Here is a 57,671-nt window from a genome sequence, read left to right as displayed (position 1 = left end):
ATAAAATCAATGGAAGTAATCCTCTGAAATTTTTAAAAGGGCTCAATCCGAGTTTCTCTATTTTTTTAAAGGGGCCTAGAATAAAAAATTCAGTCTAAAAATTAATGCTTAATACTGGAGTCTAGTCCAAAAATAGAGTATTCTGAACCTATTTAGTTTCCTCCTATTTCTGTAATAATTGTGAGGGATTAGCATTTTTTTAGCGTCAACAGTCGATAATTGTTGTTATTTTACAACAGTCTGTTTAACGCTCATTTTTGGAGGATAGATTTGTGAGTATACCTTTACGCCAACAGTTGGCTGTCGGTCGTTATTTATTAGCACAGAAATTAAAAGGGGTGAAACGTTACCCTTTGGTTTTAATGTTAGAACCGTTATTTAAGTGTAATTTGGCGTGTGCAGGGTGTGGTAAAATTGATTATCCTGATGAAATTTTAAATAAACGGCTTTCGGTCGCTGAATGTTTAGAGGCCGTTGATGAATGTGATGCCCCAATGGTTTCAATTCCAGGAGGCGAGCCACTCATCCATAAAGAAATGCCTCAAATTGTTGATGGTATTGTTGCGCGAAAAAAATTCGTTTATTTATGTACGAATGCCTTATTACTAAAAAAACGTATTGATGATTACACCCCATCCCCCTATCTAACCTTTTCAATTCATTTAGATGGAAACCAAGAACGACATGATGTTTCAGTGTGTCAAAAAGGCGTTTTTGATATTGCCGAAGAAGCGATTAAATTAGCATTAAGTAAAGGTTTTCGAGTCACCATCAACTGTACGTTATTTCAGGGTGAAAATGCCCCCGAAGTCGCTGAATTTTTAGATTATGCGATGGAATTAGGGGTTGAAGGCGTTACCATTGCCCCTGGATTTAGTTATGAACATGCCCCAAACCAAGATGTTTTTATTAAAGGTCGTGATGTCAAAGAGTTATTTCGTGGTATTTTTAAAATTGGTAAAAATAAAAAGTGGAAACTTAACCATTCTTCCTTATACCTAAACTTTCTTGCGGGCAATGAAAATTATAATTGTACGCCTTGGGGAAATCCAACCCGTAACGTTTTTGGTTGGCAAAAACCATGCTATTTACTGGATGATGAAGGTTATGTTGATACCTTTAAGGAACTCTTAGAGACAACCCCTTGGGAAAAATACGGGAGCGTTAATAACCCAAAGTGTGCTAACTGCATGGCTCACTGTGGCTATGAAGCGACGGCGGTAGAAGACATGCTCGCTCACCCGATCAAAGCGATGTTAACCTCCTTTTTAGGGCCCAAAACAGAAGGCGATATGGTTGAGGTTCAATCACCTGAAAAAAATACAGCAACCCCCTTAGAAGACATTCCAATCAAAACAGAATTATAATTAAAGCAGATGTCACGGGTATTTTTTACCGTGACCTCTAAATTTTAGATTATTTTTTAATGACTTTATTTGAAATTTTTCAATATCACCTTAGCTAAGGTATACTTTTACAAAGAATGAGTTTATAAAAAATTAAAAACAATTGTATTGGAGGGTGTTTTAATGTTGGTCATAATTAAGAATAAAGTTTTTTTTTTCGATGCTTGTATTTTTATTAGCAATGAATGTTTCAACGGTTCAAGCAAGACAGAAAACCGCAAAACAAGTAGTTGAAACCTTTCAAAGTAAATTATTAACGGTAATGAAACAAGGAAAAACCTTGGGATTTCAGGGACGTTATAAAAGACTGGAAAAAGCCATTAATAAAAGTCATGATTTAACTAAAATAACACGCGTTGTTATGGGACGAGAATGGGTTAAACTTGATACACTACAGCAACAAACGTTAGTCGATGTTTTCACACAATTGAGCATTGCCGCTTATGCGGATAACTTTAAAGAATTTTCAGGGGAATCATTTGTTTTTGATTCAGAAGATGAAACGGCACGAGGTGGAATGATTGTCCATACTTACCTGCAAATTCCTAGTGATGATGCGGTTAAATTTGACTATATGTTAAAGAAAAAAGGGGAAAGTTGGCTTATTATTAATATCATTGCGAATGGTGTTAGTGATTTAGCGTTGAAACGCTCTGAGTATACAACGATTTTAAAATCATCCGGTTTTGACGCGCTGATTACAAAAATTAATGCAAAAATTGAGACTTACGCAAAATAATAGTTTTTAGGTTTATAACAATGATTGATCATAAAAAAAATAGAATAGTAAAAATACTCTCAACAACCGCTTGCCTTAGTGCCTTGTTATTGACAAGTTGTGCAAGCACTAATGGCAGTATTGTGAGTACAGATGATCCCTATGAAGAGATTAACCGCACTGTTTTTTACTTCAATGAAGGTCTCGATAATTATGTAGGCGAACCTGTTTCATCCGCCTATGATTTTATAACCCCAGATTTAGTTCAATCGGGAATTGGTAATTTCTTTAATAATTTAAAAGATATTAACGTTATTTTAAATGATTTAATGCAAGCCAAATTACTTCAAGCGGGTGAAGATACTGGGCGTTTTTTGTTAAATTCAACGGTGGGGTTAGCGGGCATATTGGATGTTGCTAGCGAAGTGGGATTAAATAAAAACAACGAAGATTTTGCGCAAACATTAGGTGTTTGGGGGGTTCCTAAAGGGCCTTATTTGGTTTTACCTATTATTGGTCCATCCACAAGCCGTGGCGTTCCTGGTTTAGTTTTTGATGCGGCGGTAAACCCTGCAACTTACATTCCGATTCCGATTCGCTCCTTAGAAATGCTAAATATGCGAGCGAATGCAGAAGGAACCTTAAAAGTCATTGATGAGGGTGCATTAGATCCTTATTTATTTACCCGAGAATCCTTTTTACAATCACGCCAGCATTTAGTCACCGATGGTAATTCTGAACTTGAAAATGATTTAGATATTGATGCATTAATTGATGAAACTAATTTGCCAATTGAAAGCCCTGAAATGAAAAAAGCCTCGGATACCCTTAATACAACAGGCCATTCGCTGGATCAAACAGGAAGTCGCTTTGATGAGTCATCAAAAAAAATAGATCAGATAAATTTTAAAAAACTAAAAATAAGACGACGTTAAACACTAACCGTTAGTCTACAAACTATTTTTTGTCGCCTAATATTCGTTAGTTTTAAGACGCGACACTATGGAGCGAGGCTTAACCTCAACTTGTTCTATCTTAAGTTGGTAGTTGTTAGTTTTAACTAAATTTTCGTAAACCCCCGTCTCTTTAGTGCGGGGATTTATAGCTAAGTACATAAAAATCCAACAGGTTCACCGCGTTCTATTTGTCAACTAAATAGCCCCTTAAGTTTTACCCCTTATTTTGTAAAAACTCAATCCTATAAATTTTCACCCTCATTAATTTGAGCATGATAGGTTTGACGAAAATTGTTTAAAACTTGCATCTTTTTATTTTCTTCAACGCCTATTTCAGTGAGCGCAACCCGTGCTAATTCTAAACTGGCTTCTACATTTTCTGAAATAACTCTAGTTGCCCCTAATTTTTTCAAATAACGACAATGTTTTAAATCATGCCCACGGACAAAAACAGCCACTTCAGGGCGTGCCTTACGTAAGGAAATTAATAACTGCTCAGTCGCCTCTTTATCATTTAACGTAATAATTATAATTTTTGCATCACTAACCCCCGCAGCTTTTAATACTTCAGGTTGACGCACATCACCAAAAAAAACAGGATGCCCCTGAAGGCGTTCTTTTTCCACTCGATTGGCATCTAAATCCAAGGCCACAAACGGCTGTCCAATCAGGGATAAAATATCACCAATACGATTTCCTATACGCCCAAAACCTGCAATCACAATCGGCGGCTGCTCAGTCGATTTAATCGGCTCTATATTTTTAGTTTTACGCGTTACTTTATCCATTTTTAATAACATTTGTGAAAATTTAGAAAGTAAGGGCGTAACTAACATACTCAATAAAACCAATAATAACAAGGGTTGAAAAAGGGTTTCATTGAGTAATTTTGCGTCATGAGCTAAGGCAAATAAAACCATGGCAAATTCACCACTTTGAGACAGTAACAAAGCCACGGCTAAGGCTGATTTAACTTTTAAACCGAAAAAATAAGCCAAGGGAAATAAGACCGCGACTTTAATAATAATTAAACTCACTAAAAGTATTAGTGAGGTCAATGGGTGAGAAAAAAAGTAACTTAAATTCAGTGACATCCCCATCGACATAAAGAATAAACCTAATAACAAACCTCTAAACGGTTGAATTTCAGCCATAATTTGATGACGAAAAGCGGAATCAGAAATAAGCAGTCCTGCAATAAAGGAGCCTAATGCCATTGATAACCCGATATGCTCTGTCACAAAGGCCGTTCCTAGGACGATTAAAAGGGCTAAGGCGGTGAAAACCTCAGAACTTCCCGATAAGGCAACCCGATGTAAAATAGGCTGTAATAAATAGCGTCCCCCCAAAATAACCAAGGTCAAGATAAACAAGGTTTCGGCCAAGGCCAATCCTATATTTTTTCCTAAACTTAAGTCAGGCAGGGCTAATAAAGGTACTAAGGCAAGTAAGGGAACAACCGCTAAATCTTGTAACAGTAAAATTGCAAATGAGGTGCGTCCATAAGATGAATGTAAGCATTTTTTTTCGGTTAACAACTGCAAAACAAAGGCGGTTGATGATAAAGCAAGTGCAGGCCCAATTAAAATTGCTGCGCGTAATTCCGCCCCTGCTAAATACGATAAGCCGATAAAGCACCCGCCTGTAAGAATTAATTGCAATGAACCTAAGCCGAAGACTCCCCGTCGCATTAGCCATAAACGCGATGGTTTTAGTTCAATACCAATAAAAAACAACAGTAATACCACCCCTATTTCAGATAAATTATTCACTTGGGTCACATTATTAATTAAACTAAACCCTGAGCTTCCCACAATCACGCCTGCAACTAAAAAACCAGGAACAGCCCCTAATTTAAGTGCTTGAAAAATGGGTACGATAATCACCGCAGCACCCAATAAAACAACAATATCTTGCAAATAAGTAGAAATCATAGTCCTTTACTCCTTGGTTTTATTATAATTATTTTTAATTAAACCCCACTATTATCAACAAAACAGAGGTTTTTGAAAAATAGTTTTAAAAACACCTCTATTTATCGTTATTCCTACTTTTTTTGTATTGAAGAGAGCCGTGTTTTTAAGGTGGTTACACCTAATGAGCGTGTTAAGGCTATATTGCGAACAGGAATGGATTCAGGGTTTGGGTAAGAATCTAAGACCTTTTCAATGCTGGCCTCCCGAATTAAATGTAACATGGGAAACGGGGAGCGGTTGGTATAATTTGACGCATCGGTCTCATCAACATCCGCAAAGCAATAATCTGGGTGAAAACTAGCTAACTGATAAACGCCTTCATAATTTTGAGCCTCCAAGAGCGCGTTTGCTAAATCGACATAATCTAAAAAATCCTCAAAATTTTTGAATGTATTGGTATAAATAAGCAGCGTCGTTTCAATCGTATTCTGATTATCTAAACGTTCACATTCAATAATCAATTGTTGCAAGCAACACGCGCTATCTGTCGCGTTATCCACCGCATAATAAAGACTTTTGTCAGTAACCACTGCCTGTGCAAAAGGACAAATATTATGAGCAATAATAAATTTATTAAGCCAATTTTCCGTTTGTAATTGAGCCTGCTTATTCATTTTACTTCCTCCAAGTAACGGCGATATTTTATAGATATTTTTAATCCTGCAAAACGTCCTCCCATACGAGTGAGTTCGTTAGTTTTATTATCAAAGGTAAGCTTGACGACACTTAATGCACGCGATTCATAGCCTTTTTCTATTTTGGGGGTGTCCAGCAAAAAATGATAATAATAAACCGATTGCTCGCCTTCATCAACGACTTCAATCGGCTCACCTAATTCAGAAATAACCTTCTTTTTCTTAGGAAGTTTAGCGTTTATTTTGACATGGGACGAGGCTTTAAGTTGCCTTTTTAGCTTGTCTATTTTCCCACCCGCTAAGGAACGAAGCGAGGCTTCTAAAAATTTAGGCGGGGCAATTTCTAAAAAAAGCGGTGAAAAAATCCATGCGGCGACCTGTTTTTTTTGATTAAATTCTAAATCAAAAAAGAAACTTAAATTAGGTTCGACTAATTTTTGTAATTTATCAACTTTACGAAAACGATACCGCCATTTTTCCCCATTCTCAATAGGGGTCTTTTCACTTGGCTCTAGCTTAGCTAATAACAATAAATCATTGCTATAGAGAACAGGATCATTAAAATAAACAATAAAAGTATCGTGATCGTTAATTGTGAAATGTTGATCGAAATCATTTAATTGTAAATAAGTTTGAAAAGCACGCATCCAATGCAAACAAGCAGTTAAGCTGATGCCTAAGAGTAAAATACAAAGTAAGCGAGTAAAACGAGAATTGAGTATAAATTTCATAATTCATCCATTTTTTTAAATGACTAGGCTATTACTTTATTTGTCATTGTTGGTTATAATTTTGATCGTTTAAAAATAAATGACGGAATTTACAGTTATATTTTGTTACTGACAAGCTCTAACTCACTTTAAGGAAAATCAATATGAAGCGTTTTTCTTCCCATCGCACTGTGGTTGTTATCGTGTTAATGATTAGTTTAAGTAGTATTCTTACCATAGCCCTTTACTTTCATAGTGAAGACAATTCAGAGCCAATTGTTGCAGAATTTCCGCTTCCAGCTCACGTTAACGTATTAAAAAAACCCACGGTAAGTGCGGCATTGACCGCTTTATTTGCTATGGAGGTTGCCAACAATAAAGTTAACGTTAACGATCAAACCTTAGCCAGTTTCTGGTTTGAACACCCTTTTGATGATGGTCTGCATAAATATCATGCTATTTTTATTAAAAATCAAATGGTTGATTCTGAAACACATGATATTTATGGCAGTCATGCGGATGCACCTGTCATTAGTGCCGTGGTGTATAGATTAACTGGCGCGCAATGGGTACTTGTTTCTAAACAGAAAAATATAGGGAGTTTTGGAAGTTGGGGCGATACACCGACGATTAAACGCGTCAATTTTTTACCCTTAGCAAAAGGAAATATGGCGTTATTATTAGATATTAGTTATTCAGGGCAAGGCTATACTAATAGTGGTAAAACTATTTTTGCCTATCATGAAGATGCTTGGGCGCAATTAGGCTACTTACAAACCGATGGGGATAATTCAGGCGTTTGTGATGATGAAACCGAAGAAGAAGATGAGTTATTATCGGCCTGCTGGTTATTTAAAGGCAAAATAACGTTAGCGGAACCCATTGATAATGATGATTATCCTGATGTGATTGTTAAGCGAACAGGAACGATGAGTGATGAAAATGGACAAATTATTCCTGTTAAAAACAGTCGCTATGCCTTTAATGGTGAAGAGTATTTAGAAATCAGTGAAATGGATGATTAAGAGGGCCAATGAGGCTGTACACTATTTTGTTGAGTGCCATGAATTTTTTTAAATAATTACAACAATATTTAGATGACTTTTATTTTACTTAATGCTAAAGTGTCATTTCAGTAAAAAATTTCACTTAAGCTTTAAAATCAATATATTAGGAATATAAAATGAAAAAAATAATTTGTATCGCATTGTTGGCAATGACATCTTCTTGGGTTTATGCTATTGATTTAACTAAAGCCGTTGAAGCAACAAAAGCCGTTGCTAATGCAACAGAAGCGGTTGCAGCCGTTGCTGATGATAAAGCCGCTGCTCCTGCTGCTGATGCTAAGGCAGTAGATGCTAAAGAAGCCGCTCCTGCTGAAGCAAAGAAGTAATCGCTTTTTATAATACGGATGATTCAAACCTATTTTGAGTCTATCCGTAGAAATGTTAAAGCTATAGGCGGTTATTAATAACGGTCTAATTTAAAGGGGTAATAACAAGTGTGTTATTACCCCTTTTTATATTTTAAAAGAAGTCAGAAGGTAGCTCGCAATAAATAATATACCCATCAGTTAAAACCTTTTTTTCGTTCATCCTGAGTTTTTCGAACGGTTTAACCTCAACTGATCATCTTAAGTTGGCTGTTTATTTAGAAAAGCTATCTATTGACACTTTAGCGATGGGGTGATTACAATTCACTGTGACTGTTTTGACCCTTTATTTTTCGCTCTTTAAAAACTCATTTAAAATCAATTAGTTAAAAGTAGCTAAAAAACATAGGTAAAAAGGCTAAATTTAGCTTAAATTGTTGTTTGAATTATCTTTTTGGAGATAGCTCTCTAGTTCACTGCCGCACAGGCAGCTTAGAAGTTTAAAAATCATGTAGAGTGGTATTACCTACTCTACATGGCTTAACCTTTAAATCAGTAATCGAATTTAAAACCACTCCATCTCTATTTATAAATCATCTTTATTCGAGGGTAACTCCTCAAAAATCCCCGTTAACTTTTGCTTAAATTCTAAAGCAATATCACGCGCAGCCGCACGCGTTCTAATAACACGCGGTGTAATTAAAATCACCAACTCCGTCTTATTAACCGTTTTTTCAGTACTACCAAATAATCCCCCAATAACAGGAATTTGATTAAGTAATGGAATCCCTGTTTTGTTATAAACCTTATTCTCACTAATTAACCCGCCCAAAACAATCGTTTCTTTGTCTTGAACCGCAACAATACTTTTTATTTTTCGTTGCAAAATTGAAGGGGAATCAATTTGTGACGTGCTTCCATCTGAACCTGCGGGAATCGCATTATCAACACTTTGCTCAATTTCCATAATAACCAACCCATTCGCATTAACACGCGGCTTAACTTTTAACGTTACCCCCGTTTCACGCATTTGAATCGTATTGCTCGTCGTCCCCGTATCCGTTGTTAACTCAGAGGTTCTCACAGGAATTTGTTCACCCACCTGAATAACCGCCTCTTGATTATTCAACACCATCAACGAAGGCGCGGAAATAACATTAATTTTATTATCCTTCGCTTCTGCCGTTAGCACCGCTCGAACATTATCTGCACTGCTGGCAAACGAATAACCAAACCCCGGATTAATTGCAGTAGCGGCTAAAGCCGCCAAATCACTTAAGCCAACCCCTGTACCACTACTAACGCCATTAGATCCACCCTTACCATGCGTAAAATACCAACGAATACCATAACGTAATTCATCCGTTAACGTGACTGAAATAATAGTCGCATCAATTAAAACCTGTAACGGCATCACATCTAATTGTGAAATAACCCCTTTTAACATTTCATACTGCACGGGTGAGGCCACAATAATCAATGAGTTATTGGTCACATCCGCCACAATATTGATGCCTTCTAATTCATCAATACCAACCCCTGAATTAGCTTTTTTTAAAGCCGATTTATTCACCACAGGTTTGGTTTTTTGTTTGTTATTAATCGTAGCCGCCTTACTTCCTGGGGCCAGTGCTGTGTCCTTTTTAGTTGAACTACGTCCTGTACCGCTAATAATAGAAGTCAATGTGTTCGCTAATTCTTCCGCATCCACATGTTTAACAGGATAAACAATAATGCCATTACTGCTGGTGGTATTTGTTTTATCTAAACGAGCAATCCATCGTTCAACCGTTTTTAAATAATTAACCTGTGGGGTGACCGCCATAATCGCATTTAACCGCTCAATCGCCACAAACCGCAACAACCCATTCAGGGGGGATTGTTCGCCCGTTTCCAACATGGCTTCTAACTCGGTAATCACCGTTTCCGCTGTGGCTTTTTGCAAAGGAAATAACCCAAATGACATTCCCTCCATCACATTAACATCAAAGGTTTTAATCATTTCAACCGCTTGAGCAAGCTCTTGACCATGACCTGCAATCACCATGACATTTCGGCTTTTATCTAAACGTAAAATCGCACTTTCTGACAAAATACCTTTTAAAACTTCCGCCATATCCGTGACACTCACATACTCCAGTGGCACCACTAAAAGCTGATGACCTGCGGGCAATTTCCCTATATTGTTAACAGATTTAATCGTCGCAAGTGCATGGGCCTTTTGAATCGGTTCAATATGATAAATATTATTATTTTTGGTGATCGCCGCGCCATTCATTTTTAAAAGCATATCTAAGGTCGATAAAACTTCTGATTTACGAATGGGTTTGGTAGTTTTAATGCTAATACTTCCCTTAACTTGCGGACTTATCACATAATTAACCTTTAATATTTCACCTAAAATAACTTTCGTGACTTCATCTATTTCAGCGTTGGTAAAGTTTAAATTATAATTCCCTTCTTTAAAGGTCACTTGTTGCTTCTTATTTAATGCTTTATCCGATATAAAGGCCCCCGTTCCTGGGTAAATTTCTGCGGGAGGAATTTCTTGTAGATCAATAGGTTTTTCATTGTCTTGATTTTCATATAAAATAACATCACTATTTGATCGTTTAACCTGTAACGGCAGACTATCTAAAGGAATTTTTTTACCCACATCAGGGCCTAAATAATCACAGCCTGACGTTAATAATACGGCCAATAGAATTATATTTCGTCCGTGACGATTCTTTGATTTAATCATTACATTTATTATCGAGTTAATTACAAGTATCTTAGGAGTAAGGGATTAATAACACCCGAAAGTGATCTACAAAATAAAAAAAAATTGTGTAGGCGAGTTAGCTATTAATTAAATGGAGATATTAGGATAGGAATTCAATAGTATGATTAGATGACTCTGTAGACGACAAAATTTTCAGATCCTCGTAAGCCATTGATTTTTAGGAGTACGACATAGTATCATTCAATAAAAAACCAACAACTTAGAGAGCATTTATATTTTTTGTCGTGTACAGAGATCAATACTTCGGACAGTTTTAAAAAAGATAGCGATCTTAATTCTATAAGGCATTGATTTTAAAGGGTTTTATATTTACGAGATGTGTTGGTAAATTATTTTTTAAATCAATGGGTTACAAAAAACTGTCCGAACTATTGAGAGATTAGATGATGAATATAGTCGTTTTACGAATCACCACACTGGCTATTAAATCTTAGCTAAGGAACCGTGCATGAAATAATTTCGGCAACTTCATTCAAAAACGTTGATAATTCAAGGCTTATAAATTTAAGTTGCATGACTTAATTCGTGCTTGTTCCTAATCAATGAAAAGCTGGTTTTAACTAAATTTCCGTAAACCCCCATCTCTTTAGGCGGGGATATAAGGAATACCGTGTTAATGGTTTTTTTACATTTAAAAGGCGTTATCTCGTTAGTAATCTGTAGTATTTTTTAAATTTATTAATTCTATCCTGTAACCCATTGGTTCCGCCATTAATCGTTCGAGTGATTGATTTCACATTCTTATTACCCGAACCTTTATCTGCTTTTTTATTAAGCAAGTTAGTATTCCAGAACCAAGCACCTGAAAGTAAAGGATATTGTGACTGAACTAAGTCAGGATTATTAACAATATCTTCCTCAACCGGCTCAGAAAAGGCCGTATAATTATTTTTTCCTGTTAACTGAATATAGCCGCGCCCTCGATACAAATAACCCTCTTTACTCGCCTCATTACCATTTCCCATTCGGTTAGCATAAACACGCGCACCAATTTTTTCAGGTTGACGGGCATAACTATCGGCTAAATTATTACGGAAATATCTTTTAAACGTTCGTCTTAGGCCTTTCGCTGAATAATTCAAATTTTCATGCGTTGCCGTAAAATTTGCACTTTCATGACTGCATTGCGCTAAAAAATGGGCCAAACGTAAAGGGGTATTAATTTCAAACGTTTCTGCACAAATGGCAATTTGCGTAACCACGTCATAAGGAATAGCCCCGACCAAGACGTTTAATTTTAAATCACCGACATCCGCAATCGGTTCTCTGGGTTCGGCATATAATAATTCTAGCGTTTTTTCCCCAACCACCCCATCGGCCTTTAAACCATTATCACGTTGCCATTGTTTAACCGCCCGTGCTGTACCTGATCCAAAAATTCCATCGGCGGGAAGAATTTCTAGTTTAAGCTGCATTTCTTTTACATCATCGCCTTTTGAGCCAACTTTTAATAACATAATTTTCTCTCTATTTTTTTGAAATATTTCTTAATGAGTTAATGTATTAATCTTTAATTTATTTTTGTTCGGCTAGATATTCATTTTTAAGTTCCACATAATGTTGACTGGAATACCTTAAAAATTCAGTTTCACTTTCGTTTAACGCTCTAATTTTCTTCGCAGGCGACCCTAAATAAAGATGCCCGCCTTCAAGTTTTTGACCTGATAACACCAATGAACCCGCGCCTAAAATAACATAATCGTCAATAATTGCATCATCCATAATAACCGCTGCCATACCAATTAAACAATAATCCCCAATGGTACACGCATGAACAACCGCCTTATGCCCAATCGTAACCCCTTGACCAATGATTAAAGGATGGTTTTTCTCTTCTATATGAGGATTAGCATGAGAAACATGTAAAACCGAACCGTCTTGCACATTGGTTTTATCGCCAATACGAATATAGGACACATCCCCTCGAATAACCGCAGTAGGCCATATAGAAACATCATCACCTAACACCACATCCCCAATGATGATAGATGCCTCATCAATGTAAACATGACGACCCATTTTAGGCTGCTTATTTTTAAATTTTCTAATACTCATGGGTATCCTGAAATGATTATATTAAGGTAAAGTAGTCGACCTTCAAAGCGAAAAAACGGCTACCAATTTAAGACGGGACACGTTGAGATTAAGCCGTCCGCCCTTCGATTGGACTCAGGACGAATGGTTAAGCCTCGCCCCATAATGTCTCGTCTTAAGTTGCTAGCCGAAAAAACAGAACAACACTATTTAAGATCGAACCCAAAATAGCCTAGAAAAAGGTCATTTATTCGATTCATTTCCCCTTAAATAACCCCGTTCTATTTAAATTAATCGCCAAAAAATTCGTATTTATTTAGAATTTTATAAAATTAACTTGAATCAGACGACTTGATAATTTTAGTTTAACCTAGTCCTTTCGCTTTGTATAAGTTTTTTAAAGTTTAAAACGGATTGTTTATACCATTTAACCGCTTATCGCTTTATTTTTCAGGCTTTTTAATTTTTATTACCCTCTTGTCCTACCCGTTGAAATAAAAAATACTGAATCCCATTTCTTTTTATGGAGCTTACCGAATGAATAATAAAATAAATATTATGGTCTTACGCCATTCCGCTTTTTATAGCCCCCTCCTTTATACAATTAAAGGCGGATTTTTAAAAGCTGAAGGCTTAGAATCAAATTATCAATTAGCCACCCCTGAAAAAACAATACCCGCTAGTTTACATAATGGCTCCGTCCATCTAGCACAATTTGCGGTTGCGGGAAGTTTTCCTCAGCTAGAACGCGGTGAAAAACCTGAGATTGTCCATTTTGCACAAATCAATCAAAAAGATGGTTTTTTTATTGCAGGAAAACCGACAAAAACGCCTTTTTCATGGGAACAGTTAATCGGAAAAAAAATACTGGTCGATCATTTATTTCAACCTTTGGCCATGTTCAATTATGCCTTACACACACTAGGAATTGATCGAAAACAAATAAATAGTATCGACGCTGGGGATGTTTTAGCGATGGAAGAGGCTTTTCGTGCAGGCAAAGCGGATTATATTCATCAACAAGGCCCTGCGCCTCAACAACTTGAATATGAAGGAAAAGCAACGGTCTTAGCCTCGGTGGGTGACGTGATTGGTGAGGTGGCTTTTAGTAGTTTATGTGCAACGCGAACTTGGCTTAAAACAGAACACGCGCAAGCTTTTATGCGAGCCTACCAAAAAGCATGTTGTGCTATTGTCGAAACGCCTGCCGCTGAAATTGCCGCTTTAGAAGCTGATTTTTTTCCCAACATCCCTTTATCGGTTTTAACGGAAACCATCAAAACCTATCAAGCTTTAGGTTGCTGGTCGGCTAATCCTTGTATTTCAGAGACCTCTTATAATACGTTGCAGGATGTTTTTTTGTATAACCAGTTAATTAGCCAGCGACATGATTATCAAAAGGCTATTGTGCAACCGTTTAATTAACCTTAAATTCGTGAGTTGTTATTTCCGTGAGGATTGCAGGCATTTCATCTAAATCATCACAACTAAACGTTTCATTTGTAAATAGACTCATTGAAAAAGCAGAGTAACGTAAGCATTATGAACTACACGACAACATCGAACACCCCGCACGCGTTCTTGCCCATTCAGGCCGTTTTTCAGCATACGATTCTTTATCTTCTTGCTCGCTATAAGGATAACGAAATAAGGCTAACAATTCATCAATCATTGAAAAATCACCCGCCTCCGCTTTATCTATCGCCAATTGGGCTAAATAGTTACGAAAAATATACTTCGGATTCACTGCATTCATGCGTAAACCCCGCTGCTTATCGGTTAATTTTTCCTGTTGAATCCGTTTAAAATACAGACGTAACCAATCGCCAATACGCTGTTCAAAAGCGGGGGTTAATTTTTCAATTTGATAATAAGCCTCGCTTAAAGGGGCTAATAAATCCTTATTGGAAACCTGCTCTATATCCAGCGCATCAAATTTAAGTAAGGCTAATTTTCGGTAAAAAATAGTCATATCCGTTTCCACTAATTGCAAAACTTCAAGCAACTCTTTAATCAAAGCTTCATCCATTTCAGCCGTGTAAACCGCTAACCCTAACTTATCCGCCATCATTTGATTCCACCCTCGATCAAACGTATCGGAGTAATGGGTTAACGCCGTTTGTAATAACGTCACATCCTCAATTAAGGGGTAAATCGCATTCGCTAATTGCACTAAATTCCAATACGCCATTTGCGGCTGATGACCAAAACGATAACGACGCTCACTTGCATCCGTGGTGTTCGGTGTCCAATGCGGATTATAGTCTTCCAACCAACCGTAAGGCCCATAATCAATCGTTAAACCTAAAATAGACATATTGTCCGTATTCATCACCCCATGAACAAACCCCACGCGTTGCCAATGAATAACCATTAAGGCCGTTTTTTCACAGACTTCTGAAAACCAACGTAAATAAGTCGCTTTGGACGGTGCGCCTAAATGGGGAAAATCATTGCGTAAGGTGACATCAACAAATTGTTTTAATAACGATAAATCACCTTGTGCGGTATAGATTTGAAAACTTCCAAATCGCGTAAACGATGGGGCAACACGACACACAACCGCCCCTAATTCTGCTTTGGGACGACCGTCATAAAACATATCACGAATGACTTTATCCCCCGTTAATGCCAGACTTAAAGCGCGCGTTGTGGGAACGCCTAAATGATGCATCGCTTCACTGCATAAGTATTCACGAACCGATGAACGTAAGACCGCTAATCCATCTGCTCGCCGCGAATAAGGCGTAAGTCCCGCGCCTTTTAATTGCAAGGTGTAATGAATCGCTTGATCGGTTTTTAATTCACCTAAATTAATCGCCCGACCATCGCCTAATTGCCCAGCCCAATTTCCAAATTGATGACCGCCATAACAACACGCATAAGGCTGCATCCCTTCCAATAACGTATTCCCTGTTACGACCTGAGTAAATAATTCTGTACTACATTCAGAGGCCGCTAACCCCATTAAATCAGCCACTTCCTTGGAATAACTCACCAAAACAGGCTTATCGGTTTTAGTCGGTGAAACATAAGAGTAGCTTGCATTTAAAACCGTTCGACAATAATTTTTAGTTTCAGGGTCGGCGGGAAGCTGTTGGATAAAACGATTATCAAACGCTAAGTTTTGTAATGATTTTAGAGAGTTCATAAGCCTTAATAACCTAGTTGAATACTAGGTTATTAAAGCATAGTTTTATTTTTTTTAATAATCATCTTGTTAAAAGGATGAAAGTTAGTGAGCTATTGATAAAATACCTATCCTTTGAGTGTAATTTTTTATTAGGTTAATTAAATGTTATCTTTAAAATCAGTCATCAAGGTTGATGTACTTTGTCTGGGTTATGCCTGCTATGATTTAGTTTTTTCAGTTCCTCATCACCCCCATTCCGATGAAAAAATAGTGGCGACGGATTTTGTAGATTGTGGTGGCGGGCCTGCGGCAAATGCAGCCGTTATGGTGGCTAAGTTAGGCTTGAAATCAGCTTTTTCGGGTTATTTAGGTGATGATTTACAGGGGGAATCTCATTATCAAGAATTTCTACGTTATCAGATTAATACCGATTTCATTCAGCGAGGCTCAACTCCCACGCCGATGGCCTCTATTTTAGTTAAGCCGAATGGGGATCGTGCCTTGATAAATTATAAAGGAATCACCCAGCCATTAACTGCCGAGTCGATTGATTTTTCAACGCTGAATCCGAAGGTTATTTTATTGGATGGTCATCAGCCTCACTTATCACTAGCCCTACTCAAACAAAAAGAAACGAAGCAAATTCCAACTATTTTAGATGCAGGTTCCATTCACGAAGGCAGTTTAGCGTTGATGGGAAAGGTTGATTATTTAATTTGTTCAGAAAAATTTGCTTTACAACACAGTCAAACACTGGATAGTGCTTTGGAAAATCTGGCAAATTTAGCCCCCGTGGTTGTGATTACCTTGGGAGAAAAGGGGTTACTTTGGAGACGCGGTTTAGAATCGGGAACATTAGCCGCTTACCCCGTTAATGCGGTTGATAGTACGGGGGCGGGCGATGCGTTTCATGGTGCATTTGCTACGGCCTTAGCGTTAAATAAGGACTGGTTAGAATGCTTACGCTATGCCAGTGCCGCAGGGGCTTTATGCGCGACTAAAACGGGGGCGCGATTAGGATTAGCAACCCAAGATGAACACCGACGTTTTTTGTTTGAAAATACAATTTAAAAAATAGAGCGTTCGTTGTTAAAATCGTACTTAGGTTTGATTAAATTTATCGACCAAACGAACTAATTCAACATCATTTTTCACATCTAATTTTTTATAAATACGATAACGATAGGTATTAATGGTTTTATCTTTTATACCCAGTATTTTAACCATATCTTGGATACTTTTTCCTTGCAAAATAAGCCGAACCACTTCAAATTCTCTCGGGGAAAGAATTGAACACGGATTATTCTTATCTTTTGTTTTGGTTTTTATGGTAAATTTTTCAACAACATCCGCACACAAATAAATATCACCCGACATAACTTTATGAATGGTGCGTATCATTTCTTCTGAAGAAGAGTTTTTTGAAATAAAACCGACCGCGCCAATTTTTAAAAGTTGTTTGGGAACAGAATTATTATCATGCTGAGATAACCCAATAATTTTGGTTTCTGGGTGCGCCTTTAAAATACGTCGGCACGCTTCAGTTCCACCCATTCCAGGCATTTCAACATCCATTAAAACAACATCGGGTTGCTTTTCTTCAACCGCCAATATTGCTTGCTCACCACTTTCAGCAACCCCAATAACACTCAGGTTATCTGCATTATTTAATAACACTTTAATTGCGGTTGTAATTAATACGTGATCGTCAACTAGCAAAACTCTAACCATAAATAGCTCTTTTATTATTAATTTTAATTAGCTTTTTATGGCTCCACTTAATTTTCAAGCGACCATAATTTTTCGAGCTGATAAAGCTCTCGCATCTGGGATGTCATAATATGCAGGACAATATCCCCTAAATCTAATAAAACCCACTCAGACCCTTGTTCCCCTTCAATACCTAAAGGCTTGAGTCCTTGTTCTTTTATTTTTATAGCGACATAATTTGCCAATGATTGACCATGACGCTCTGACGTTGCTGTGACTAAAACCATAAAATCGGTCACACTGCTTTTATCTTTCACATTAATAACGGTAATTCCTTCGCCTTTCCGCTCATCTAATTCTGCGGTCACTAAGGTCAATAACTCATTAATTTGCATTCAAATTCCTGTAAAGTTTATTTTGTTGTATGTAGTTTATCACGCTGTCTGGCATTAAAAAGTGAGGACTTTTTTTCATAGACAGTAATGTTCTTATTTCGGTTGATGAAATAGCGAGCTGAGTAACCTTTTGAAAGTATAAATGGCCCGCTAAGGTTTGTTTGAGTTGCTCGGCATTATCGGCCAATCGAACTTTTAAAAAAGGATTCAGTCGTTTTTGTTGACTATTCGGTCGTGTCATCACCACGACATGGGCATAGTCAAATAATAATTGCCAACGATGCCATTTTTCTAAGTGGATAAACGCATCGTTCCCTATCAGTAACACTAAAGACTGTTTCGGTAATTCTGTACGTAAAGAGGCCAAGGTGTCAACCATGTAAGAAGCTCCGCGCCGTTCAATTTCTCGACAATCACAGCTAAACCCCTGATGACCTTCAATGGCTAATTGCAGCATGTTTAAACGCATACTCGCCGTAACCGAAGGCTGGTTTTTCAACGCAGGTTGGTAGCATGGAATCAATTTAATTTCATCCACGGCAAGCTTTTCTTTTATTTCTAAAGCCGTCCGTAAATGTCCGTAATGAATCGGATTAAACGTCCCGCCATAAATACCAATCATTTAGTCTCTAATTTGACCATCACCTAAAACAATATATTTCAACGTCGTCAGTCCTTCTAAACCAACAGGCCCACGCGCATGAAGCTTGTCGGTACTAATTCCGATTTCAGCTCCTAACCCATATTCAAACCCATCGGCAAATCGTGTTGACGCATTAACCATCACCGAACTGGAATCGACTTCCCGTAAAAAACGACGGGCTAAGGTATAATTTTCAGTCACAATGGATTCGGTATGCGCCGAACTATAGTGATTAATATGCGCAATGGCAGCATCCATATCGGCAACGAGTTTAATGGATAAAATAGGGGCAAGATATTCTGTTTGCCAATCGTCTTCGGTTGCTTGAACACAATTTTCAATAAGAGCCGCTGTTTTTTCACAGCCCCGCAATTCGACGTTTTCCACGGCATATTTTTCTGCGAGTAACGGTAAAAGGGTTGGAGCAATACTTTCAGCAATTAATAAGGTTTCCATCGCATTGCAGACTCCATAACGATGGGTTTTAGAATTAACCGCAATCGCAACGGCTTTTTCACTATCGGCTTCGCCATCAATATAAACATGACAAATACCGTCTAAGTGTTTGATCACTGGAATAGTGGCTTGTTGGGTAATACGCTCAATTAAACTTTTTCCCCCGCGAGGAATAATGACATCAACAAATTCCTTTAGGGTAATTAATTCACCGACCGCTGCTCTATCGGTCGTTTCAACCACTTGCACGACTTCATCGGGCAATCCCGCAATTTTTAAACCTTTACGAATACACGCCGCAATCGCTTGATTGGAATAGATTGATTCTGATCCTCCGCGTAAAATACAGGCATTTCCTGATTTTAAACATAAAGCCGCTGCATCAACGGTCACATTCGGTCGTGATTCGTAAATAATGCCAATCACTCCTAAAGGAACACGCATTTGGCCGACTTGAATGCCACTGGGTCGATAATTTAAGTGACTAATTTCCCCGACAGGATCGGGTAAAGCAGCGATTTGAGTTAACCCTTCTATCATCGCTAAAATTCCAGCGGGGGTGAGTTCTAATCGATCTAATAAGGCACTCTCTAAGCCTTTTTCTTTTCCAGCCTGTAAATCTTTTTCATTTTCGGTTATTAAGAACTCACTGTGTAATTCAAGTTGTTGTGCAATTTCGAGTAAGGCTTTATTTTTTTTTGCACTATCCGCCTTGCTAATCTCTCGTCCAGCTTGTTTTGCCTGTTTACCAAGTTGCTGCATATAGGCCTTAATATCCACGCGTATTCCTCATTATTTTTTTAAACCCTTAGTTAACATACCATTATACCGTTTAATTTACATGGCTGCATGATGACTTTTTTGATTTTTTGTCTTACTTTCCAAGCGTTGTAATCCTAAACTGACCTCATCAGCAACCGCACATTGCGGGTTAAACCCTGTCACCACTTGTTTTAATAGTTGCCGTACCGCTTCAAAATCATTGGCACTCACAATTTTTTCTAAAGTCGTTAATAACGCGCTTAATTCCTCCCAAGGAATAATGGTTTCTTCTGCGCGCATAATTTTTTCATGCTGCGTTTGTGAAACATTAGTGCCGATTAAGAGCTCTTCATAAAGCTTTTCACCAGGACGAAGCCCTGTATAAATAATTTCTATATCGCCTTCGGGTTGAGCGGCATCCTTCACACTAAAGCCACTCAGATGAATCATTCGCCGCGCCAATTCAACAATTTGAACGGGCGTTCCCATGTCTAAAACAAAAACATCACCGCCTTGTCCCATTGCGCCTGCTTGAATAACGAGTTCTGCCGCTTCTGGAATGGTCATGAAATAACGAATAATACGTTTATCGGTCACCGTAACTGGCCCACCTTTAGCAATTTGTTCTCTAAATAATGGCACAACCGACCCTGATGAGCCTAAAACATTACCAAAACGAACCATCGTAAAGCGAGTTTGTTGATGATCTTCAGGTTTTTGACTCAGGGCTTGTAAAATTAATTCGGCAAACCGCTTGGTCGCACCCATTGTATTGGTCGGTCGAACGGCTTTATCGGTGGAAATTAAGACAAAGGTTTCGACCTTGAATTTAATCGCTACTTTTGCAAGAGTTAAGGTTCCAAAAATATTATTCCAAATGGCTTCGGCTGGGTTTTGTTCAACTAAAGGCACATGTTTATACGCCGCTGTATGATAAATAGTTTGGATAACAAAGGCATTACAGACTTGTTCAAGTCGGTTTTTATCCGTTATGGAACCCAGAATAGGAATGATTTTGCACGAGGTGGTGTAAGTCGTTCGTAATTCTTTTTCAATGCTATAAAGCTGAAATTCACTCATTTCAAATAACACTAAGCAGCGCGGTTGATTTTCAAGAATGTGTTTGCATAATTCAGCCCCAATGGAGCCGCCCGCCCCTGTTACCATAACCACTTTATTGCGAATGTTCGCGTGTAATAAGGTTTCATCGGGAGGAACGGATTCACGACCGAGTAAATCCCCCACATCGACTTCTCTAATGGTATCAAACGTGAGCTGCCCACGGGCAATTTCATTAATATCAGGAATGGTGCGAACATGAATCGAATGCGGTTCTAATAAACGAATAATTTCACTGCGCCGCGCTCCTTTTACTGAGGGCATCGCTAATAACACATCACTGACTTTATAACGCTCAATCAGTTGTTCTAATGCGTTAAAAGGATAAATTTTTAAACCATTTACTTTTTGCTTGTGAAGCGAGGGTTTATCATCAATAAAGGCGACCGCTCTAAATTCATGTCCATGAACTAAAGCAGAAGCTAATTGTACCCCTGCGCAGCCTGCTCCATAAATCAGCACATTTTTTTTACCCTCATCAAGTCCCCTTTGTTTATTAATAATCCGAGAATAATTTTCTCTTAATAACCAGCGGGCGAAAAATCGACTGCTACCAATCAGTAACAGCATAATCATCCAATTTAATGTCGGAACCGTTCTTGGGATACTGCCAACGCCTGAATAAAAAACACAGGTTGCAAATAGAAGCGCGTAAAGAGTGGTGGCTTGAATGATTGTCCACAAGGCTTTAATGCCAATATAGCGAATAATCGCCCGATAAAGTCCCAATTTAATGAAGACGGGAACCGCAATAACGGGGGCGGCGATAAAGAAATAGATGATTTCATTCACAGGCCAATAAAAAAAACCTAAGCGCAATGAAAAAGCCACCCATAAAGCGATGACAGCAAAAATTATATCAACGCCAATTAAAATAGCAGCTTTCTGATTTCGAGAAAGGGCTAAAAAGCGTTCAATAATTTTATTGATAAGATCAGTCAACATGAAGCGTTCTCATATTTTTCACAGTCATAATAAGCGGGATGTAAGCAATGAGGGTAATGACAACGCCCCAATAAGGGTAAAAAATACTCACAGCCGCCCAAGGAAGCAACCAAAACGTGTTAATTGCTAATAAGCTTAGGTTGATTTGCTTATGAGCCTGCGTTCGTGCCTTTGTTTTTTTAAAACCTTGGTGTTCAAACTGTCTAATTAATTGATTAGAATAATATTGATAGGCATGACTACAATGGGCCTCGTACCATTTCTCCCCGTTTAAAACTCGAGTCGCTAAGGTAACCGATGAATCGCTGATAAAAAGAGCTAATAGAATGCTCCAGCTCCAAAGGTTAATCGTTTCATTAAGTGAGGTAATTAAAATCAGCACCCCAAAAATAAACCCTAAAAAACCACTACAGGCATCCCCCATGAAAATTTTAGCATGAGGCCAATTCCAAATTAAAAACCCCGCTACACAACTGGCTAACAGGAATAAGACTCGACTTTCATTATGATTATCTTGGATAAATAAGAGTAATGCGGCATTCACGCTAACACTAATGGCTTCGGAACTTGCAAGCCCATCAATTCCATCCATAAAGTTATATAAATTAAGCAGCCATGCGAGTGCCAAGGTATAAATAATAAAATTAACAATAGGAATATCGAGCGTGTATCCAAAAAAATACAGTAAAGGAAGTTCTGGCAGGCTGATTAAGATAATTAAAATTGAGAGGATATGAATCGAAAAACGCCAGCGGGCAGGAATAGACTGGTGGTCATCCCAAAAACCAATGCCTGCAATCAAGACACTTGAAATAATAAGGCTGACCAATACATCCCCTAATGAAATTAAACTGGCGTATTCAAGCCCGCAAAGCGCGATTAAAAAGACAATAACAACCGATAATCCGCCGCCTCTTGGGGTCGGGATAACATGGGAGCTTCGGGCATTTGGAATATCAAGTAACTTTTTATTAAGGGCATAATGGCGAATTAAATACGTTGCCAAACCGCTTAACAAAAAAGTGAGTAAAAAAAATAAGATCATCACCGTGACCCCTTATTCATTGGATTTATGAGGATAATTATTCCCAGTGTCAATTTTGCGGGTTTCCTCTTTATTTTTCAAATAATAGACCATATCCGCTAAAGCCGTGTGTAATGAGTATTGGGCTTTAAACCCTAATTCATCGTCTATTTTTGCCGATGAGTACTGCGCCGATCCCAATAATTTTTGTTTAACCTCCGAATCAAAAATAAACCGTCGGGCCATTAATTTTCCAATTAAATCCCCGATGAACGCTAACGCCTCTAAAAAAATTAAAGGAATCGTAAATCGAGCGGGCCTTTTATCTAAGGCAAGGCAAATCAACTCATAAAGCTGGCGCGATGAATAGGGGTGTCCATCAGAAACGATATAAATTTGCCCAGCCGCTTTAGGGTTTTCAGCCGTTAATAACGCCGCCCGTACCACATCCTCAACATGCACCATTGAACGGCGATTATTAACTTCGGGTAAAGAGGGAAAAAAACCTCGTGCAATCGCTTTAATCATTTTGGGAAGATTCCCTTTATCTGAATTTCCATAAACCATACACGGACGAATAACAACAGGATGGGGAACATAGCCCCCGTGTAAAACCAAGTGTTCCGCCGCAAATTTTGAATGCCCATAAGGGGTATCTGCAACCCGCTCACTGGTTTCATTTTGCATGGATTCGCTATCGCCAACCGCTTTAACGCTACTAAAATAAATAAATCGTACCACACCCGCTTGTTGGGCGGCCTCTAATAATTTTTGCGTTCCTTCGGTATTAATTCGATGATAGTCCGCCCGATCTTGTGAAATTTCAGATAACGCATGAGCTTTACCCGCTAAATGAAAAACCGTATCCACCCCATCACAGGGATTAACAGCCCACTCGTGCGTTAAATCAAGAATAATTTTGTTGGGCAACTCTATATCGTTATTTCTAACTAAATTAACAACATCAATCGACAAAGCCTGTAAATGCTGCCATAAAATTCGACCAATGAAACCATTAGTTCCTGTTATTAAAACTTTTTTCATACGCATTCTCTACAAAACATCAACAACCAACACGGTTACATTATCTTTCGCTTCGCGTGCAAGCGTTAATTTAATTAACCGATCAACGCTGCCTTGATAATTATTATTATTTAACGCATGTTCAATTTCATGACTAAAAACCTCATTATCTAAGCCATCACTGCACAATAAAAACTTATCCCCCGAACGTCCCTTAACAAGGGATAAGTCTAGTTCTAAGGTATTAAATGCACCGACTGCACGGGTAATCACATGACTTTTTTTAGCGAAGGATGAACTTTCATCACTATGATCTTGCGATAATTGCTCTAATTTTTGATCTCGTAAACGATAGACTCGACTGTCCCCCGCCCAAATATAAGCAAAATTTTCCCCATCCGATAATAAAGCAATCACAGTACTGCCAATGGTTTGTCCTGCAAAGAGTTTCTTTGCAAAATAGCGTAAGGTTTGATTAACTTTTTGCAGGCATTGTTGGGTGAGTTCAATACGCGCGTTAAAATCATCGTTGAAAACGAGTGCATTCATTTGGTGAATAATCATCCGACTAGCGACATCCCCCGCTAAATGCCCGCCCATTCCATCCGCGACAACCCATAAACCCAAGTCAGGACGGTCTAAAAACGCATCTTGATTATAATGCCTTCGATTTCCTTTATCGGTTTCAGCATAGGACTGCCACCTGTTATTTTTTGGCGTGTCATTCCCCACCGTAATCCTATTGCTCGGATATTTCTGATTAAATAAATGTAATTTTTCTTGAGGATTATTAGACTTATTCTGCGCTTTTACTAACTTACGTTCTTTGGACCAACGACACCGTAATAAATTTGAAAATTCAGTCACAGGCGGAAAGCCTTTAAAAATTAATGATTCATTCTGATTGTTATCGGAGGATTGAATGGACCATAAACTATGTGCAGGCGAAAAAGGCGTATGTTTTTTATGTTTACGCGTTTTCGTTAATAAGGTTGAAACAGAAACCGTTGAAATATTAATGAGTAACTGCTCTATTGAGGCGACATCTAATTTATTTTCCCGTGCGGTTAAGGCAATTTTTTCTAACTCCAAATAACACGTATTATTCAAACTAAGTAAAACGGGGTCATCATTTTTCACAGGTACAGGAAGGGCAAGGGTTAAAGGAAAGTAGCCCCCTTTTTTATCAACACTCGGTATAATGACCCCCATCCAACCCGTTTCACCACATAAGCCCGGTGTCAATGCGAAACGCCAGATTGGACAGGCTAAATAAATATCGAGCCAGTTCACCCCTAATGTCTGTTTACTGGCTGCAATTGAGTGTTGTAACCAATTAGCCCAAGGTTCAACAAACTCATTAGGTAAATGCTGAAAAATAAAATCATCTAAAATGGGGAGTTTTCCATAAAAACCAGGAATTAAGGGGGACTTCTTTAACATTTCATGACCTAAACCCGTTAACAAGCATTTAACCCAAAAATTTTTTCTGCAAAATTTGACTATTCGTCGGGGTAATAAAATAATCGCACAATTGCATATAGGGCATGTCAGTCAAACTATCGCCCACGCCAAAAGATAAATAATTAGCATACGTTTGATTAAATTGTTGCAGCAAATAACTAACCGCGGGGGCTTTATTTAAAAACTGGGGGAACACGGCGAGGTTATTATCATTCAAATGACAATAAAAATCTAATTGTTGCGCGTTTAGATAGGGTTTGATAATTTGATTCGAGACCGCCTTTAAAACCTCGGGATCACGATCGTGATGTTTAATGGATAAATAAAACGTTAACCCAAAATCAGCCACTAAACGAATTTTTAAAGGAATTGATTGCGTCTTGGCCATCGTTTCAACATACTTTGTTAGGGTTTTCAATTCCGATAACAGCGGGTTAATTTTTGATGCGATTAGATTAAACCAAGCCTTATCAACAGAACCCTCTGCGTTTAAAATGATGCCGCCATAATTAATAATGGCATAATCAAAGGTTTGAATACTAGGCACCCGTAAAAACGATGCATAATCACGTCCCGTGGTGGGAATTAAGCGCGTATTTGCCTTTAATAAATTAAATAAATGCTGCTGCTTTTTCGTAAAAAAAGAATTCGTTGATCCTTCCTTTAAAAAAGTGGCGGGGGTAATCACTGTATTAGGGGGGCATTTACGCTGTGTTTGAAAAACAGTATCATCAAGATCAAGAAATACAAAAAGTTCCATAAATGAGCTTAAAGGACATGTTTAAAAAAGAAAAGGCATAATGTTTTGTGAAAAAAAATTATACCGCATTAACACTATTTAAGCCCTAATAATCTTCATAAACGAATCACCAACAATTCCCTAAGATAACAGATAAAAAATACGCGTAACAAATTACGTTATCGCTTAAACTTATTATTTAATTTTTAACTATCAAGGACTTAATCATGTCTATTTCGCTTAACGTACTCGAAAAAATTATTCGAGACGCCGGCGCACTCGCCTTAACTTATTTTAATGATTTAAAAAAAACTGAAATTCACCAAAAAGCTCCGCGTGATTTTGTAACCGATGCCGATGTTGCGGTTGAACAGTTTTTAAAAGAAAAATTAACCACAGAATACCCTCAATTTGGTTTTTGGGGAGAAGAAAGCGGACAAACAGACGACCAAAATCAGCGTTGGATTGTTGACCCGATTGATGGGACGCATTCATTTGCCAAGTCACAATATTTTTGGTCCATTAGTGTCGCTTTAGAGATTAACGGTGAAATTGTTTTTGGCGCGATTTATGTTCCCACAGTGGATGATTATTATTGTGCAGAAAAAGGGAAGGGGGCTTGGAAAAATGGCGACATTACACGAGTCTCGCCTGAAGCTGACTTAGGAAACTCAATGGTTGCGACAGGTTTTGCTTGTTTACGCAGTTATTTAGACGATAATAATTTAGCGCGTTTTTGTCGAATTGCCCAAAAAACCACAGGACAACGGCGTTTTGGCTCAGCAGCGATGGATTTATGTATGGTCGCCGATGGTCAAGTGGATGCTTTTTGGGAGCAAGAATTAAATTTATATGATGTTGCCGCAGGCGTATTGATTGTTACTGAAGCAGGCGGAACTATTACGGATTTCAAGGGGAATGAGGGCGTTTTTCCTAAACAAATTTTAGCAACCAATAAGAAACTATTGCCGCAAATTTTACCCTTAATGTGAAACACGCTAAACTATTCAAATGAAAAAAATATATTTTGTCGGTGCAGGGCCAGGTGATCCTGAATTATTAACACTTAAAGGCCAACGTTTAATCAGTGAGGCGGATGCGATTTTATTTGCAGGCTCGTTAGTGTCCGATGCGGCAATGAAATGGGCAAAAGAAAGCTGTAAGATTCAAGATTCCAAAGGGATGACGCTAACAGAAATTACAGATTGGTTAATTCATCATGCCGTTGAAAATGCCCATGTAATTCGACTACAAACAGGCGACCCCAGTTTGTATGGGGCCTTAATTGAAATGGTGCAACCTTTAGACAAGGCAGGCATTGCAATCGAAGTGGTTCCTGGAGTGACTTCCGCAATGGCCTCGGCGGCGGCGGCCATTGAAACATTGACCTTACCCGAAGTCACTCAAACCGTTATTTTTAGTCGAGTTGAAGGGCGAACGCCTATGCCACAAGGCGAGTCATTACGCGAACTTGCCGCGCATCATTGCACCTTATGCTTGTATTTATCCATCACGTTATTAAAAAAAATAAAAGATGAATTGTTAATCGCTGGGTGGTCTGAAGATTCGGTTATTGTCGTGGTTTATAAAGCCAGTTGGCCGAATGAAGAAAAAATTATTCGCGGCACATTAGCGACCATTCGTGATGATTGTCAAAAAGCAAAGATTAACAGCCAAGCGATGATTATTGCCAGTCCTACATTAGGGGCGCGTGATTGGAAAAATTTAAAAAAATCGAAACTATATGATGCAGAGTTTAGCCATCGGTTTCGTAACGCTATTAAAACTTAATAAGGGATAAAAAATTGAAAGCAACGATTTTATTAGTCGGTCATGGGTCACGAGATTCACAAGGTAATGTTGAAATAGACGAGTTTGCCAATCACTGGCAACAGCAACACCCCGATTGGCGGATTGAAGTTTGTTTTATTGAATTTGCAACCGTTTTATTAGATGAAGGCTTTGATAATGCGGCCAAAAATTCGGAACGTGTTTTAGTCATCCCCTTGATCTTAAATGCAGCGGGTCATGTAAAAATGGAGATTCCTGAGCATTTAGATAAGGCACGGTTACGTCATCCTCAAGTTGAGTTTAATTATGGTAAGCATTTAGGGGTTAATAGCGCGATGCTAACCTTACTTAGACGGCGACTGATGCAATTAATGGCTAAAATTGCGATGCCCGATCCCAAAACAACGGGGGTTATTATTTTAGGGCGCGGGTCATCGGATAAAGTGGCAAATGGTGAAATTGCAAAATTAGCCCGTTGGTTATGGGAAGAAACCGATCATGAGCTGATTGATATTGCGTTTACAGGCATTACTTATCCGCGCTTAGAAACCGTGATTCAGCGACAAGTTAAACTTGGAATGAAACAAATTGTCATTCAACCTTATTATTTATTTACGGGGACGTTAATTAAACGAATCAGTGAGCAATTTGGTTATTTACAACAACAATACCCACAAACGCGACTCGTCTTAGGCTCTTATTTAGGTTTTGAAGCTGAAATTTACCAATTATTAGATAACAATGTTGAGAGCTTATTAGACTCTCAAAAAACAGTAATGATGGAATGTGATGGCTGCAGCTATCGGGTATTTGCTCAAGAACATGGACAGGGGCATCAACATTAAAGCGAAGCATCAAGCACCCAATCACTAAGACTAAACACGAATAACGTGTCATTTTAAATACCAACTAGGGTACACGAGTCTTCTTTTATGCACCCTAGCATATTTTGTCATATTCCGTTAGAAGCCTTAAGACCGCAAACTAATAATATCCCAATTAGACTGGGTTGCCGCCGCATGAAGCTTTTCATCGGGATCAACCGCAATAGGATAATCCACCTTATTAAGTAACGGTAAATCGTTATGTGAATCACTGTAAAAAAAACTGCCTGCCAATGTTTCTGGTGAGGTTTTTAACCATTCCTCAAGTAAAAGCACCTTCCCCTCTTGAAAACAAGGAATACCCTCAACTTCCCCCGTATAGCGCCCCTGTTTAAACTCAGGCGTGGTGGCTAATAAATTATCAATACCATAGTGCTTAACAATTAATTCGGTTACAAAACGATTGGTTGCGGTAATCACTAATAAAGTATCGCCTCTACTGCGATGTTTATCAACCAGTGCTTGGGCTGATTTTAATAAGACAGGCTGAATAATTTCGCGCATGAATTGCTCGCGCCAAATTAAAAGCTGTTCAAAAGGGTGTTGAGATAATGGCTTCAATGAAAAATGTAAAAATTCAGTAATATCTAAATCCCCTCGCTTATAATCATCATAAAACTTGGCATTTTCTGCTTCATAATAGTCTTTATCAACAAGACCTTGGTCAACTAAAAACTGCCCCCAAAGATAATCACTATCATCACTAATCAATGTATTATCTAAATCAAAGATCGCTAAACTCATTAAAGAACCTGTGTCATAAAAATAAAAAAAGAAAGGTCATAGCATCACGACCTTATTTATGGAACAATGATGCCATAAATTTAACATTTATTAATGACTTTAGTATTGAGTAGCACTAAAAACATTAATAAGGAAACACAATAGGTTTTAACATGATTGACTCAAAAGGTTACCGTGCTAATGTCGGTATTATCCTTTGTAATGATAATGGTTGTGTGTTTTGGGCGAAACGAAAGGGGGTTAATTCTTGGCAATTTCCACAAGGGGGAATTGATGACCATGAAGATCCTGAAACGGCAATGTATCGTGAATTATGGGAAGAAACAGGGCTTGAATCAGAGCATGTAGAGTTGCTTGGTCGAACCCGTTATTGGTTACGCTATAATTTGCCAGAACGTTTCATTCGCAAAAATTCACTCCCTCTTTGCATCGGGCAAAAACAAATTTGGTTTATATTACGGCTTACTTCATCAGAGTCGAATGTTCGCTTTGATTGCAGTCCCACCCCTGAATTTGATAATTGGCGGTGGGTAGATTATTGGCATCCCTTAAAAGATGTGGTGTACTTTAAACGTAAGGTTTATCACAAAGCAATGGCTGAATTAGGGGCTGTACTTATCCCCGAGGTTATCCCCGTAAAGGCCGACGGGTATCTAGCCAAACAACAGCGACGTTAATCGTTAACCAATACGGGCGTAAAAAAAAATCGTTACGCCCATATTATACCAATAGTGCCGTCGGTATTATTAACGGGCTAGTGATTTAACAATTTCCAGTATTTTCTGTGCATGAGAGTCAGGAGAGACGGCATACAAAGCGGTCGCTAACTGGCCTTTTTTATCAATAACAAAGGTTGAGCGGACAATTTTCATTTTTTTCACGCCTTCTTTTTCAACTTCTTGCCAAACTTGATAAGCCTCACAAACCGCCCCCGAGGTATCCGCTAACAATTCCAGATTTAACGAAAATTTATCAATAAACGCTTGATGGCTTTGACACGAGTCTTTACTAACCCCGATAACGACTGTCTCTAAACTAGAAAACTCATCCGCTAATGCCGTAAAATCATTGGCTTCAATCGTACAACCTGGGGTATCATCTTTCGGATAAAAATAAAGAACAATATTTTTTTTCCCCAAGTAATCGGTTGAGTTTATTAATTGATTTTTCTGGTTAACACTTTGAAACGACGGGGCTATCTCATTTTGATTTAACATAAATTTTTCCTCGAATAAAAAAATTAAAATAATTTTAAAATAAAGCGGTAAGAAAGCACATTAATTGCTGTACATAACAAGAAAGAGACTTAATTAGTACATTGACTGGTTATAGTATTTCTTTCCTCATTTAATAAATTTAAATGATATTTATCAACGATATATAAAAAAGTATCAACATATTGACAAGCATAGTTACCATTAGCAGGCATCCATTCAGTAGGGGGTTTATTTCCTTTACTTGTATTTGCTAATTTAGAAACGGCTAATAAATTTTCTTGATCGTTATAAAATTGTTGCTTTAATTCTTTAGACCAATAAGCCCCTCCGTGATTATGAGCATACGAAACGGGAACAATGTGGTCAATATCAATATCACTTGCATTAAAAAAAACTTTTTGAGTATATGGACCAAACCACTGTCCTGTTAATACCGTACAATTATTTGGGGTAATTTCATTAAATGTAGCTAAAACCTCATTCCGAGTATTCTGACAGTCGTTATTTTCATCTATCCAATCGCCCCAATCATCCCGATTATAATTTAATGTTAATTCAGGATTAGCAATAATGTTTTGTGAATAAAATAAATCAAGTCCCCCAAAATTATTTTGCTCAAATGAGGCTCTATAGCTTTCACTATCAATACGAATGTCAAAGATAGTTAGCATACGAGTTAAAAATGAATAGTTCGCACTATATTTTTCACATTGCTCTATTTTATTGGCTACCAACTTAAGACGGGACAAAATAAAGAACTAACTGCGATATTCTTGTATCATAGGTTAATGACTAAAAAAACAGAACAACACAGAAAATACGCGCAGCTAGTCACGCAATTATCGCTGAAATTACAACAACAGGCAAGCAAACTGTTCGTAACTTAGCTTCAATTGTTGGTCGCTCAAAAAGCAGTGTGCATCGTCATCGTCAAGCGCAAACAAAGCGAAATCGACATCCTGAATCATCATTATGGGAAACCGAGGCAGGTAGTTCTTGGCAAAGATTAATGGTGTTTTCCGCCTTGTATGTCTTTGGATTAAAGGCAGGCGTAGGTGCAGAGACTTTATCGCTGTTTTTTAAAATGATACGGATTGACACCCATGTGGGCGTATCACCCGACGCACTGCAGGACTCAAATCAATAAAATGGAAGTCTTATTGCCGCAGTTTCAGCAAGAATGCGAAAAAGTGTGAAAAAACAAACACGTAAAGTTGTTGCTGGGCTGGATGAGACTTTTTCGGCAACTTTATGATTTTAGTTTTAATGGACTTACGTTCTGGCTATCTTTTGTTGGAAGATATTAGCGATGATAGGTGCTACGATACTTGGTATAAAAGGTTTCGCCACGATTAGAATCATTAGGCATTGAGGTTAATCATGCGATTAGTGATCGCGCTAAGGCGTTGATAAAAATGGCAGTGACGGGGTTTAAGTGCGAATCGGGGGCAGATATTTTTCATGCTCAACAAGATATGAGTCGCTGGTTAGGCGCGAAAATCGGCAGGCGTGCAGCAAGGGCTGAAAAACAGCGGCAAGCAGCGCAAACCGCAGAGTCTACTGTTTCTAAAACGGCAACGATGCAGAAAATTATTGGACTTAAAACAACACGGATAACGGCTGAAAAAGAGCTTGAAGAAGCCAAAAAATACAAACAGATTATCACGAAAACTTACAAGGGATTGCGGATGAAGTTCATCCTTTTTCACTCAATGATAGTCGTAGAAACGATGCGGAACAGGTTGAGAAGTTGCTAGAGTTAAGAGCGCGAGCCTTTGAAAAAATAGCGGAAAAACAAGGGATTAACGATCATAAAGGCGTGATGAAAAAGTTTCGTAATCAAATAAAACCGTTAGCGGTATCCATCAGTTTTTGGTGGCTTTGGGTACGCGAAACCTTGCAAAATTTGGGGCTTGATGCGGATACCGAATATTGGTTGACCACAACATTATTACCCGTTGTTTATTGGCATCAGAAAATGGAACAAACTAAAAGCCGCAGGTCAAAGGAAAACTATCGAAAAGCTTGGGAAACCGCGTCTGATAAGCTCAAATCAGACCCATTTAGTGCAAAGTTATCAATCAGTGAAATGCAGCGATGGCTAACATTGGCGGAGCATATGGCAAGGCAGTTTCAACGCAGTTCATCTGCGGTGGAAGGGCGAAATGGCTGTTTATCGCAAATGTATCGCAATGGGCGAGGTTTGAATAAAAAGCGATTAAACGCGTTGACGGTCATTCATAACTACGGAATCAAACGTGAGGATGGCACAACCGCCGCCATGCGTTTATTTGATACCGAGTTTCCAGACTTGTTTTCATGGCTACTGAATGAAATGGGCGAGTTACCGCTTCCTAGAAATAGTCGAAAGCGTGTGTTTTCTAACCCTTTGAAATTGCTGGATGTCCCGTCTTAAATTGGTAGCCATTTTATTCAACACAACAACATTAAAACTGCCGTTGACTAACGTTAATTTAATATCAAAGATACCTTTTGATGTATAAACACAGGATAAATGAGCGGTATTACCATCGTATGAGCTTGTTAAGTAAGCAACCTTTGAGCGTAGAACAGTACAGTTTTTACTAGGTCTTGGAAGGGGTGAATAAGGCGTTATGTCACAAGTACTTATTTTGCAAATAGATATGGATAACGGTTTAACTTTTGAACAATAAGAATCATTAACGGCTTCTCCTATTGAATTTTTACAATACACCTTTCTATGTGTACTTCCCCCATGACCTGGACAATTATTCCATTCACTTACAGACCAATCATAAGCTTGTATCGGTAACGTAGTCCTAACGACCGAAATTATAGGATCTTCGAGTATTATCGGTGGATTAGATTCTACAGAGGGTTCAGAGGTTATCGGCGGATTAAACTCTACAGATGGATTGAATGTTACTAAATTAACAGGTTCGGTTGACACAGAAATATTATAATTACAGTGATAGCCAAGATTACTTATAGTATCATTATGGCAACCATCCGCATCTGTCCTTCCCTGATGTGAGAATGCCATCGAAGGTAAAATAAGCATTATGAATAATAAAAATTTCATGTATACACGTGGTTTCATTAGAAAATAATTTTAGTTTGTTCCCATATCTCAGCTAAACAGATAAAGTTAATTTTTAAAATAATGTCATGAGAAAAAGCATTGATCGCTACCCATGACAAAAAATAATTTATTGAATTATCGGGTTATTAATCAGACGGTAAATGCGCCCATAAATCATAGTCATCCGCGTCTTCTATCACCACATCAACAAACTCACCGACCTGTAAATGCGTTGCCCCATCAATAAAAACTTGCCCATCAATTTCGGGGGCATCCGCGTGACTCCGCGCAACCGCCCCCTCTTCAACAACCTCATCAATTAACACGGTTTCAAAAGACCCTATACGCTGTTGTAAACGCGCTGCGCTAATCGTTGCTTGATGCGCCATAAAACGTTGCAACCGTTCTTGTTTGACCTCTTCGGCTACCGAATTAGGCAGTTCATTTGCAACCGCCCCTTTTACAGGTGAATAGGCAAATGCACCCACACGGTCTAATTGAGCTTCGGTTAAAAAGCCTAATAATTCGTCAAAATCCTGCTCTGTTTCACCTGGAAAACCCACGATAAAGGTGCTGCGTAACGTAATATCAGGACAAATAGAACGCCATGCTTTAATTCGTTCTAAATTATTCTCTGTGGCAGCGGGACGTTTCATGGATTTTAAAATCCGACTTGTTGCATGTTGAAACGGAATGTCTAAATAGGGGAGTATTTTACCTTCTGCCATCAAGGGGATGACCTTATCAACATGGGGATAAGGGTAAACATAGTGCATTCGTACCCAAATTCCTAAATCGCCCAAAGCCGCCGCTAAATCATAAAAACGACTCTCAATTTTATTGCCTTGCCAATAACGTGATTGATACTTTAAATCTAAACCATACGCACTGGTATCTTGAGAAACCACTAATAACTCTTTGACCCCCGCATTGGCTAATCGTTGAGCTTCTAATAAGACATCATCCACGGGACGACTCACCAAATCACCGCGTAATGAAGGAATAATACAAAAACTACAGCGATGATTGCAACCTTCTGATATTTTTAAATAGGCATAATGATCGGGGGTTAATTTAACGCCTTGGGGGGGAAGTAAATCTAAGAAAGGGGCGTGAGGTCGAGCTAAATTTTCATGAACCGCGTCAAGAACCTCATCCGCTGCATGAGCCCCTGTCACCTTTAACACTTGAGGGTATTTTTCTCTAATTTCATCCTCACGACTTCCCAAGCAGCCCGTGACAATAACCTTACCATTCTTAGCCATCGCCTCCCCAATACTTTCCAACGATTCTTCAACCGCCGCATCAATAAAGCCACACGTATTTACAATCACCAAATCGGCTTCTTCGTAAGTCCCTGAGACTTGATAGCCTTCAACACGTAATTTAGTTAATATTTGTTCACTATCGACCAGAGCTTTAGGGCAACCGAGGCTAATAAATCCAACATGAGGAGCTTTTGACATAATGATAATTATAAAGGTTAAACGTAAAAAAATAGGGCTTAAAATTTAGATGATGCCCCCACTCTATTAAAACGATATTATAAGCCTAATTCTTATACTTTAAACGTTATCCGACTAATTAGGCCTTTTTAGTCTATTTTAGGGTAATTGCCCAGAAATCAAAAACAGCTCACGCGCGGGTCTCAAATTTTTAAAAATAAATTTAAATCTTATCTACTTTTGTGTAATAGTTGTCGATCACTTTTTTCTCTTAACGAAATTACCTAGCTTTTTAGCGACTCAAATTTATGAAAAAATTATTTTTAATTATTACCTTCCTTTTGCCTTTTAATGTTGTGATGGCACAAGAACCGATTAAACAATTAAAAGAATTTTTAGCCAATTCTCAAACCCTGACCTCAAAATTTAAACAAGTTGTTTTCGATAAGGATAATAAAATAAAACAAACCAGTGAAGGCTTGTTTACCTTAAGCCGTCCAGGAAAATTTCGTTGGGTCTATCAAAAACCTTTTATTCAAGAAATCGTTTCTAATGCAGGAAAAGTCTGGTTTTATGATGCGGATTTAGAACAAGTGACGATTAAAAAATTAGATAAGTCAATGGGGTCTACGCCTGCTTTATTATTAAGTGGTGAAGTTAATATTGATAAGGAGTTTAATCTTGAAGCGCAAGGAAAAAATGAGGGTTTATCATGGATAAAACTCATTCCTAAAAATGAAGAAACCAGCTTTAAATATATTTTAATGGGGTTAAATGAGGGGGGTTTTAGCGGTGATGGAATTGAATGATAATTTTGGACAGTTGACTCGAATTTATTTCTCTGAGGTTAAAATAAACCCTAAATTAGAGGATAAAGCTTTTGTTTTTATTCTTCCCGAAGGTGCGGATGTCTTTGAAGATTAATCGCGTTAACAATAATCTCACACAAGACCTCGTTATTTTTAACCTAGACTCCATGCGCACAAAACCGCGATTTTAATCGCGGGTATGAACCTATTCGATGACCCAAGTTAGGGGTATAAATCGCTTGAATGTTAAAATAATGACAACCTATAATTCAAATCAGGTAAACGTGGTTAATCGGTATTCGCGTTTTTAATGATGTTTTGTTGGTTTACTCACCTGACTCAACGCAGGAAATTTTTGTTGAGCATAATGGGTATGGCATTGCACACAGGCTTCCGTTAATTTATAAACATAAAAATTGACCAGTTCCATTTTTTTCTCTTCCGCCACATGCGCTAACATTCCCGCAGAACGATGAAAGTTATGATCTAAATGAATGAACGCAGCAGGTAAACTTTTATGTAATGCCTGCATCTGCTCAGGTGTTAATTTTTGTTTCATGATATAACTGTGTTGCATTTTTTTTAGCTATATGAGTAATTTCTTCCCAGTTTCCACTGACAACGGCTGGAATCAAATTCATCATACCCTGCTGTAACTGCTGCATTTCTTCAAGCAGTAACGGCTTAATCTCAGCAGGAAGTTGAAGTACGGCCGCCTCTTTTTTATCTGTTTTGGATTCTGCTTGACTCGTCAGTGAGAGAATAGAAAAAATAAAGGCAACGAATAATTTTAAATAAAAAGAGTTCACGAAGGGCTATTCCAGAAAGTTTATAAAGTTAGTATATTAGCATGTACGGAAGTAGTTTGGTAACGACACTTCATTTTGAAGTGGGGTTAAACCGTATAAATACCCTAATTTTTTAGAATTTAAATTTTCTTCTGTGAAACGCTCATAACATGAGTAATGATAACCCCCCCTGAAACCGATAAAAAATAAAATGGGGTTTAAACGCCCGCTTAACCAGTTTAGTTTTACATGATGCACATAAATTATGAATGATACCATTTTAGGCGTTGCCGTCTTAATACAGGCAAACCCGCTTTACGCACTTTATATAATAACGGGGTTTGTTATTATTATTTTTGCTATTATCGAGGGCATTAAATATTTTTTTCAACGTCGAGACCCTTTACCTGAAAAATTACCCAATTGTATATGGCATACCAAAGTAAAAAAAATAGATCGGATTTATGATGGCGATACTTTTTTTGCCTATGTTAAGGGCCATAACCCTATTGATAAAAAACCTGTGGGGATTCGGCTTCGTGGAATTGATACCCCTGAAATGAAAGATAAAAACCCCAAAGTTAAGAAAAAGGCGATTAAAGCGAAAGAGATTGCCACCGAAGAGATTGAAAAGGCAGGCACGATTCATTTGTATAATGTCAGTACAAAAGATAAATACGGTCGATTGTTAGCCAGCGTATTTTGTGATCGCCGTGATTTAGCTAAAATTTTAATTGAGAGTCGGTTAGCTAAATCCTATGATGGCGGAAAAAAAGACGATTGGTAATGACTTGATTAGATAATTTTTTTATCCCAATCAATAATATAGTCTTCTAAATCCTCATCATCCACCTCGGATTCTTTAATGGCATAACTTTGAATACTGACTCCTGCATCACGGACACTTAAAGGATCCCCTGTTATTAAAGGATGCCAAGAAGGAAGCGGTTTATTATCGGCAAGGAGTCGATACGCACAGGTTTTTGGCAGCCAAGTATAGTTTTTAAAGTTAGCATCTTGTTTTAAATCAATGCACTCAGGGACGAGGGTGCATCGTTCTAAATAACGACTGCAACGACAGGTTTTAAATTCAATTAAATTACAGACCACACGGGTAAAATAAATATCCCCCGTATCCTCATCTTCCAGCTTAACTAAACAACACTTACCGCAGCTATCACATAATGATTCCCATTCGTCGGTGGTCATTTCCTCAAGTGCTTTCGTTTCCCAAAATTTCATAAATCAATACGCTCCATTAAATAACATAAACAATCTTGCTTAATAACCCGTTCATCTAAAGTTAGCATGGATGGCATCATTTTTCGGCGAATGAGTAACTGATTATTTTCTAGGGTAAAAAATTTATCCGTGACACATTGACCTTTTTCTTCAAAAACTAAAAGCGGAATGTCTTCACTTTGATTCACAATTCCAAAGCGTGTTCCAATGGGAATTTCGGTAAAATTCATTCGCTCAATTTCGGGATCTAAGAGTAAAGTCGCGTTACGATCCTCAAAACTAAATTTTAGTTTAGGCGAAATTTTAACCACCGCAACGGTATTAAATAAATCAATATCTTGAGGTAATACGGGGTGATCGGCTAATTTTGTTAAATGCAAACAACTATTAAGATATTCTAATGCGTGATCCGTTCCTTGCTGCTGTCCAGAATGTCCACATTCTACGGTGACGGCGGGACATAACGTTGAAAATGCCATTGATTGCACGCCCGTAGGATGTAAAAAATAAACCACCAGCCGACTAAAAAGTCGGGCTAATTGTAAATAGTGGTCATCCTGTTTATTGACACAAGCATAATGCGGATTTAACCCGGTATTATTATGTATATCAATACTTGCAAATAGATCACGCCGCTTCATGATCTCAAAAATTTCAGAGGCGAGTCGGGTTTCTGCACACGCCGCTAATTCTGTTCCTGGCCATATTCGATTAAAATCCGCTTGCCCATCTAAACGCCGAAGCCCTTTACTCGCCGCTACCGTATTCCCTAAAAAAATAGTTAATGCTCGTGGGAGTTGTTGTTGTCGATATTTTTTTAATAACGCTTGAATGGCTAAAAAACTGGTGGTTTCATTCCCATGTAATAATATCGAGACAAATAAGGGGTGCGGGTCTTTACCTGATAAATGAATAAGCGTGGGGTGTGGAAAAAACTGATGCAATGTTTGCGGTGTTGCTGTTAATAGTGCATCGGGTAAATAATCCAATTGTTTAAGCGGTAACATTTTAATAAAGACTCCATGTGCCTACAGGTTTACCCATTTGCTGATTCGCTAAATAGTGTTGGGTCATCGTTTTGAAATCAGCCCCTTGAATTTGAACAAATTGACGTTGCCATACACTCCCTGTTTGTCGGCTTTTAATACGCTGACGAATAATTTCTAAATAAAAATCACTTTCATCCCGATCAACCCCTAAAGTTGCTAATCCTTGGCTTGCACGTTGTAACAACTCTTGATTAAGTAAGTTGTGTAATGAATATTTTTTATAGTTTAGCCATTCAACAGGCGCATCTAACCCATAACGCGCCGCTGAATAAAAGTTCTTTTTGGCATAACTAAATGGAATGAGGGTACCATTTGCGATGATTTCATCACATAAATTCTGGGTTAAACCATAATAAAAGGCCGCATTCGCAATGGAATCAATGACGGTAGGCCCTGCGGCAGGAACCCGATGCTCCACACGAATATGCGGAGTTCCATCCTTATCAAATCCAATTAAAGGTCTATTCCAACGCCATATTGTTCCATTATGTAAACGTAAATGCTCAAAGGCATCGGTAGGGGATTCTTTAATGTCAGGTAGTAAAACAGGAAAGTATTGAAGGTTTTCAATAAAACATTCAGTAATTGAATGTGTGACATAACCTGAACCAAAACTAACGCGTTTAAACCTAGCTTGAGCTTCTTTACTATCAATTGCTTGCTCAAACAATGGAATCCGTGACTCCTGCCATAAATCCTTACCCAATAAAAAGGGCGTATTAGCACAGACGGCGGCCATAGCGGCTGAGGAAAGAAGAGCCGCATTATAAAAATGATGGGCTATCGTAAGCGGCAATTGAGTATGAAGCTGAAATGAGGTTGCCGCAGACTCAAGCATGACATTATTTTGCGTAAAATTAAGCCGCTCCAGACCTTTAATGTCCAAAGCAATCGGTTTATTACGCGTCGTTAAAATTTGTTGATTTAACGCATAATAACGGTTCAAATTAGAAATATTATCTAAGGTTAAATCCGCTTGTTTTAAGGTCGGTAAAGAGCCGATCATCAGTAATTGACTCTTTAATTGTTCAGCCTCCTTAAACCCTGTATTCCAAGTCGTTTGCAATTGTGTTTGCATTTGACTAAAAACATCCGCCGTTAAAACTAAAGGTTCACTATTAAACTCAACATTAAAGCGCGCTAATTCCGCCGACACGAGCGGGTTATCCATATTGGCAATATAACGCTCATTAATGGGCATTGGCTGCATGTTGTCGTTAACTAACCAAGCCTCAATTTCAAAGCCTACAACAGGTACACGTTTAGAAAAACCCTTACTTTTAACCCGTTGTTTTAATCGTGCTGTTTCTTGCTGTAATTTTTGTTGAAAACAAATAAAATCATTGTCCGAAAATTCAAAAAAAGAAATTTCTTGTCCCATTCCATACCTCCGATATTTTAAATAACGGGTTGTTAAAAGAATTAGGGGTTAATAACGGCTGAAAATAAAAGATAAGATTTAAGCGTTATTAAATATTCATTCTTAAGCGGACTGTTGCAGTTTTTTTGAAATACTTTTTCCAATCGCAGGCCCAAATTCCTCTGGATTTTGATAGGCTTTTGTTCGTGCATAATTAACCAATGCCATTACCATTTGTTTGGTTTCGGCGACTTCATCATGGGGTCTACCGCACCCCTTGCAATGACTTCCTTCGTGCGTACATTCATCAATACATGGACTAAATTTCATCGGGTAATTTCCTTAATTTAAAGTTTAATAATTTAGGGGGTGATGGAGGAACAAAAACTGAAAAATATTTTCATAATTAATTTATAAGCTATCAGCTCTTGGTTAAACATTCTTTTCTGCTAAGGCTAAAACACCATTAATAAAACAATTAAAACTAGGCGAGTTATTTTCTTTTATATTTAAATAAGTGGCAATTTTTTCAGCTCCGCTCACTTTACGATAACCTTTAACCAATTTGGCTAATTCTTCTGAAGCACTGGCTAAATTATCAGGCTGTTTATATTTTCTACTCTGTTGTTTAGCGGCTAATTTTGAAAGACCAAATGCCTGCCCTACCGCAGTTAAATCACCTAAAAACCAAGATTCTAATTCATGACAGGCAATACGCACTAAACTATCATCACGCCCAGAATCTTCACATAAATCCATTAAATGCTGTTTAACTTTTATGCAATCGGCACTGTCTTTATCACGCATAATCACAAAATAGGTGTCTGGCGTTTTCCATGCTTTTAATTTGCGTGGAATAGACTTCTCTAAATCTTGCTTGCCTTCATGCGGAATACATTTGAACTGCACCGATTCAGGCAAAATATTAGGCAATAAAACATCCAACAAAGCCTTAGCCGATAATTCTTCTAATAAAAATATCAGCATCATTTAAAGGTTCACGCCATCAAATAACCCTTGTTTCCATAAAGCTCCCGCTAAATCACCTTCTTTAGCTAAATCAACCAACAACTGATTGTTACTTGCTCGTTCAATATGAGTCACACCCTGAGTCTTACGCAAACAAAAAATTTCATCCATTTCAACATGATTTAACACATCAGGTGAATGCGTAGAAATCATCACTTGCCCACCGTTATCGGCATAATCTCTAAATTCCTCAACTAATCCACAAAAAAGATTGGGATACAGTTGATTTTCAGGCTCTTCTACGCATAATAAAGGATGAGGTGTTGGGTCATGTAATAACAATAAATAAGCGAACATTTTGATTGTGCCATCAGAAACGTAACGGGCAATAAAGGGGTCTTTAAAGGTTCCATCTTGAAACTTTAAAATAATACGCCCATCTTCTGTATTTATCGCCTCAACATGAGACACGCCAGGAACACGCTGCGCCATTTTCTTTAAAATGGTCTCGAATAAGTCACGATGATTTTCATATAAATACTGTGCGACTAATGCCATATTTTCACCGCGTGTTGATAAATGTTCCGAATAGCCTGACTCTTGACTCGGTCGCGCTTCACCGATATGAAAATCCGACACATGCCAGCTTTCAATTAATTTACGAAAACTATTCGCTGCTTTAAAACGTTGAAATTGACCTAACCCTTTTAAGGCTAAAATATCAGGTGAATCAATTGTTTGCTCTTGTTTTTCTTCCTTATATTCTTTATCTTCATAACTGTCTTCATTCGTAATTGCCATCCCTGAACCATGACTAAAATCTAAAAAATGCCACGGTTTTCCATACCTTCCTCTACGATATTTTAAAATTTCTCGCTCAACAACAGGTTGATTATTTTCTAAGCTAATGATTAAAGAATAAGTAACCAAGGGACTACGCGTTTTTTCATCATAATCCTCTCTAAATTTAATTTCAATTTCAATCGCCCCAGACTCTCCACGCGTCATAACTTCTTTAAACCCGCCTCGTTTTTGCAAAGCAATTTTTACATTCGTTTGTAAAGAATCGCGCAAAAAACCAAAGACATCAAATAAGGTCGTTTTACCTGTACCATTCGCGCCAATAAAGACAGCGAGTGTCGGTAAATTGCCCAATTTAACGTCTTTAAAGGCTTTAAAGTTTTTAATTCGCAGAGCTTCTATTTTCATATTTATCTCTATTTGATAAAATCTCAAAAATTTTAAAATCGTTGAGGTCTGACTTTATTTGACCCGCATTCCCGCAACCGCGCCTTCATCTGGGCTTAATATCCATAAATCTTTACCACCACCACCTGCGGCTAATACCATCCCTTCTGACAGTCCAAAACGCATTTTACGCGGCTTTAAATTCGCCACCACAACAGTCAACCTCCCTTCTAAATCTTCGGGGGCATAAGCAGATTTAATCCCTGCAAAAACAGTACGTTGCTCATCACCAATATCAACCGTTATTTGCAGTAATTTATCCGCGCCTTTAACGTATTCCGCTTTGATAATTTTGGCGATGCGTAAATCAATTTTAGCAAAATCATCAAACTCTATTTCATCGGCAATGGGTTCAAATTGTTTTGCTTTCGGTTCTTCAATTTTTTCTAAATTCTCTTTAGAGGCTTCAACAATCGCCGCAACTTTATCGGCATCAACACGCGTCATTAACGGTTTGAATGCGTTAATTTTATGCGAAACTAAGGGCTGAACAGTCGTTACCCATGCTTGAGACTCTATATTTAAAAAAGTTTCGGCTTCGGTTGCTAATAGAGGAACAACGGGTTTCAAATAAAGGACTAAAAGACGAAAAAGATTAATCCCCATTGAACAGATCGCATGTAATTCTTGATCCCTTCCCGCTTCTTTAGCAACCAGCCAAGGTTTTTTATCATCAATATACTGATTCGCTTTATCGGCTAATGCCATGATTTCACGCATTGCTTTACCAAACTCACGGTTTTCATAAAGAGTCGCAATCGATTCATTGGCATTAACAAAGGTTTCAAATAATTCAGGTTCACAACAGTCTGCAGCTAATTGCCCATCAAAACGTTTTTTAATAAAACCACTACAGCGACTCGCAATATTAACGACTTTACCGACTAAATCGGAATTAACCCGTTGGCTAAAATCTTCAAAATTTAAATCTATATCATCTAAACCATTACTCAATTTAGCTGCAAAATAATAACGTAAATATTCAGGGTTTAAATGGTCTAAATAGGTTCGAGCAGTAATAAACGTGCCGCGTGATTTAGACATTTTTTCGCCATTCACGGTTAAAAAACCATGGGCAAAAATAGCACTGGGCGTTCTAAAATTCGCCCCTGTTAACATCGCTGGCCAAAATAAAGCGTGAAAATAAATAATATCTTTACCGATGAAATGATACAGCTCGGTGTTTGAATCTACTTGCCAAAATTCATCAAAATTGAGTTCATTTTTATCACACAAATTTTTAAAACTGGCCATATAGCCAATAGGTGCATCAAGCCAAACATAAAAATATTTTCCTGGTGCATCAGGAATTTCAAAACCAAAATAAGGCGCGTCGCGTGAAATATCCCATTGTTTCAATCCGCCATCTAACCATTCCGCTAATTTATTCGTGACTTCTTTTTGTAAATGCCCTGCATTTGTCCAGTCGCGTAACATTTCGGTAAAATTAGCTAAATCAAAAAAGTAATGCTCCGACTCTTTTTCAATTGGTTTTGCGCCTGAAATAGCCGAGACCGCATTTTTTAAATCCGTGGGGGCGTAAGTCGCGCTACACACCTCACAACCATCGCCATATTGGTCTTTTGCACCACACTTAGGACAATCCCCTTTAATAAAACGATCCGATAAAAACATATTTTTAACAGGGTCGTAAGCTTGGGTAATTGTTCGTGAACTAATATGCCCCGCCGCCTGTAATCGTTGATAAATTAAACTTGATATTTCTTTATTTTCAGGTGAATGGGTACTGTGATAATTATCAAATTCCACCCCAAACTCGTCAAAATCAGCCCGATGCTGGGTTTCAACCGCTGCAATTAATTCTTCTGGGGTAATCCCTTCCCGATCAGCTCTTAACATGATGGGGGTTCCATGCGTATCATCAGCACAAATAAAATAACATTCATTGCCCCGCTGCTTTTGAAAACGGGTCCAAATATCAGTTTGAATGTATTCGACTAAATGACCTAAATGAATAGGGCCATTTGCATAAGGCAACGCACTGGTAACAAGAATTTTTCGTTTTGACATGGATTTGTAAGTTAAGTAAATATATAAACAATAAGAATTATTTTACATTGTCGCATAAAACCAAATGCCTCGGTAGCTCGTACCCCATGAAGACCGATTAGAAGTCCGTTTAAACTTCCTGATTATTCGTTTTCATTAAACCTTAACCTTAAAAACAGCCCATTTTAAAGGCGGCATTTAAAAATTCACTCTAATAAAATCCTTTTTTATTTTGATAGCTCATTTTATCTATTTCAAGATGGTATTCTTATGGTAAAAAAACGTAAAAAATGCGAAGATAGTTCCCCAAAATTAATCATTAATTTACGTTTATTTTTTACGGAGAAAACAATGCTCAACAAAGTTATGTTGATTGGCAATTTAGGGGCTGACCCAGAAGTGCGTTATATGTCCAATGGTGATACTGTCACAAGTGTTCGTATTGCCACTAGTCGTCGATGGAAAGATAGAAATACGGGTGAGCAACGTGAAGAAGCAGAATGGCATAGAATTACGTTCTTCAATATCGGTAATTTTAAATTAGCCGAAATTGCTGGCGAATATTTAAAAAAAGGCAGTAAAATCTATGTTGAAGGGCGATTAAAAACCTCCAAATATCAAAAAAATGGACAAGATCATTATTCAACCGATATTATTGCTGATCAAATGCAAATGTTAGATTCTCGTGCAGGGGGAACGGCTGAGTTTGGTCAGCAAGCGACGAATGCGGCTCCTCAAGCAACGAATGCAGCCCCTCAAGCGAATCAAAATTTTCAACAACCTCAGCAAGCCCAACAAACACAACAATTTAATCAGCCAACACCGCAACAAAACTTTCAACAGCCCCAACAAACGCAGCAAGTTCATCAGCCCGTTCAACAACAAGGTTATCAAACACCGCCTATTAACCAACCTGTTAATCAATTCACTCAACAACCCCAAACACAGCAACCGCCTGTGCAGCAGTCACCCGTGCAACAACCGCCCGTACAACAGCCCCCTGTTCAACAACCACAAAATCCTTCATTTAATCAATCTCAACCCGTGCAACAACCCGCAAATAAACCGTCACCTGCCGCTGATGAGTTTGTTGACGATGTTCCTTTTTAGTCGATCCCATTTATAATGTAAAAAAGCCGTCACGTAGACGGCTTTTTTAAACGTTAAAGATTCATTGTCCCTATTGATTCACCCATTTTTATCGCTTTTCCTGCAACAAACGTTTCTTTCCATGACGCTTTATTCTTAGCAAATAAAACAATAATTGTTGACCCCATGTTAAACCGCCCCATTTCATCGCCTTTTTTTAGAACAGGCGCATCATCACCATAGCTCCAATGACGCACGTCTGAAATAGTCGGCGGCGTTATTACTCCCTGCCAAACCGTTTCAATACTTGAAACAAAAATAGCCCCCACTAAAATTAACGCCATCTCGCCAATTTCGGTCTCAAAAATACAAACAACCCGCTCATTTCGCGCAAATAATTGGGGAACACTCCGAGCCGTTGCCGCATTAACGCTAAATAAACGCCCAGGAACATGAATCATTTCTTTTAATTTACCTGTTATTGGCATGTGTAAACGATGATAATCTTTAGGGGATAAATAAATCGTACTAAAAAGTCCCTCATTAAACGGTTTTGCTCGTAGTTCATCGCCGCCAAGTAAATCGGTTACTGTAAAACTTTTGCCCTTTGCCTGAAAAATAGCCCCCTCACGAATCAAACCAGCCTGACTCACCGCACCATCAGCGGGTGATATAATCCCCTTATTTTCTTGAGCAATAACGCGTGCGCCCTCTTTAAGCTCTCGTGTAAAAAAATGATTAAAACTAGCATAAGCGTTAATATCTGGCTCACGGGCTTCACTCATATTTACCTTATAAATTTTAATGATGGTGCTAATCATCCAATTTTTCCACGCTTTGTATTTACAATGAGTAAATAAACACATCAATTTTGATAAGGCATGATGCGGTAAAATATATTGTGGTAATGTGATAAAACGTTCTTTTATTGACATAGTTTTTTTTGAGTCGATGATAGGCGGTTAGAATGAATAAACCTCCCTCGCCTTTGAGAGAAAAATTTTTAGACACCCAAAATTATTTACTTAGATTACACTTAGGAATAAACATTTAATAACAGCCAAAATCTCATTTGATTTTGTAGGCAACTTTCGGGGGTTATCACGCTCTTATTCCTTAAAAGCAAACGTCGTGTTAAACAGAGATTTTAAACAATTATGTCCGATTTAGATATTATTAAAGCCTTAGAAAAACAAATAGGTGAGGAATTAAGGCTCTGCTTGTATGTAGAAATTATGAACACCCATGCCCGTGGATGTTACGTTTTAAATGATGAGCAACACGTCATCGGTTTAAATTTACAAAATTATAAATTAACCCAGTGTTATCTTGTTAAGTCATTACTTAATTTGACTAAGCTTAATTTAACCCTGAATAAAATTGTCGAATTACAGCCGCTTAAAAAACTCAATCAACTCGATGAATTAAATTTACAAAAAAATGAAATTAACGACATTGGTGCCTTAAAATCCCTTAAAAATTTAAAAAGTTTAAATTTACAAGCCAATGATATTATTGATATTAAAGTATTATCTCATTTAAAAAATCTTAAAAAACTTAACTTAAGTTCCAACCCTATTACCTGTTTTGAACCATTAAAAACTTTAGGCCAGTTAACCCATCTTGATTTAAGTGACAACCAAATTAATTCATTATCCATTTTAAGTACAATGAATGAATTAACCGAGTTGGATTTAAGATTTAATAAAATTAGCAATATTACCGAACTTGCGGATCATAACAAATTAACAAAACTCTTTTTAAGTTCAAATCAAATCGATGATATTCATCCCTTAATCAAGCTTACGGCCTTAACCGAGCTTCATTTAAATGCTAATAAAATAAAAACGATTCATATTATTGAAAACCTCAATTTGTTACGCTTACTTGATTTAAGGGCAAATCGAATTGATGATATTTCGGTCTTAAAAAAATTAACCGCCTTAACCCATTTACATTTAGAATCGAATGAAATTAGCGATATATCTGTCCTTAAAGACCTGACTAAATTAACTCAGCTTAATTTGAGAGGAAATCAAATTAGTTGTATTAATTCGTTAAAAGAACTTAAGTTCTTAACCCATCTTTATTTAAGTGATAATCAGATTACAATTCTTCCTAAATGGATTCTTAATTTTAATTTAGCAATAAAATGGAGTAATGGCGGGCATGGCATTAGCGTCATTGCGAACCCTATTGAATCGCCTCCACCCGACGTGATTAGAGAAGGCAATCGAGGCATTAAAAATTTTTTTGAAAGCCAGCAAGAGCGAGCTTTAAATAAAGTTAAAGTGTTGATTGTTGGGGATTTGGGGGTAGGTAAAACCTCGTTAAGTAAAGCGTTGCGTAATTTACCGTTTGAATCTCAGCCGTTACAAACACTAGGAATCAATATAGATACGTGGGAGCATGATGAAATTTGCGTCAATTTATGGGATTTTGGAGGCGATCCATGCTTATTACCCACCCATAAATTATTTTTTTCTCAGCATAGCTTATACATCTTAGTCCTTGATAATCGTAAACAACGGCATGAAGAACGTTGGTTACGCCGAATTGAACAGCTTGGGGAAAATTCGTTAATTCTCATTGTATTGAATAAATTTGACGAAGAAAATAGTTACGATCTTCAGCGTGATTATTTACTCCATCGCTATAAAGGTTTACGCGGCATTTATCCCGTTTCATCCTCACAAGGGGTTGGGTTAGATGTTTTTAAACAAGGGTTAGTGACGGCCTATCAACATGTTCCTTCGTTTCGTAAGCCGTTATCACTCAGTGCGTTTTACATAAAGGAAGCCCTCGAAAAACAGCAAAAAAATAACGTCTGTCTTGCGTATGAAACCTATACTGATATTTGTTATAAACACGGGTTAAAAGAGCCTAAAATGCAGAAAAATTTACTTCAATTGCTGCATGATTTAGGTAAGGTTGTTTATTTTAAAGAATTAACCCCAGATATTGATTATATTTTTGAGCCTAACTGGTTAATCAACGGGTTATATGCCATTACAACCACGAATTTAATTTCAGATGATTCCGCCGAGTTAGCCTTAGATGATGTATCAATCACGTTAAAAATCATCGAGAATGCTAATTATTCGCCCAAAGAACAGAATTATTTAATGACCCTACTCAAACGATTTTATCTTAGCTGTCCCATTGATGAGAGCCGAGTTTTAATTCCTCAGCGTTTACGTGAGCAGCCCTTAGATATTAACTTTGATGACAGCGAGGCCTTACAATTTCAAATTCAGTATAACTTTTTAGATGAACTGTTTATTTTTCGTTTTATAACTCAATTTTACGCACAGATAAATTTTGATAAAAGTAGTCGTACCTGTTTTCTATTAACTGAAACGGAGTTTAATTGCTCAGCATTGATTGAGGTTGACTATCATCATGATTTGATTGATCTAAAAATTAAGGGCGAAAATCCCCGTGATTATTACGCCACTATTCGTAAAAATTTATACAAAAAACTCGCGTAAAAAAATAATTTTTTCGACTAACTCATAATCAATTAGTTACTCAATATTTTGAATTTGTTCACGCATTTGCTCAATCAATACTTTAAGTTCAATGGATATTTGTGTTATCACCTTATCAGCTGATTTAGAGCCTAACGTATTGGCCTCTCGATTCATTTCTTGCATCAAAAAATCTAATCGACGGCCAACGGGTTCTTGTTGTTGTAAAACCCGTTTAACTTCACTAATATGCGCCTCTAACCGCTCTAACTCTTCACAAACATCCAATTTTTGCATCATAAAGACCATTTCTTGTTCAAAACGGTCAAAATTAGGCTCTGCCACTAACTCATTAATTCTTTCACTCATTTTTTGACGTAGTGTGCTTATTACTTCAGGCATTTTTTGATGAGCGCACTGTAGCTGCTCCGATATTTTTTCACAGCGTTGCTCCAGCAAGACCTTAAGTTTTTGTCCTTCAATTTCGCGGGCTTCGATCATTTTAAGGATCGCCTCATTGACCAAAGCCTTAACCCCCGATTTCAAGGCATCCTTATCCAGTTCTTGTTCTTGTTGAATTCCTGGAAAGGCCAAGATCTCTAACGCTGAAAAATGGGGCGAACTCCCCATTAAATCTTCAATATTAGTCGTTGCCTTTAATAAGGCCACCACTGCATTTTCATTAATATCAAACGACCCTTGATTGCCTCCGTGTTTTTTATAATTTAAACTGCATTCAACTTTACCGCGCTTAATAGCAGTCGTTATTAGACGACGTAAATCAGCATCAAGAAAGCGTAAGCGTTCAGGTAGCTTAAAAGAAACATCACAATAACGGTGATTAACTGAGCGAAGTTCACAATTTATCGTTAAACTGCCTATTTGCGCTTCGCTATTAGAAAACGCGGTCATACTTTTTATCATTTTACAGATTACCTTTTTCAATATAATGGCTGAATATTACGATCCAAAAACTTATCTTACTAAATGGAACTATTTACAATCAGGCACTATTTTAGATCAATACATGATTGAGCGAGAATTAGCCCATGGCGGATTTAGTTCAGTTTACTTGGCTAGACGACTAAAAGACCAAACTCAAGTCGCCATTAAAGAGTTTCTGCCTAGAAAACAAGCCCACCGAACGTGGAACAATGTGGTTGTTCCCAATAGTAAAGAAGATAAACTGCTCTTTAATAAAGGACTGGCGTTGTTTTTTGAAGAAGCCCGAGTTCTGTCACAATTAAAGCATAAGAACATTGTTGCCGTCACTAACTTTTTTAAAGCCAATGCAACCGTTTATATGGTGATGAATTACGATTATGGCTTAGGGTTAAATAAGATTGTTGCCAATAAAATAATTCCTATGACCGAGGATTTTTTAGTCCGAGTTTTTACTGATTTATTGGGGGGCGTGAGTAAAATACATGCTCAAAAAATGCTACATTTGGATATTAAACCTGGGAATATATTAATTCGTCCTGAAAATTCGCCATTATTACTTGATTTTGGTGCGATAAAAAAAATGTCGGAGCTGACTAATAATCAACCTCTAGTGATTACTCATGGTTTTTCACCCATTGAACAATACCGAAATAAAACCCGAATAGGCCCATGGACTGATATTTATGCGATTGGTGCCAGTATGCGATCGTGCTTAGATTGTAAAGCGATGCAACCTTCACCTGAACGAATTAAACACGATGTCACCATTCCTGCCACCAAAGCCTATAAACGTAAATTACCGACTTATTTACTTGAGGCTATTGACTGGGCAACTGAAATACAACCCGCAAAAAGACCCCAAACAACAGAGGCTTTAATTGATGCGCTTAACCCAACTTAACGTCGTAAGCTCATTTTTGTTAGCCTTGCAATTTTTAACGCGTATTCCAATCACTTTTAACCGCGTTGTTAGTGATAAACAATGGGGACAAACTGTTTTGTTTTACCCTATCGTGGGTTTAATTATCGGTTCTCTTATAGCCTTCATCGCCTTCCTGCTAGTGGAAACACATTTCACCGTTAATGCCGCCCTTATTTTAATGGTATGGGTCGCCATTACAGGCGGATTGCATTTAGATGGACTTGCCGATTGTGCCGATGCTTGGGCAGGAGGATTAGAAAGTCCGCAACGTAGTCTGGCGATTATGAAAGATCCTCGTTCAGGGGCAATTGCTGTCGTTATTTTAGTTTTACTGTTGTTACTTAAATGGGTTGCCTTATCACGTTTATTGATCCAACCTGATTTTTTAGGGTATTTAATCCTAATTCCTGCTTTAGGACGGTCGGCTATTTTAGCCTTAATGCTGTCAACGCCCTACGTGAGTCCTCAAGGATTAGCAAAAACATTAAATGCTTATTTTCCTAAAATAGCCGCCCTTATTATTTTAAGCCTCAGTGTTTTGATTGGTTGTTATGTTATCGGGTTGATGGAACTTTTGTTTACAGGTCTTATCATTTATTTAATTCGTCGATTATCCTTGCAACGTTTAGGCGGAGTCACGGGAGATGTTTACGGGGCAACGGTTGAATTAGTTGAAGTTACCTTACTCACCCTCGTTATTTTATAAAATTATTGGGTTCAATTTAAATTACTGTAGAGATACGATGCACCGTATCTCTAGTCTATTAATTTTGAAACCCATAATGTATCAACGCGTTAGTTTAATTTCCGCTTCACGATATTTTTCAGCACATTGTAATCTAACCGCTTCAGGCAATAAAGGCGCAGGGGCTTTTTTATCCCAATCTAAGGACTCTAAATAATCACGAATGTATTGCTTATCAAAACTGGGTGGACTCATCCCAATTCTATACTGCTCAGCGGGCCAAAAACGTGATGAATCAGGGGTTAACACCTCATCAATTAAATGTAACTTATTTTCACTATCCACGCCAAATTCAAACTTAGTATCCGCAATAATAATGCCCCGTTGTTTTGCATAAGCGGCGGCTTGTATGTAAAGCTTAAGGCTCATTTCTCGAACCTGTTCAGCCATGTCTATCCCTAATAAAGCAACTGTTTGATCAAAGCTAATATTTTCATCATGATCGCCTATCTCCGCTTTACTTGAGGGCGTATAAATAGGGGTCGGTAATTGTTGAGCTTGCTGTAAATTCGTCGGTAATTGAATCCCACAAATGCGCCCTGTTTTTTGATAATCGTTCCAACCTGAACCAATTAAATAACCGCGTACAATTGCCTCAACGGACAGCGGTTTTAAACGTTTGACAACGATTGCACGGCCTTTAACTTGGGCAATATCGTCCTTATTACTCATTACCGACTCTAAAGGAATATCCACTAAATGATTGGCAATTAAAGATTCAGTTTTATGAAACCAAAAATTAGAAACGTGGGTTAAAACCTGCCCTTTTCCTGGGATCGGCTCGGGTAAAATAACATCAAAAGCAGATAGTCGGTCGGTTGTGACAATTAACATATAATGATCGTCTATATCATAAATATCACGAACCTTGCCTTTCGTACGTAAATTTAAACACGATAAAGACGATTCATAAAGAGCGGTAGGAGTGTTCATAATATCTCACTGTATTTTTAGGTATAATTGATTTGTTAATTTTATCATTTTTTGTAACGCGTCAAAATAGGATTTAAAAAACCATGAGTTGGAAAGGTAAAGTATTAGGAGCAATAACAGGTTTTGCCATCGGTGGAGGCCCCATTGGCGCAATTTTAGGGGGGGTACTGGGGCATCAAATTGATAAAGCTTCGACGATTTCATTCGGTTATATTAACTTAGAAGAAAAACAGACTGTACAAACCGCCTTTTTTACCAGTACTTTTTCCGTCATGGGACATTTAGCAAAAGCGGATGGCATTGTTTCACATGAGGAAATTGATTTAGCCACCAAAGTCATGGATCAAATGCGCTTGTCTTCTGAACAACGTAACCAAGCCATTGCTTTATTTGAAGCGGGTAAAAAAAGTGACTTTCCGCTGACCCAAACCCTTCGTGATTTTCAGCAAGAATGTGCTGATCGCAAACATTTATTTTTAATGTTTTTAGAAATCCAATTACAAGCCGCTTTAGCCGATGGTTATATTCATCCCAACGAAGAAGCGTTATTGACCCAAATTTGCCAACAATTTAATATTTCTCATCGGCATTATGTCAGAATCAAGCGTAAGTTAGAGGCTCAGCAACGTTTTCAAGCGTATTATAAAAAGCAGCAGCAATCACAATCAGCCTATCATTCAAAAACAAACCTAAGTGATGCCTATGATGTTTTAGCCGTGGATAAAAATAGCACAGATGCCGAAATTAAAAAATCCTATCGCACTTTAGTGAGTCAGCATCATCCCGACAAATTACTGGCTAAAGGATTACCTGATACGATGCTAACACTCGCGAAAGAAAAAACGCAAGAAATCACCAAAGCTTATGAAATTATAAAAGAGGCCCGAAAAATCTAAATTACCTCGCAAAAATGTTAATTTTAATTGACAGTAAACGATAATTAGTTAGACACTTATCACAATTTAAAATTAATCGGGTGTGGAATCGCTAAAGCCCACCAAAAAACGCACACCAGAGTTTGATAATCGTTCAAATGTTAACCGTGTGAATAATGCGAATCACATTAGGCAATTTAAATTTTTTAAACTAGGGGTAATTATGAAAAAAATATGTGTCGCAACACTGACATCAGTCGGTCTAGCTTTATTGACAAGTGGTTGTGTTCCAACAACAGCAACGGGAGCATTAAATACACTGGGATCGGCTGCCACTGGCGGTCTTGTAAGTCCTGCAACGGGAACCGCATCATCTGGATTAGCCGCAGGATCAACATCTGCTGTAACCTATAAAAATAAAACCTATGGTTTTTCATTTACGATTCCTGCGGGATGGTCAAAGCAAAGTGGAAATCCTGACTCCGATAGCGTCTTGTTTATGCAAGCACCTATTAGTAACTCATGTGGTTTTCAATTTCATATAACCCCCATGCGAAAAAGTTTCCCTGCTTCTGCATCCGTCAAAGCTTCGTTAAAAGCGGCTAAAGAAGATATTCAAATCAACAAACTTCTTTCCGCCAAAAGTCGTAATGACAAAGGAACCACCAGTAAACAACGGACAATCGGTTGGGAAGTGGTCGAAAAAGGTAAAAGTGGCGGGCATCAACGTATTATTTACCAACTGTATGATGCCAAAAATCGTTACTATAATTTAATGGGATCAGCCAATACGGAAAAATTTGAAACGTGCCGTCCCGAGTTACGCAAAATTATTGACTCAATTAAATTTAACTAACTTAACTTAGAACATAAAGCCATCTCATAGCGATGGCTTTTTTATAAGCCCCGTCTCCATTACTTCCCAACTATTTAATCACCTTAGCTGTTTCTTAAAACTAATCAATCGTTAAAGCGATCAAACCTCCCTTTATACGGTAACTAAAAAATAAAATAAAACGATTATTATCAAGACAAATAATACTTTATTATTTTTAATCATTTCGATAACGGGTTAAACCTTATTTATAAACCATGCCCCATAACCCTTTGAAAATTAATATAAAAATATCAAATTAACATTAAAAATCATGACCTACGTATAATCATTAGTTTGTCATTGTAACGTATTCATCTCTATTTTCAAAAATAGTTAAACGGTTAATTGTCTTTAATAAATCAGTAAATGTTTAAAATTCAAGACGATTCCTGATAAAATTACTCAGTCATTAAAAAGTCGATAACTTGAATAAAGATGATAGGTACGTTACAGTCAATAAATTTTGCCCTATTTTGTGTGTAAAATTTCAACTCAAATTTTAAGCAAAAAAAATCGTGGCGACGATTTTTTTGCAAATAGCCGACTTATACTTTGGAGGTATGGCGAGTGGCAGTTATAAAAATATCCCCTGAACAAATCAAAAAAAAGAAACGTAAAGGGCCGAAAGGTCATGCGGTTGATTTAGCGGCATTGGAAGACATTAAACAACTTTTAGGTGATACATCTCGACAAAAAGATTTGCTGATTGAACATTTACATAAAATTCAAGATACTTATCACTATATCTCCTCAAAAAACTTAGTGGCCTTAGCGTATGAAATGAAGCTATCGCCTGCGGAAGTTTATGAGGTAGCTTCTTTTTACCACCATTTCGATGTGATAAAAGAAGGTCAAACACCTCCCCCCGCGTTAACGGTCCGAGTTTGTGAATCCGTTGCTTGTGAATTAGGGGGGGCGAATAAATTATTAACGGCCTTAGAAAATGGTTTAAATACGGAAAGCGTTAGAATCCAGAAAGTACCGTGTATTGGTCGTTGTCAACATGCACCCGTTGCGGTTGTGGGTCAAAATGCGATTAATAATGCGACCGCTGAAACTGTATTAGCCGCCATTGAGAATAAGGCCATTACCGCGTCTGTCACCGATTATATGAGCTTTGATGATTATAAAGCGGCGGGCGGCTATCAAACGGCTCAAAAAGTAATCGAAGGTAAAATGAGTGCTGAATCGGTGATGAAAATCATGGAAAATTCAGGCTTACGGGGTTTAGGGGGCGCAGGTTTCCCAGCAGGGCGTAAATGGCGAATTGTTAATGGATTTTCCGCGCCTAGATTAATGGCCGTCAACATTGATGAAGGTGAACCAGGAACATTCAAAGACCGTCATTATTTAGAACAAGACCCGCATCGTTTCTTAGAAGGCATGATTATTGCTGCGTTAACGGTTGGCTGTGATGAAATTTATATTTATTTACGCGATGAATATGCAGGTTGTCGGCAAATCTTAAGCTCTGAAATTGCCAAGTTAGAAAATAATCCCCCTTCAAACATTTATAAAATTCCCTCTATTCACTTACGTCGTGGCGCGGGTGCGTATATTTGTGGGGAAGAATCAGCGATGGTGGAATCTATTGAAGGTAAACGCGGAATGCCACGTTTAAGACCGCCCTTTTTAGCGGAAGTTGGGTTATTTGGTCGCCCTACTTTAGAGCATAATATGGAATCGTTGTACTGGGTTCGTGATATTTTAGAAAAAGGGGCTGAATGGTTTAGTTCGCATGGTCGTCATGATCGTAAAGGCTTGCGTTCTTTTTCAGTTTCAGGGCGGGTTAAAAATGCAGGGGTGCATTTAGCCCCAGCGGGTATTACCCTGCAAGAACTTATTGATGAATATTGTGGCGGTATGTTAGAGGGTCATGAGTTATACGGCTATTTTCCAAGGGGGGGCATCGGGGGGGTATTTTACCCGCCTCTATGACTAATATTCCCTTAGATTTTGATACTTTAAATCAATACGGATGCTTTATTGGTTCGGCGGCGGTCATGATTTTCTCAACTCAAGACAGTGCGAAAAAATTAGCCATTAATGCGATGAAATTTTTTGAAGAAGAATCCTGTGGACAGTGTACACCTTGTCGAGTAGGAACATCGAAAGCAGCGATACTGATGGAAAATCAAAACTGGGATGTTGATTTATTAGAAGAATTATCATCCGTAATGGTGGATGCGTCTATTTGTGGTTTAGGACAAGCTGCGCCGAATCCGTTGCGTTGTATGATTAAATATTTTCCGCAAGAATTAAAATAACTTGAAATTTATTGATTTATTTGCAGGGATTGGTGGTATTCGCTTAGGTTTTGAATCTGTTGGTGAACAGTGTGTTTTTTCATCTGAATGGGACGAACAGGCTCAAAAAACCTATGAAGCTAATTTTGGTGAACAACCTTATGGGGATATTACTAAAATAAAACCAAGTACCATTCCTGACCATGATATTTTATTAGGTGGCTTTCCTTGCCAAGCGTTTAGTATTTGTGGTGAACGAAAAGGGTTTGAGGATACACGGGGGACGCTATTTTTTAATATTGAAGAAATATTGAGAGTAAAGCGTCCTTATGCGTTTATGTTGGAAAATGTAAAAAATTTACAATCCCATGATAAAGGGCGAACCTTTCAAATAATTTTAAAGCGTTTGAATGATCTGGGTTATTGGGTACATTCTACCGTACTTAATTCACTTGATTTTGGTGTGCCACAGAAAAGAGAGCGAACGATTATTGTGGGTTTTCAAGAAAATATCACTTTTTCATTTCCCCGACCTTTTACAGTTCGAGCAGAACTAGCAGATATTCTTGAAGATGATGCAATAGTTGAAAAAAAATATTTTGCTTCTAACTTAATTAGAGAAAAAAGAAAACAAAAAGTTAAGCCAAATTACCCAACACCGTCAATATGGCATGAAAATAAAAGTGGTAATATTTCAGCTTTAACGTATTCATGTGCATTGAGAGCAGGCGCGTCTTATAATTATTTGTTAGTTAATGGCGTTAGGCGACCCACATCAAGAGAATTACTACGATTACAAGGGTTTCCTGATTCATTTAAAATTGTTGTGGCGGATATACACTTAAGGAAACAAGTAGGTAATAGTGTTACTGTTCCTGTCATTGAAGCTGTCGCTAAAGAAATAAGAAAAAGCATTCAAAATAAAAAACCTGCTAAAAAAATAG

At 37.8% G+C, this 57,671-nt stretch carries 58 protein-coding genes (1 of these 58 cut by a window edge); 26 read left to right on the top strand and 32 right to left on the bottom strand.

The features are described 5' to 3' along the window. Window positions 1-272 precede the first annotated feature (272 nt). From hpnH to Q9M50_05795, 3 genes are all read left to right on the top strand, one after another. The gene (hpnH, locus tag Q9M50_05805; GenBank protein MDQ7090146.1) at window positions 273-1,367 is read left to right on the top strand and encodes an adenosyl-hopene transferase HpnH; all 1,095 of its coding nucleotides are present in this window, start codon (window positions 273-275) and stop codon (window positions 1,365-1,367) included. Window positions 1,368-1,566: 199 nt separating this feature from the next. Further along, window positions 1,567-2,145: an ABC transporter substrate-binding protein gene (locus Q9M50_05800; GenBank protein MDQ7090145.1), complete on the top strand. Its 579-nt coding sequence runs from the start codon at window positions 1,567-1,569 to the stop codon at window positions 2,143-2,145. A gap of 20 nt (window positions 2,146-2,165) precedes the next feature. Then, the gene (locus Q9M50_05795; protein ID MDQ7090144.1) at window positions 2,166-3,059 is read left to right on the top strand and encodes a VacJ family lipoprotein; all 894 of its coding nucleotides are present in this window, start codon (window positions 2,166-2,168) and stop codon (window positions 3,057-3,059) included. Window positions 3,060-3,322: 263 nt separating this feature from the next. On the opposite strand, the gene Q9M50_05790 is transcribed toward Q9M50_05795, so the two are convergent. The 3 genes from Q9M50_05790 to Q9M50_05780 form a co-directional block, all read right to left on the bottom strand. After that, a complete protein-coding gene (locus Q9M50_05790) occupies window positions 3,323-5,014 on the bottom strand; it encodes a monovalent cation:proton antiporter-2 (CPA2) family protein (protein MDQ7090143.1) in 1,692 nt (563 codons plus the stop codon). A gap of 113 nt (window positions 5,015-5,127) precedes the next feature. Then, window positions 5,128-5,670, bottom strand: coding sequence for a DUF1415 domain-containing protein (locus Q9M50_05785; GenBank protein ID MDQ7090142.1), 543 nt, complete (start codon window positions 5,668-5,670; stop codon window positions 5,128-5,130). Next, on the bottom strand, window positions 5,667-6,422 hold the full coding sequence (locus tag Q9M50_05780; GenBank protein MDQ7090141.1) for a hypothetical protein: 756 nt from the start codon (window positions 6,420-6,422) through the stop codon (window positions 5,667-5,669). Before Q9M50_05780 ends, Q9M50_05785 begins: the two co-directional genes overlap by 4 nt. A 143-nt stretch (window positions 6,423-6,565) precedes the next feature. Here Q9M50_05780 and Q9M50_05775 point away from each other — a divergent pair, with 143 nt between their 5' ends. Continuing rightward, a complete protein-coding gene (locus Q9M50_05775; protein MDQ7090140.1) occupies window positions 6,566-7,426 on the top strand; it encodes a hypothetical protein in 861 nt (286 codons plus the stop codon). A 191-nt stretch (window positions 7,427-7,617) separates the two neighbouring features. Next, window positions 7,618-7,794 carry a hypothetical protein gene (locus tag Q9M50_05770; protein MDQ7090139.1) on the top strand — a complete coding sequence of 59 codons (177 nt, stop codon included), beginning with the start codon at window positions 7,618-7,620 and terminating at the stop codon, window positions 7,792-7,794. Between the two features lie 565 nt (window positions 7,795-8,359). Here the strand turns inward: Q9M50_05770 and gspD are convergent. The 3 genes from gspD to Q9M50_05755 form a co-directional block, all read right to left on the bottom strand. Further along, the gene (gene gspD / locus Q9M50_05765) at window positions 8,360-10,516 is read right to left on the bottom strand and encodes a type II secretion system secretin GspD (GenBank protein ID MDQ7090138.1); all 2,157 of its coding nucleotides are present in this window, start codon (window positions 10,514-10,516) and stop codon (window positions 8,360-8,362) included. 683 nt (window positions 10,517-11,199) lie between these two features. Next, a complete protein-coding gene (locus tag Q9M50_05760) occupies window positions 11,200-12,015 on the bottom strand; it encodes a peptidoglycan-binding protein (protein MDQ7090137.1) in 816 nt (271 codons plus the stop codon). 58 nt (window positions 12,016-12,073) lie between these two features. After that, on the bottom strand, window positions 12,074-12,613 hold the full coding sequence (locus Q9M50_05755; protein ID MDQ7090136.1) for a gamma carbonic anhydrase family protein: 540 nt from the start codon (window positions 12,611-12,613) through the stop codon (window positions 12,074-12,076). A 516-nt stretch (window positions 12,614-13,129) separates the two neighbouring features. Here Q9M50_05755 and Q9M50_05750 point away from each other — a divergent pair. Further along, window positions 13,130-14,017: an ABC transporter substrate-binding protein gene (locus Q9M50_05750; protein MDQ7090135.1), complete on the top strand. Its 888-nt coding sequence runs from the start codon at window positions 13,130-13,132 to the stop codon at window positions 14,015-14,017. A gap of 115 nt (window positions 14,018-14,132) precedes the next feature. Here the strand turns inward: Q9M50_05750 and Q9M50_05745 are convergent, their stop codons facing one another. Continuing rightward, entirely contained in the window at window positions 14,133-15,743 is a 1,611-nt protein-coding gene (locus Q9M50_05745; protein MDQ7090134.1) for a YdiU family protein, read from the bottom strand. A 144-nt stretch (window positions 15,744-15,887) separates the two neighbouring features. Between Q9M50_05745 and Q9M50_05740 the strand changes: the two genes are divergently transcribed. Continuing rightward, entirely contained in the window at window positions 15,888-16,796 is a 909-nt protein-coding gene (locus Q9M50_05740; GenBank protein MDQ7090133.1) for a PfkB family carbohydrate kinase, read from the top strand. 30 nt (window positions 16,797-16,826) lie between these two features. Here Q9M50_05740 and Q9M50_05735 read toward each other — a convergent pair whose 3' ends face one another. Genes Q9M50_05735 through Q9M50_05695 form a run of 9 tightly spaced genes read right to left on the bottom strand, consistent with a single transcriptional unit; the run spans window position 16,827 to window position 26,026 of the window. Further along, window positions 16,827-17,456 (bottom strand): response regulator transcription factor, encoded by a 630-nt coding sequence (locus tag Q9M50_05735; GenBank protein MDQ7090132.1) that lies wholly within the window; start codon window positions 17,454-17,456, stop codon window positions 16,827-16,829. A gap of 47 nt (window positions 17,457-17,503) precedes the next feature. Continuing rightward, window positions 17,504-17,830: a ribosome silencing factor gene (gene rsfS, locus Q9M50_05730; protein MDQ7090131.1), complete on the bottom strand. Its 327-nt coding sequence runs from the start codon at window positions 17,828-17,830 to the stop codon at window positions 17,504-17,506. Next, window positions 17,820-18,452: a nicotinate-nucleotide adenylyltransferase gene (nadD, locus tag Q9M50_05725; protein MDQ7090130.1), complete on the bottom strand. Its 633-nt coding sequence runs from the start codon at window positions 18,450-18,452 to the stop codon at window positions 17,820-17,822. The genes rsfS and nadD overlap by 11 nt, the downstream gene beginning before the upstream one ends. Beyond that, on the bottom strand, window positions 18,453-19,715 hold the full coding sequence (locus Q9M50_05720; protein MDQ7090129.1) for a glutamate-5-semialdehyde dehydrogenase: 1,263 nt from the start codon (window positions 19,713-19,715) through the stop codon (window positions 18,453-18,455). Between the two features lie 51 nt (window positions 19,716-19,766). After that, window positions 19,767-21,755 carry a nucleoside-diphosphate sugar epimerase/dehydratase gene (locus Q9M50_05715; GenBank protein MDQ7090128.1) on the bottom strand — a complete coding sequence of 663 codons (1,989 nt, stop codon included), beginning with the start codon at window positions 21,753-21,755 and terminating at the stop codon, window positions 19,767-19,769. After that, window positions 21,745-22,800: a glycosyltransferase family 4 protein gene (locus Q9M50_05710; GenBank protein MDQ7090127.1), complete on the bottom strand. Its 1,056-nt coding sequence runs from the start codon at window positions 22,798-22,800 to the stop codon at window positions 21,745-21,747. Before Q9M50_05710 ends, Q9M50_05715 begins: the two co-directional genes overlap by 11 nt. A 12-nt stretch (window positions 22,801-22,812) precedes the next feature. Continuing rightward, window positions 22,813-23,823 carry an NAD-dependent epimerase/dehydratase family protein gene (locus Q9M50_05705; GenBank protein MDQ7090126.1) on the bottom strand — a complete coding sequence of 337 codons (1,011 nt, stop codon included), beginning with the start codon at window positions 23,821-23,823 and terminating at the stop codon, window positions 22,813-22,815. A 9-nt stretch (window positions 23,824-23,832) separates the two neighbouring features. After that, window positions 23,833-25,245: a type VI secretion system-associated protein TagF gene (tagF, locus tag Q9M50_05700; GenBank protein ID MDQ7090125.1), complete on the bottom strand. Its 1,413-nt coding sequence runs from the start codon at window positions 25,243-25,245 to the stop codon at window positions 23,833-23,835. A gap of 28 nt (window positions 25,246-25,273) precedes the next feature. Then, window positions 25,274-26,026: an HAD family hydrolase gene (locus tag Q9M50_05695; protein ID MDQ7090124.1), complete on the bottom strand. Its 753-nt coding sequence runs from the start codon at window positions 26,024-26,026 to the stop codon at window positions 25,274-25,276. A gap of 206 nt (window positions 26,027-26,232) precedes the next feature. Between Q9M50_05695 and Q9M50_05690 the strand changes: the two genes are divergently transcribed. Genes Q9M50_05690 through Q9M50_05680 form a run of 3 tightly spaced genes read left to right on the top strand, consistent with a single transcriptional unit; the run spans window position 26,233 to window position 28,641 of the window. Further along, window positions 26,233-26,997 (top strand): inositol monophosphatase family protein, encoded by a 765-nt coding sequence (locus tag Q9M50_05690; GenBank protein MDQ7090123.1) that lies wholly within the window; start codon window positions 26,233-26,235, stop codon window positions 26,995-26,997. Between the two features lie 19 nt (window positions 26,998-27,016). Then, complete coding sequence (gene cobM, locus Q9M50_05685; GenBank protein MDQ7090122.1) at window positions 27,017-27,796, top strand: precorrin-4 C(11)-methyltransferase; 780 nt, start codon at window positions 27,017-27,019, stop codon at window positions 27,794-27,796. Between the two features lie 14 nt (window positions 27,797-27,810). Continuing rightward, on the top strand, window positions 27,811-28,641 hold the full coding sequence (locus Q9M50_05680) for a sirohydrochlorin chelatase (protein MDQ7090121.1): 831 nt from the start codon (window positions 27,811-27,813) through the stop codon (window positions 28,639-28,641). 126 nt (window positions 28,642-28,767) lie between these two features. On the opposite strand, the gene Q9M50_05675 is transcribed toward Q9M50_05680, so the two are convergent. After that, the gene (locus Q9M50_05675; protein ID MDQ7090120.1) at window positions 28,768-29,424 is read right to left on the bottom strand and encodes an HAD family hydrolase; all 657 of its coding nucleotides are present in this window, start codon (window positions 29,422-29,424) and stop codon (window positions 28,768-28,770) included. Window positions 29,425-29,576: 152 nt separating this feature from the next. Between Q9M50_05675 and Q9M50_05670 the strand changes: the two genes are divergently transcribed. Beyond that, a complete protein-coding gene (locus Q9M50_05670) occupies window positions 29,577-30,101 on the top strand; it encodes an RNA pyrophosphohydrolase (protein ID MDQ7090119.1) in 525 nt (174 codons plus the stop codon). Window positions 30,102-30,170: 69 nt separating this feature from the next. On the opposite strand, the gene Q9M50_05665 is transcribed toward Q9M50_05670, so the two are convergent. Both Q9M50_05665 and Q9M50_05660 read right to left on the bottom strand, forming a co-directional pair. After that, window positions 30,171-30,641: a peroxiredoxin gene (locus tag Q9M50_05665; GenBank protein ID MDQ7090118.1), complete on the bottom strand. Its 471-nt coding sequence runs from the start codon at window positions 30,639-30,641 to the stop codon at window positions 30,171-30,173. 89 nt (window positions 30,642-30,730) lie between these two features. Continuing rightward, a complete protein-coding gene (locus tag Q9M50_05660) occupies window positions 30,731-31,312 on the bottom strand; it encodes a DUF1524 domain-containing protein (GenBank protein MDQ7090117.1) in 582 nt (193 codons plus the stop codon). Window positions 31,313-31,557: 245 nt separating this feature from the next. Here Q9M50_05660 and Q9M50_05655 point away from each other — a divergent pair, with 245 nt between their 5' ends. The 3 genes from Q9M50_05655 (at window position 31,558) to Q9M50_05645 (ending at window position 33,057) form a co-directional block, all read left to right on the top strand. Continuing rightward, entirely contained in the window at window positions 31,558-31,788 is a 231-nt protein-coding gene (locus tag Q9M50_05655) for a hypothetical protein (GenBank protein MDQ7090116.1), read from the top strand. 268 nt (window positions 31,789-32,056) lie between these two features. Beyond that, complete coding sequence (locus tag Q9M50_05650) at window positions 32,057-32,398, top strand: hypothetical protein (GenBank protein ID MDQ7090115.1); 342 nt, start codon at window positions 32,057-32,059, stop codon at window positions 32,396-32,398. Then, on the top strand, window positions 32,392-33,057 hold the full coding sequence (locus tag Q9M50_05645; protein ID MDQ7090114.1) for a DUF6399 domain-containing protein: 666 nt from the start codon (window positions 32,392-32,394) through the stop codon (window positions 33,055-33,057). Before Q9M50_05650 ends, Q9M50_05645 begins: the two co-directional genes overlap by 7 nt. Before the next feature lie 794 nt (window positions 33,058-33,851). Here Q9M50_05645 and rimO read toward each other — a convergent pair. Then, the gene (rimO, locus tag Q9M50_05640) at window positions 33,852-35,171 is read right to left on the bottom strand and encodes a 30S ribosomal protein S12 methylthiotransferase RimO (protein MDQ7090113.1); all 1,320 of its coding nucleotides are present in this window, start codon (window positions 35,169-35,171) and stop codon (window positions 33,852-33,854) included. A gap of 287 nt (window positions 35,172-35,458) precedes the next feature. Between rimO and lolA the strand changes: the two genes are divergently transcribed. Together lolA and Q9M50_05630 are read left to right on the top strand one after the other, a co-directional pair. Beyond that, window positions 35,459-35,959, top strand: a complete 501-nt coding sequence (gene lolA, locus Q9M50_05635) for an outer membrane lipoprotein chaperone LolA (protein MDQ7090112.1) — start codon at window positions 35,459-35,461, stop codon at window positions 35,957-35,959. After that, window positions 35,943-36,074, top strand: coding sequence for a hypothetical protein (locus Q9M50_05630; GenBank protein ID MDQ7090111.1), 132 nt, complete (start codon window positions 35,943-35,945; stop codon window positions 36,072-36,074). The genes lolA and Q9M50_05630 overlap by 17 nt, the downstream gene beginning before the upstream one ends. Window positions 36,075-36,266: 192 nt before the next feature. Here Q9M50_05630 and Q9M50_05625 read toward each other — a convergent pair whose 3' ends face one another. Both Q9M50_05625 and Q9M50_05620 read right to left on the bottom strand, forming a co-directional pair. Then, complete coding sequence (locus Q9M50_05625) at window positions 36,267-36,518, bottom strand: hypothetical protein (GenBank protein MDQ7090110.1); 252 nt, start codon at window positions 36,516-36,518, stop codon at window positions 36,267-36,269. Then, window positions 36,496-36,768: a hypothetical protein gene (locus Q9M50_05620; protein ID MDQ7090109.1), complete on the bottom strand. Its 273-nt coding sequence runs from the start codon at window positions 36,766-36,768 to the stop codon at window positions 36,496-36,498. Before Q9M50_05620 ends, Q9M50_05625 begins: the two co-directional genes overlap by 23 nt. A gap of 244 nt (window positions 36,769-37,012) precedes the next feature. Between Q9M50_05620 and Q9M50_05615 the strand changes: the two genes are divergently transcribed. Then, window positions 37,013-37,534 (top strand): thermonuclease family protein, encoded by a 522-nt coding sequence (locus tag Q9M50_05615; protein MDQ7090108.1) that lies wholly within the window; start codon window positions 37,013-37,015, stop codon window positions 37,532-37,534. 8 nt (window positions 37,535-37,542) lie between these two features. Here the strand turns inward: Q9M50_05615 and Q9M50_05610 are convergent, their stop codons facing one another. The 7 genes from Q9M50_05610 to metG form a co-directional block, all read right to left on the bottom strand. Beyond that, window positions 37,543-37,989 carry a YcgN family cysteine cluster protein gene (locus tag Q9M50_05610; protein MDQ7090107.1) on the bottom strand — a complete coding sequence of 149 codons (447 nt, stop codon included), beginning with the start codon at window positions 37,987-37,989 and terminating at the stop codon, window positions 37,543-37,545. After that, complete coding sequence (locus Q9M50_05605) at window positions 37,986-38,996, bottom strand: M14 family metallopeptidase (protein MDQ7090106.1); 1,011 nt, start codon at window positions 38,994-38,996, stop codon at window positions 37,986-37,988. The genes Q9M50_05610 and Q9M50_05605 overlap by 4 nt, the downstream gene beginning before the upstream one ends. A 1-nt stretch (window position 38,997) precedes the next feature. After that, complete coding sequence (locus Q9M50_05600; GenBank protein ID MDQ7090105.1) at window positions 38,998-40,419, bottom strand: glutamate--cysteine ligase; 1,422 nt, start codon at window positions 40,417-40,419, stop codon at window positions 38,998-39,000. Window positions 40,420-40,521: 102 nt separating this feature from the next. Beyond that, entirely contained in the window at window positions 40,522-40,728 is a 207-nt protein-coding gene (locus Q9M50_05595) for a DUF1289 domain-containing protein (GenBank protein ID MDQ7090104.1), read from the bottom strand. Between the two features lie 102 nt (window positions 40,729-40,830). Continuing rightward, window positions 40,831-41,388 carry a DUF4276 family protein gene (locus Q9M50_05590; GenBank protein ID MDQ7090103.1) on the bottom strand — a complete coding sequence of 186 codons (558 nt, stop codon included), beginning with the start codon at window positions 41,386-41,388 and terminating at the stop codon, window positions 40,831-40,833. Further along, window positions 41,389-42,576 (bottom strand): AAA family ATPase, encoded by a 1,188-nt coding sequence (locus Q9M50_05585; GenBank protein ID MDQ7090102.1) that lies wholly within the window; start codon window positions 42,574-42,576, stop codon window positions 41,389-41,391. Window positions 42,577-42,630: 54 nt separating this feature from the next. Continuing rightward, a complete protein-coding gene (gene metG, locus Q9M50_05580) occupies window positions 42,631-44,646 on the bottom strand; it encodes a methionine--tRNA ligase (protein MDQ7090101.1) in 2,016 nt (671 codons plus the stop codon). A 330-nt stretch (window positions 44,647-44,976) separates the two neighbouring features. On the opposite strand from metG, the gene ssb reads away from it, so the two are divergent. Continuing rightward, complete coding sequence (gene ssb / locus Q9M50_05575) at window positions 44,977-45,735, top strand: single-stranded DNA-binding protein (GenBank protein ID MDQ7090100.1); 759 nt, start codon at window positions 44,977-44,979, stop codon at window positions 45,733-45,735. A 53-nt stretch (window positions 45,736-45,788) separates the two neighbouring features. Here the strand turns inward: ssb and asd are convergent, their stop codons facing one another. Further along, window positions 45,789-46,649: an archaetidylserine decarboxylase gene (gene asd, locus Q9M50_05570; GenBank protein ID MDQ7090099.1), complete on the bottom strand. Its 861-nt coding sequence runs from the start codon at window positions 46,647-46,649 to the stop codon at window positions 45,789-45,791. 222 nt (window positions 46,650-46,871) lie between these two features. Here asd and Q9M50_05565 point away from each other — a divergent pair, with 222 nt between their 5' ends. Beyond that, the gene (locus tag Q9M50_05565) at window positions 46,872-49,205 is read left to right on the top strand and encodes a leucine-rich repeat domain-containing protein (GenBank protein MDQ7090098.1); all 2,334 of its coding nucleotides are present in this window, start codon (window positions 46,872-46,874) and stop codon (window positions 49,203-49,205) included. A gap of 36 nt (window positions 49,206-49,241) precedes the next feature. Here the strand turns inward: Q9M50_05565 and Q9M50_05560 are convergent, their stop codons facing one another. Then, window positions 49,242-50,108 (bottom strand): YicC/YloC family endoribonuclease, encoded by an 867-nt coding sequence (locus tag Q9M50_05560; protein ID MDQ7090097.1) that lies wholly within the window; start codon window positions 50,106-50,108, stop codon window positions 49,242-49,244. A gap of 25 nt (window positions 50,109-50,133) precedes the next feature. Between Q9M50_05560 and Q9M50_05555 the strand changes: the two genes are divergently transcribed. Together Q9M50_05555 and cobS are read left to right on the top strand one after the other, a co-directional pair. Further along, a complete protein-coding gene (locus tag Q9M50_05555) occupies window positions 50,134-51,030 on the top strand; it encodes a serine/threonine-protein kinase (GenBank protein MDQ7090096.1) in 897 nt (298 codons plus the stop codon). Then, entirely contained in the window at window positions 51,011-51,757 is a 747-nt protein-coding gene (gene cobS, locus Q9M50_05550; protein MDQ7090095.1) for an adenosylcobinamide-GDP ribazoletransferase, read from the top strand. The genes Q9M50_05555 and cobS overlap by 20 nt, the downstream gene beginning before the upstream one ends. 81 nt (window positions 51,758-51,838) lie before the next feature. On the opposite strand, the gene Q9M50_05545 is transcribed toward cobS, so the two are convergent. Next, a complete protein-coding gene (locus Q9M50_05545) occupies window positions 51,839-52,729 on the bottom strand; it encodes a phosphoribosylaminoimidazolesuccinocarboxamide synthase (protein ID MDQ7090094.1) in 891 nt (296 codons plus the stop codon). Between the two features lie 83 nt (window positions 52,730-52,812). On the opposite strand from Q9M50_05545, the gene djlA reads away from it, so the two are divergent. The 5 genes from djlA to Q9M50_05520 form a co-directional block, all read left to right on the top strand. Then, window positions 52,813-53,625 (top strand): co-chaperone DjlA, encoded by an 813-nt coding sequence (djlA, locus tag Q9M50_05540; protein MDQ7090093.1) that lies wholly within the window; start codon window positions 52,813-52,815, stop codon window positions 53,623-53,625. A gap of 202 nt (window positions 53,626-53,827) precedes the next feature. After that, window positions 53,828-54,460, top strand: coding sequence for a PsbP-related protein (locus Q9M50_05535; GenBank protein MDQ7090092.1), 633 nt, complete (start codon window positions 53,828-53,830; stop codon window positions 54,458-54,460). Window positions 54,461-55,048: 588 nt separating this feature from the next. Continuing rightward, the gene (locus Q9M50_05530; GenBank protein MDQ7090091.1) at window positions 55,049-56,419 is read left to right on the top strand and encodes an NAD(P)H-dependent oxidoreductase subunit E; all 1,371 of its coding nucleotides are present in this window, start codon (window positions 55,049-55,051) and stop codon (window positions 56,417-56,419) included. Beyond that, window positions 56,416-56,748, top strand: coding sequence for an NADH-ubiquinone oxidoreductase-F iron-sulfur binding region domain-containing protein (locus Q9M50_05525; protein ID MDQ7090090.1), 333 nt, complete (start codon window positions 56,416-56,418; stop codon window positions 56,746-56,748). The genes Q9M50_05530 and Q9M50_05525 overlap by 4 nt, the downstream gene beginning before the upstream one ends. Window position 56,749: 1 nt before the next feature. Next, on the top strand, window positions 56,750-57,671 hold the 5' portion of the coding sequence (locus Q9M50_05520; GenBank protein MDQ7090089.1) for a DNA cytosine methyltransferase. 32 nt of this gene lie beyond the right edge of the window; 922 of the gene's 954 nt are visible here — the first part of the coding sequence; it begins with the start codon at window positions 56,750-56,752; its stop codon lies beyond the right edge, outside the window.

Source organism: Methylococcales bacterium, assembly GCA_030949405.1.
Classification (GTDB): Bacteria; Pseudomonadota; Gammaproteobacteria; order Methylococcales; family Methylomonadaceae; genus WTBX01.
Note: the sequence above shows the minus strand (reverse complement) of the source record. Positions and strands in the feature narration are given on the sequence as shown.

Excerpts from the sequence above, each read along its gene's own strand:
- Q9M50_05610 (MDQ7090107.1), bottom strand. The coding sequence starts at position 37,989 with ATGAAATTTTGGGAAACGAAAGCACTTGAGGAAATGACCACCGACGAA.
- Q9M50_05675 (MDQ7090120.1), bottom strand. The coding sequence starts at position 29,424 with ATGAGTTTAGCGATCTTTGATTTAGATAATACATTGATTAGTGATGAT.
- Q9M50_05715 (MDQ7090128.1), bottom strand. The coding sequence starts at position 21,755 with ATGTTGACTGATCTTATCAATAAAATTATTGAACGCTTTTTAGCCCTT.
- Q9M50_05705 (MDQ7090126.1), bottom strand. The coding sequence starts at position 23,823 with ATGAAAAAAGTTTTAATAACAGGAACTAATGGTTTCATTGGTCGAATT.
- Q9M50_05760 (MDQ7090137.1), bottom strand. The coding sequence starts at position 12,015 with ATGTTATTAAAAGTTGGCTCAAAAGGCGATGATGTAAAAGAAATGCAG.
- Q9M50_05600 (MDQ7090105.1), bottom strand. The coding sequence starts at position 40,419 with ATGGGACAAGAAATTTCTTTTTTTGAATTTTCGGACAATGATTTTATT.
- Q9M50_05755 (MDQ7090136.1), bottom strand. The coding sequence starts at position 12,613 with ATGAGTATTAGAAAATTTAAAAATAAGCAGCCTAAAATGGGTCGTCAT.
- tagF (MDQ7090125.1), bottom strand. The coding sequence starts at position 25,245 with ATGTTAAAGAAGTCCCCCTTAATTCCTGGTTTTTATGGAAAACTCCCC.
- Q9M50_05545 (MDQ7090094.1), bottom strand. The coding sequence starts at position 52,729 with ATGAACACTCCTACCGCTCTTTATGAATCGTCTTTATCGTGTTTAAAT.
- Q9M50_05615 (MDQ7090108.1), top strand. The coding sequence starts at position 37,013 with ATGAATGATACCATTTTAGGCGTTGCCGTCTTAATACAGGCAAACCCG.
- rsfS (MDQ7090131.1), bottom strand. The coding sequence starts at position 17,830 with ATGCAAATTAATGAGTTATTGACCTTAGTGACCGCAGAATTAGATGAG.
- Q9M50_05560 (MDQ7090097.1), bottom strand. The coding sequence starts at position 50,108 with ATGATAAAAAGTATGACCGCGTTTTCTAATAGCGAAGCGCAAATAGGC.
- Q9M50_05585 (MDQ7090102.1), bottom strand. The coding sequence starts at position 42,576 with ATGAAAATAGAAGCTCTGCGAATTAAAAACTTTAAAGCCTTTAAAGAC.
- ssb (MDQ7090100.1), top strand. The coding sequence starts at position 44,977 with ATGCTCAACAAAGTTATGTTGATTGGCAATTTAGGGGCTGACCCAGAA.
- asd (MDQ7090099.1), bottom strand. The coding sequence starts at position 46,649 with ATGTCAATAAAAGAACGTTTTATCACATTACCACAATATATTTTACCG.
- Q9M50_05795 (MDQ7090144.1), top strand. The coding sequence starts at position 2,166 with ATGATTGATCATAAAAAAAATAGAATAGTAAAAATACTCTCAACAACC.
- Q9M50_05745 (MDQ7090134.1), bottom strand. The coding sequence starts at position 15,743 with ATGAACTCTCTAAAATCATTACAAAACTTAGCGTTTGATAATCGTTTT.
- nadD (MDQ7090130.1), bottom strand. The coding sequence starts at position 18,452 with ATGATTGGTATTTATGGCGGGACGTTTAATCCGATTCATTACGGACAT.
- Q9M50_05590 (MDQ7090103.1), bottom strand. The coding sequence starts at position 41,388 with ATGATGCTGATATTTTTATTAGAAGAATTATCGGCTAAGGCTTTGTTG.
- djlA (MDQ7090093.1), top strand. The coding sequence starts at position 52,813 with ATGAGTTGGAAAGGTAAAGTATTAGGAGCAATAACAGGTTTTGCCATC.
- cobS (MDQ7090095.1), top strand. The coding sequence starts at position 51,011 with ATGCGCTTAACCCAACTTAACGTCGTAAGCTCATTTTTGTTAGCCTTG.
- Q9M50_05695 (MDQ7090124.1), bottom strand. The coding sequence starts at position 26,026 with ATGGAACTTTTTGTATTTCTTGATCTTGATGATACTGTTTTTCAAACA.
- lolA (MDQ7090112.1), top strand. The coding sequence starts at position 35,459 with ATGAAAAAATTATTTTTAATTATTACCTTCCTTTTGCCTTTTAATGTT.
- Q9M50_05770 (MDQ7090139.1), top strand. The coding sequence starts at position 7,618 with ATGACATCTTCTTGGGTTTATGCTATTGATTTAACTAAAGCCGTTGAA.
- Q9M50_05665 (MDQ7090118.1), bottom strand. The coding sequence starts at position 30,641 with ATGTTAAATCAAAATGAGATAGCCCCGTCGTTTCAAAGTGTTAACCAG.
- rimO (MDQ7090113.1), bottom strand. The coding sequence starts at position 35,171 with ATGTCAAAAGCTCCTCATGTTGGATTTATTAGCCTCGGTTGCCCTAAA.
- Q9M50_05740 (MDQ7090133.1), top strand. The coding sequence starts at position 15,888 with ATGTTATCTTTAAAATCAGTCATCAAGGTTGATGTACTTTGTCTGGGT.
- Q9M50_05650 (MDQ7090115.1), top strand. The coding sequence starts at position 32,057 with ATGGCAGTGACGGGGTTTAAGTGCGAATCGGGGGCAGATATTTTTCAT.
- Q9M50_05595 (MDQ7090104.1), bottom strand. The coding sequence starts at position 40,728 with ATGAAATTTAGTCCATGTATTGATGAATGTACGCACGAAGGAAGTCAT.
- metG (MDQ7090101.1), bottom strand. The coding sequence starts at position 44,646 with ATGTCAAAACGAAAAATTCTTGTTACCAGTGCGTTGCCTTATGCAAAT.
- Q9M50_05625 (MDQ7090110.1), bottom strand. The coding sequence starts at position 36,518 with ATGAAACAAAAATTAACACCTGAGCAGATGCAGGCATTACATAAAAGT.
- Q9M50_05535 (MDQ7090092.1), top strand. The coding sequence starts at position 53,828 with ATGAAAAAAATATGTGTCGCAACACTGACATCAGTCGGTCTAGCTTTA.
- Q9M50_05660 (MDQ7090117.1), bottom strand. The coding sequence starts at position 31,312 with ATGCTAACTATCTTTGACATTCGTATTGATAGTGAAAGCTATAGAGCC.
- Q9M50_05690 (MDQ7090123.1), top strand. The coding sequence starts at position 26,233 with ATGTCTATTTCGCTTAACGTACTCGAAAAAATTATTCGAGACGCCGGC.
- Q9M50_05750 (MDQ7090135.1), top strand. The coding sequence starts at position 13,130 with ATGAATAATAAAATAAATATTATGGTCTTACGCCATTCCGCTTTTTAT.
- Q9M50_05800 (MDQ7090145.1), top strand. The coding sequence starts at position 1,567 with ATGCTTGTATTTTTATTAGCAATGAATGTTTCAACGGTTCAAGCAAGA.
- Q9M50_05790 (MDQ7090143.1), bottom strand. The coding sequence starts at position 5,014 with ATGATTTCTACTTATTTGCAAGATATTGTTGTTTTATTGGGTGCTGCG.
- Q9M50_05555 (MDQ7090096.1), top strand. The coding sequence starts at position 50,134 with ATGGCTGAATATTACGATCCAAAAACTTATCTTACTAAATGGAACTAT.
- Q9M50_05565 (MDQ7090098.1), top strand. The coding sequence starts at position 46,872 with ATGTCCGATTTAGATATTATTAAAGCCTTAGAAAAACAAATAGGTGAG.
- Q9M50_05780 (MDQ7090141.1), bottom strand. The coding sequence starts at position 6,422 with ATGAAATTTATACTCAATTCTCGTTTTACTCGCTTACTTTGTATTTTA.
- Q9M50_05735 (MDQ7090132.1), bottom strand. The coding sequence starts at position 17,456 with ATGGTTAGAGTTTTGCTAGTTGACGATCACGTATTAATTACAACCGCA.
- Q9M50_05525 (MDQ7090090.1), top strand. The coding sequence starts at position 56,416 with ATGACTAATATTCCCTTAGATTTTGATACTTTAAATCAATACGGATGC.
- gspD (MDQ7090138.1), bottom strand. The coding sequence starts at position 10,516 with ATGATTAAATCAAAGAATCGTCACGGACGAAATATAATTCTATTGGCC.
- Q9M50_05775 (MDQ7090140.1), top strand. The coding sequence starts at position 6,566 with ATGAAGCGTTTTTCTTCCCATCGCACTGTGGTTGTTATCGTGTTAATG.
- Q9M50_05605 (MDQ7090106.1), bottom strand. The coding sequence starts at position 38,996 with ATGTTACCGCTTAAACAATTGGATTATTTACCCGATGCACTATTAACA.
- Q9M50_05710 (MDQ7090127.1), bottom strand. The coding sequence starts at position 22,800 with ATGATCTTATTTTTTTTACTCACTTTTTTGTTAAGCGGTTTGGCAACG.
- cobM (MDQ7090122.1), top strand. The coding sequence starts at position 27,017 with ATGAAAAAAATATATTTTGTCGGTGCAGGGCCAGGTGATCCTGAATTA.
- Q9M50_05785 (MDQ7090142.1), bottom strand. The coding sequence starts at position 5,670 with ATGAATAAGCAGGCTCAATTACAAACGGAAAATTGGCTTAATAAATTT.
- Q9M50_05670 (MDQ7090119.1), top strand. The coding sequence starts at position 29,577 with ATGATTGACTCAAAAGGTTACCGTGCTAATGTCGGTATTATCCTTTGT.